The organism is Shewanella sp. BJSY2023SW007, from assembly GCF_047314525.1.
GTDB classification, from domain to species: Bacteria; Pseudomonadota; Gammaproteobacteria; order Enterobacterales; family Shewanellaceae; genus Shewanella; species Shewanella chilikensis.
The window spans coordinates 1-44,455 of sequence record NZ_JBKORL010000052.1; the positions used below are offsets into that span (position 1 = coordinate 1).

At 54.6% G+C, this 44,455-nt stretch carries 45 protein-coding genes; 28 read left to right on the top strand and 17 right to left on the bottom strand.

Annotation, left to right across the window (positions count from 1 at the left end):
- Window positions 1-123: 123 nt before the first annotated feature.
- Window positions 124-594 carry an FKBP-type peptidyl-prolyl cis-trans isomerase gene (locus ACMHXE_RS08335; protein ID WP_044733888.1) on the bottom strand — a complete coding sequence of 157 codons (471 nt, stop codon included), beginning with the start codon at window positions 592-594 and terminating at the stop codon, window positions 124-126.
- Window positions 595-781: 187 nt separating this feature from the next.
- Between ACMHXE_RS08335 and ACMHXE_RS08340 the strand changes: the two genes are divergently transcribed.
- Window positions 782-2,092, top strand: coding sequence for a short-chain fatty acid transporter (locus tag ACMHXE_RS08340; RefSeq protein WP_165565490.1), 1,311 nt, complete (start codon window positions 782-784; stop codon window positions 2,090-2,092).
- Here ACMHXE_RS08340 and ACMHXE_RS08345 read toward each other — a convergent pair.
- Complete coding sequence (locus ACMHXE_RS08345; protein WP_025889887.1) at window positions 2,079-2,627, bottom strand: HPP family protein; 549 nt, start codon at window positions 2,625-2,627, stop codon at window positions 2,079-2,081. The two genes, ACMHXE_RS08340 and ACMHXE_RS08345, sit on opposite strands and share 14 nt — an antisense overlap.
- Window positions 2,628-2,744: 117 nt before the next feature.
- Here ACMHXE_RS08345 and ACMHXE_RS08350 point away from each other — a divergent pair, with 117 nt between their 5' ends.
- A complete protein-coding gene (locus ACMHXE_RS08350) occupies window positions 2,745-3,305 on the top strand; it encodes a TetR/AcrR family transcriptional regulator (RefSeq protein WP_412496229.1) in 561 nt (186 codons plus the stop codon).
- A gap of 44 nt (window positions 3,306-3,349) precedes the next feature.
- Here ACMHXE_RS08350 and ACMHXE_RS08355 read toward each other — a convergent pair whose 3' ends face one another.
- The 3 genes from ACMHXE_RS08355 to ACMHXE_RS08365 all read right to left on the bottom strand — a co-directional run bounded on the left by ACMHXE_RS08355 (window position 3,350) and on the right by ACMHXE_RS08365 (window position 5,735).
- Window positions 3,350-3,979, bottom strand: a complete 630-nt coding sequence (locus ACMHXE_RS08355) for a DUF1294 domain-containing protein (protein WP_412496230.1) — start codon at window positions 3,977-3,979, stop codon at window positions 3,350-3,352.
- The gene (locus ACMHXE_RS08360) at window positions 3,976-5,142 is read right to left on the bottom strand and encodes a DUF418 domain-containing protein (RefSeq protein ID WP_413731966.1); all 1,167 of its coding nucleotides are present in this window, start codon (window positions 5,140-5,142) and stop codon (window positions 3,976-3,978) included. Before ACMHXE_RS08360 ends, ACMHXE_RS08355 begins: the two co-directional genes overlap by 4 nt.
- A gap of 98 nt (window positions 5,143-5,240) precedes the next feature.
- On the bottom strand, window positions 5,241-5,735 hold the full coding sequence (locus tag ACMHXE_RS08365) for a hotdog fold domain-containing protein (protein WP_165565487.1): 495 nt from the start codon (window positions 5,733-5,735) through the stop codon (window positions 5,241-5,243).
- Window positions 5,736-6,092: 357 nt separating this feature from the next.
- Between ACMHXE_RS08365 and ACMHXE_RS08370 the strand changes: the two genes are divergently transcribed.
- From ACMHXE_RS08370 to ACMHXE_RS08430, 13 genes are all read left to right on the top strand, one after another.
- Window positions 6,093-7,013: a DUF368 domain-containing protein gene (locus ACMHXE_RS08370; protein ID WP_028781175.1), complete on the top strand. Its 921-nt coding sequence runs from the start codon at window positions 6,093-6,095 to the stop codon at window positions 7,011-7,013.
- A gap of 301 nt (window positions 7,014-7,314) precedes the next feature.
- On the top strand, window positions 7,315-8,271 hold the full coding sequence (locus ACMHXE_RS08375; RefSeq protein ID WP_413731969.1) for a YbgA family protein: 957 nt from the start codon (window positions 7,315-7,317) through the stop codon (window positions 8,269-8,271).
- Window positions 8,261-9,232, top strand: coding sequence for a MerR family transcriptional regulator (locus tag ACMHXE_RS08380; RefSeq protein ID WP_413731971.1), 972 nt, complete (start codon window positions 8,261-8,263; stop codon window positions 9,230-9,232). Before ACMHXE_RS08375 ends, ACMHXE_RS08380 begins: the two co-directional genes overlap by 11 nt.
- 1 nt (window position 9,233) lies before the next feature.
- On the top strand, window positions 9,234-10,724 hold the full coding sequence (gene phrB, locus ACMHXE_RS08385; RefSeq protein ID WP_412496234.1) for a deoxyribodipyrimidine photo-lyase: 1,491 nt from the start codon (window positions 9,234-9,236) through the stop codon (window positions 10,722-10,724).
- Between the two features lie 27 nt (window positions 10,725-10,751).
- Complete coding sequence (locus ACMHXE_RS08390) at window positions 10,752-11,246, top strand: nuclear transport factor 2 family protein (protein ID WP_413731973.1); 495 nt, start codon at window positions 10,752-10,754, stop codon at window positions 11,244-11,246.
- Complete coding sequence (locus tag ACMHXE_RS08395; protein WP_413731975.1) at window positions 11,243-11,992, top strand: SDR family NAD(P)-dependent oxidoreductase; 750 nt, start codon at window positions 11,243-11,245, stop codon at window positions 11,990-11,992. Before ACMHXE_RS08390 ends, ACMHXE_RS08395 begins: the two co-directional genes overlap by 4 nt.
- On the top strand, window positions 11,989-13,260 hold the full coding sequence (locus ACMHXE_RS08400; protein ID WP_412499874.1) for an NAD(P)/FAD-dependent oxidoreductase: 1,272 nt from the start codon (window positions 11,989-11,991) through the stop codon (window positions 13,258-13,260). The genes ACMHXE_RS08395 and ACMHXE_RS08400 overlap by 4 nt, the downstream gene beginning before the upstream one ends.
- Window positions 13,257-14,048, top strand: a complete 792-nt coding sequence (locus ACMHXE_RS08405; RefSeq protein ID WP_412499875.1) for a DUF1365 domain-containing protein — start codon at window positions 13,257-13,259, stop codon at window positions 14,046-14,048. The genes ACMHXE_RS08400 and ACMHXE_RS08405 overlap by 4 nt, the downstream gene beginning before the upstream one ends.
- Before the next feature lie 158 nt (window positions 14,049-14,206).
- Entirely contained in the window at window positions 14,207-15,466 is a 1,260-nt protein-coding gene (locus ACMHXE_RS08410) for a class I SAM-dependent methyltransferase (protein ID WP_413731977.1), read from the top strand.
- A gap of 3 nt (window positions 15,467-15,469) precedes the next feature.
- Window positions 15,470-16,111 carry a DUF2878 domain-containing protein gene (locus tag ACMHXE_RS08415; RefSeq protein ID WP_335917871.1) on the top strand — a complete coding sequence of 214 codons (642 nt, stop codon included), beginning with the start codon at window positions 15,470-15,472 and terminating at the stop codon, window positions 16,109-16,111.
- Between the two features lie 12 nt (window positions 16,112-16,123).
- Window positions 16,124-16,819 carry a hypothetical protein gene (locus tag ACMHXE_RS08420; RefSeq protein ID WP_109248188.1) on the top strand — a complete coding sequence of 232 codons (696 nt, stop codon included), beginning with the start codon at window positions 16,124-16,126 and terminating at the stop codon, window positions 16,817-16,819.
- The gene (locus ACMHXE_RS08425; RefSeq protein ID WP_165565478.1) at window positions 16,807-17,406 is read left to right on the top strand and encodes a DUF3833 domain-containing protein; all 600 of its coding nucleotides are present in this window, start codon (window positions 16,807-16,809) and stop codon (window positions 17,404-17,406) included. The genes ACMHXE_RS08420 and ACMHXE_RS08425 overlap by 13 nt, the downstream gene beginning before the upstream one ends.
- Before the next feature lie 414 nt (window positions 17,407-17,820).
- Complete coding sequence (locus ACMHXE_RS08430) at window positions 17,821-18,051, top strand: hypothetical protein (RefSeq protein ID WP_335922000.1); 231 nt, start codon at window positions 17,821-17,823, stop codon at window positions 18,049-18,051.
- Here the strand turns inward: ACMHXE_RS08430 and ACMHXE_RS08435 are convergent, their stop codons facing one another.
- Window positions 18,052-18,393 (bottom strand): DUF3634 family protein, encoded by a 342-nt coding sequence (locus ACMHXE_RS08435; protein ID WP_039034306.1) that lies wholly within the window; start codon window positions 18,391-18,393, stop codon window positions 18,052-18,054. It abuts the gene before it with no gap.
- 208 nt (window positions 18,394-18,601) lie between these two features.
- Between ACMHXE_RS08435 and ACMHXE_RS08440 the strand changes: the two genes are divergently transcribed.
- On the top strand, window positions 18,602-18,784 hold the full coding sequence (locus ACMHXE_RS08440) for a hypothetical protein (protein ID WP_100144163.1): 183 nt from the start codon (window positions 18,602-18,604) through the stop codon (window positions 18,782-18,784).
- Between the two features lie 130 nt (window positions 18,785-18,914).
- On the opposite strand, the gene ACMHXE_RS08445 is transcribed toward ACMHXE_RS08440, so the two are convergent.
- From ACMHXE_RS08445 to ACMHXE_RS08460, 4 genes are all read right to left on the bottom strand, one after another.
- A complete protein-coding gene (locus tag ACMHXE_RS08445) occupies window positions 18,915-19,637 on the bottom strand; it encodes a TorF family putative porin (protein WP_373561488.1) in 723 nt (240 codons plus the stop codon).
- Window positions 19,638-19,756: 119 nt separating this feature from the next.
- Window positions 19,757-20,119 (bottom strand): cupin domain-containing protein, encoded by a 363-nt coding sequence (locus ACMHXE_RS08450; protein WP_025009887.1) that lies wholly within the window; start codon window positions 20,117-20,119, stop codon window positions 19,757-19,759.
- A gap of 18 nt (window positions 20,120-20,137) precedes the next feature.
- Window positions 20,138-21,622, bottom strand: coding sequence for a CoA-acylating methylmalonate-semialdehyde dehydrogenase (locus ACMHXE_RS08455; protein WP_208155818.1), 1,485 nt, complete (start codon window positions 21,620-21,622; stop codon window positions 20,138-20,140).
- A gap of 15 nt (window positions 21,623-21,637) precedes the next feature.
- Window positions 21,638-22,975, bottom strand: a complete 1,338-nt coding sequence (locus ACMHXE_RS08460) for an aspartate aminotransferase family protein (protein ID WP_413731981.1) — start codon at window positions 22,973-22,975, stop codon at window positions 21,638-21,640.
- Between the two features lie 255 nt (window positions 22,976-23,230).
- On the opposite strand from ACMHXE_RS08460, the gene ACMHXE_RS08465 reads away from it, so the two are divergent.
- Window positions 23,231-24,727, top strand: a complete 1,497-nt coding sequence (locus ACMHXE_RS08465; protein WP_044733901.1) for an aldehyde dehydrogenase — start codon at window positions 23,231-23,233, stop codon at window positions 24,725-24,727.
- 54 nt (window positions 24,728-24,781) lie between these two features.
- On the opposite strand, the gene ACMHXE_RS08470 is transcribed toward ACMHXE_RS08465, so the two are convergent.
- Window positions 24,782-25,003 carry a hypothetical protein gene (locus ACMHXE_RS08470; RefSeq protein ID WP_096141579.1) on the bottom strand — a complete coding sequence of 74 codons (222 nt, stop codon included), beginning with the start codon at window positions 25,001-25,003 and terminating at the stop codon, window positions 24,782-24,784.
- An 87-nt stretch (window positions 25,004-25,090) separates the two neighbouring features.
- Window positions 25,091-26,398, bottom strand: coding sequence for an NAD(P)/FAD-dependent oxidoreductase (locus tag ACMHXE_RS08475; protein WP_412496251.1), 1,308 nt, complete (start codon window positions 26,396-26,398; stop codon window positions 25,091-25,093).
- A 209-nt stretch (window positions 26,399-26,607) separates the two neighbouring features.
- On the opposite strand from ACMHXE_RS08475, the gene ACMHXE_RS08480 reads away from it, so the two are divergent.
- The 11 genes from ACMHXE_RS08480 to gabT all read left to right on the top strand — a co-directional run bounded on the left by ACMHXE_RS08480 (window position 26,608) and on the right by gabT (window position 39,501).
- Complete coding sequence (locus ACMHXE_RS08480) at window positions 26,608-27,156, top strand: cupin domain-containing protein (RefSeq protein WP_028780691.1); 549 nt, start codon at window positions 26,608-26,610, stop codon at window positions 27,154-27,156.
- Between the two features lie 369 nt (window positions 27,157-27,525).
- Entirely contained in the window at window positions 27,526-28,290 is a 765-nt protein-coding gene (locus ACMHXE_RS08485) for a gamma-glutamyl-gamma-aminobutyrate hydrolase family protein (RefSeq protein WP_028780690.1), read from the top strand.
- Window position 28,291: 1 nt separating this feature from the next.
- On the top strand, window positions 28,292-29,641 hold the full coding sequence (locus ACMHXE_RS08490) for a glutamine synthetase family protein (RefSeq protein ID WP_028780689.1): 1,350 nt from the start codon (window positions 28,292-28,294) through the stop codon (window positions 29,639-29,641).
- A gap of 10 nt (window positions 29,642-29,651) precedes the next feature.
- Window positions 29,652-31,025 (top strand): aspartate aminotransferase family protein, encoded by a 1,374-nt coding sequence (locus ACMHXE_RS08495; protein WP_286996396.1) that lies wholly within the window; start codon window positions 29,652-29,654, stop codon window positions 31,023-31,025.
- 155 nt (window positions 31,026-31,180) lie between these two features.
- Window positions 31,181-32,278 carry a polyamine ABC transporter substrate-binding protein gene (locus ACMHXE_RS08500; RefSeq protein ID WP_071238079.1) on the top strand — a complete coding sequence of 366 codons (1,098 nt, stop codon included), beginning with the start codon at window positions 31,181-31,183 and terminating at the stop codon, window positions 32,276-32,278.
- Between the two features lie 118 nt (window positions 32,279-32,396).
- Window positions 32,397-33,533: a polyamine ABC transporter ATP-binding protein gene (gene potA, locus ACMHXE_RS08505; RefSeq protein WP_413731985.1), complete on the top strand. Its 1,137-nt coding sequence runs from the start codon at window positions 32,397-32,399 to the stop codon at window positions 33,531-33,533.
- On the top strand, window positions 33,530-34,429 hold the full coding sequence (locus ACMHXE_RS08510; RefSeq protein WP_037436682.1) for an ABC transporter permease subunit: 900 nt from the start codon (window positions 33,530-33,532) through the stop codon (window positions 34,427-34,429). Before potA ends, ACMHXE_RS08510 begins: the two co-directional genes overlap by 4 nt.
- The gene (locus ACMHXE_RS08515; RefSeq protein WP_025009896.1) at window positions 34,426-35,241 is read left to right on the top strand and encodes an ABC transporter permease subunit; all 816 of its coding nucleotides are present in this window, start codon (window positions 34,426-34,428) and stop codon (window positions 35,239-35,241) included. Before ACMHXE_RS08510 ends, ACMHXE_RS08515 begins: the two co-directional genes overlap by 4 nt.
- A gap of 165 nt (window positions 35,242-35,406) precedes the next feature.
- On the top strand, window positions 35,407-36,693 hold the full coding sequence (locus ACMHXE_RS08520) for an NAD(P)/FAD-dependent oxidoreductase (RefSeq protein ID WP_101095940.1): 1,287 nt from the start codon (window positions 35,407-35,409) through the stop codon (window positions 36,691-36,693).
- Between the two features lie 46 nt (window positions 36,694-36,739).
- A complete protein-coding gene (gene gabD / locus ACMHXE_RS08525) occupies window positions 36,740-38,182 on the top strand; it encodes an NADP-dependent succinate-semialdehyde dehydrogenase (RefSeq protein ID WP_101058981.1) in 1,443 nt (480 codons plus the stop codon).
- Window positions 38,183-38,229: 47 nt separating this feature from the next.
- Window positions 38,230-39,501 carry a 4-aminobutyrate--2-oxoglutarate transaminase gene (gene gabT, locus ACMHXE_RS08530; RefSeq protein WP_025887874.1) on the top strand — a complete coding sequence of 424 codons (1,272 nt, stop codon included), beginning with the start codon at window positions 38,230-38,232 and terminating at the stop codon, window positions 39,499-39,501.
- A gap of 264 nt (window positions 39,502-39,765) precedes the next feature.
- Here gabT and ACMHXE_RS08535 read toward each other — a convergent pair whose 3' ends face one another.
- From ACMHXE_RS08535 to ACMHXE_RS08555, 5 genes are all read right to left on the bottom strand, one after another.
- Window positions 39,766-41,079: a methyl-accepting chemotaxis protein gene (locus ACMHXE_RS08535; RefSeq protein WP_101095939.1), complete on the bottom strand. Its 1,314-nt coding sequence runs from the start codon at window positions 41,077-41,079 to the stop codon at window positions 39,766-39,768.
- A 289-nt stretch (window positions 41,080-41,368) separates the two neighbouring features.
- On the bottom strand, window positions 41,369-41,785 hold the full coding sequence (locus tag ACMHXE_RS08540) for a hypothetical protein (RefSeq protein WP_413731989.1): 417 nt from the start codon (window positions 41,783-41,785) through the stop codon (window positions 41,369-41,371).
- Window positions 41,782-42,240, bottom strand: a complete 459-nt coding sequence (locus ACMHXE_RS08545) for a hypothetical protein (protein ID WP_025012151.1) — start codon at window positions 42,238-42,240, stop codon at window positions 41,782-41,784. The genes ACMHXE_RS08540 and ACMHXE_RS08545 overlap by 4 nt, the downstream gene beginning before the upstream one ends.
- Before the next feature lie 106 nt (window positions 42,241-42,346).
- Window positions 42,347-43,480, bottom strand: a complete 1,134-nt coding sequence (locus ACMHXE_RS08550; protein ID WP_413731990.1) for a pyridoxal phosphate-dependent aminotransferase — start codon at window positions 43,478-43,480, stop codon at window positions 42,347-42,349.
- A gap of 112 nt (window positions 43,481-43,592) precedes the next feature.
- On the bottom strand, window positions 43,593-44,147 hold the full coding sequence (locus tag ACMHXE_RS08555; RefSeq protein ID WP_181316380.1) for an NADAR family protein: 555 nt from the start codon (window positions 44,145-44,147) through the stop codon (window positions 43,593-43,595).
- Window positions 44,148-44,455: the final 308 nt, after the last annotated feature.

The following is a 44,455-nucleotide window of genomic DNA, read 5'->3' on the forward strand; positions in this document are numbered from 1 at the left end:
GCCCTAAGCCAAATCGGCCTAGGGCGGTAAAAATATCAAAGACCCGATACCCTGTTAATCACAAGGCAGCTCCGCTTAAGTGAACTACGTTGCGGCTTTGGCTGGGCTTGTTGTTGGGGATTGTCAGTTGATCTTGAGCAACTCCACATCAAAAATCAGTACCGAACCCGGTGGGATCGAGCCGGCAGAGCGATTGCCATAGCCCAGACTGCTGGGAATAAAGAAGCGCATCTTGTCGCCTTCTGTCATCAACTGAACCCCTTCGGTCCAGCCCTTGATCACCTGATTGAGTGGAAAGGCGATGGGCTCGCCGCGATCGACCGAGCTGTCAAACACAGTGCCGTCAATCAGGGTGCCATGGTAGTGCACTGTCACCTTATCCTTGGGACCCGGATGAACCTGGCCTTGTCCCTTGTGCAGCAACTGATACTGCAGCCCTGAGTCTGTGGTGACCACACCCTCTTTATGCTTATTGGCCTCAAGAAATACCTCGCCCTTGGCGATATTCTCTTTTGCCAGTTTTTGGCCATTCATGGTGGTGAAAAAGTAAAAAATAACTGCGGCGATAACCACCACGGCAAGCAACATTCTCATTTGGGGATCCTCTGTCCTGAAGGTGGCGCTATCTTAGCAGTTGGACTGCGGTATTTACAGCTTAGGGTTATAGTGTACTTTTGTCGGGCTTTATCCCACGGGCAGACTTGTGTAGGCTATTGATAAAAAAGTGAAAGCTAAATCAGCTCTCCGCAGAATAATCATAATAAGACTCAAGGAAACCCCTATGCTCAATCGCGCCTCCCGGCCACTGGTCAAGCTGGTGGATAAGTATCTGCCCGATCCCTATATCTTTGTGCTCCTGCTTACTCTGTTGGTGTTTGCCGTCGCCATGCTCGGCCAGCAAAAGACACCGGTAGAAGTGCTGGGTTATTGGGGCAGTGGTTTTTGGAACCTGCTCAGTTTCTCGATGCAGATGTTGCTGGTGCTGGTCGCTGGTTTTATGCTGGCCAGCTCTCCGCCGGTGAAGAAGCTGCTGGACGCCATAGCGTCTCTGGCCCGCAGTGCGCCGCAGGCTATCATACTGGTGACCTTGGTCTCCTTGGCGGCCAGTTGGCTCAACTGGGGGTTCGGTTTGGTGGTCGGTGCCCTGTTTGCCAAGGCGTTGGCGCGCCGGGTCAAGGTGGATTACCGTTTGCTGGTGGCCAGTGCCTATTCGGGCTTTGTGGTTTGGCACGGCGGCTTGGCGGGCTCAGTGCCTTTGACAGTGGCCACACCAGGACATTTTGCCGAGGCGCAGATAGGCATTATTCCTACCTCGGAAACCATTTTTGCCGACTTTAATCTGCTGCTACTTGCCTTGCTGTTTATCATAATGCCGTTGGTCAATCGCTTTATGCTGCCGGATGACAAAGAGTCTGTGATAGTCGATCCTGCGCTGCTCGAGGATGCTGCGCCGACTCAGAGTGAGAACAAACGCCCGGCCGACTATCTGGAGAATAGCCGGATACTCGGGATCCTGGTGGGCCTGTGTGGTCTCGGGTATCTGGGATATTGGTTCTTTGTTCAGGGGGGCAGTCTCAACCTCAACATAGTCAATTTCCTGTTTCTGTTTCTGGCGATAACCCTGCACCAGACGCCGCGCAGTCTGCTGGTCAGTCTCAATGAGGCGATAAAGGGCGGCGCCGGGATAGTGATCCAGTTTCCCTTCTACGCCGGCATCATGGCGGTGATGGTGCAGTCCGGGCTGGCACAGAGTATCTCTTCGGGTTTTGTTGCCATTGCCAGCGCCGAGTCACTGCCATTCTGGAGCTTTATCAGCGCCGGGGTGGTGAATATCTTCGTGCCGTCCGGTGGCGGCCAGTGGGCGGTACAGGCACCTATCATGTTGCCGGCCGCCGAGGCACTTGGCGCCGATGTCGCCAGGGTCGCCATGGCGGTGGCCTGGGGGGATGCCTGGACCAACCTGATCCAGCCTTTTTGGGCGCTGCCTGTGCTGGCCATTGCCGGGCTCAAGGCCCGGGATATCATGGGTTTTTGCCTGATGCAGTTGCTGATCACCGGCGTGGTGATAAGTGTTGCCCTCAGTTGGTTTTAGGCCAGCTATGCTTGCTGATCCCCTTGATATACAGGCTCTTGTGATAGGCCCAACCGAAAGCGAGGATCAGCAGCAACCCCGAAACCACAGGCGTTAGCAAAAACTGCCAGTCGGCCCCGGCCAGCATCACCAGCAAGGGGTTGGCACCGGCCGGTGGATGAGTGGTATTGGTCAACATCATCAGGCCGACCCCGAGGCCGGTTCCCAACCCCAGTGTCAGCGGCGACACTCCCAAGGTGTGCAATAACAAGAGTCCCAGAGCGCAGGTGAGCAGGTGGCCGAAGAAGATGTTTTTCGGCTGCGCCAGCGGGCTTTGGGGCAGGGCGTAGAGCAACACCATAGTGGCACCGAATGGTGCCATCAGCAGCAGACTCCAGCTCAGATTCTGTGTCAGCATCTCCTGTAATCCCGCCAGTAATCCAATACAGCTTCCGGCGCCCAGTGTGGCCCAGGCGGCAGCCTGCCAACGGTTTGTCGCCGCTTGGGCTGTGGTTTTTGCAGCAGGTGTTGCAGTCAGGGGAGGTGTGTTGTCCATATCTGTTTTCCTTTGGTTGTCAGCATTTTTGCTTGGTAGAACAATCGGTCTACTTTTTATGGTAGACAGACCGTTCTACTTTTGTCAAACTCATATTGAATCGTTAAGGAGTGTGAGATGGACAAGGTTTCCCAACTGCTTGCCGGCGCCTTTGAACTCTTTTATCGAGAGAGTGTGCATGGGGTGGGCATCAATCAAATTCTGGCCGAGGCCGGCATAGCCAAGAAAACCCTTTATCATCATTTCGAGGGGAAGGAGGCCCTGGTGCTGGCCGTGGTGCGTTATCGCGATCAACTGTTTTTTGATTGGTTGAATCAAAGGCTGGAGGTGGCGCAAACGCCAACAGAGCTGGTCCATGAGCTGTTTAACGCCCTGGATGATTGGTTCAACAGCCGGGTTGAATCCCTGAGCCAGTTTCGCGGCTGTTTCTTTATCAATACCGCCGCCGAGTATCCCTCACCCGAGCATCCGGTAAATCGTCTCTGCCGTGAGCATAAGGCCAGGGTTCAAGATGAGCTTGAGCAAAAGTTGTCGTCTTGGCTTGGCCGCGAGCGCGCTCGTGAGTTGGCCGGGCAGTTGTGTTTGATTAAAGAGGGGACGATAGTCTCGGCCCAGCTCGTTAGCCGGCAGTATGCTGCCGAGCGCGGCCGCAAGCTGGCACTTGGCTTACTTGATTGAGCCTGCTTGATAGGCGAGCTTGCCCTTGAGTTTAGAGCCAACCGTTAAAAGGCTATCTCGGGTAGCAGTGCCAGCCATCCCAGCTTAAGAGCGGCGCCAAGCGCCAACAGGTTGAGGCCGACACAGCACCAGAACAGGAGTCTGAAACTTGTTTTACCGGTCTTATGGCGAAACTGGTGGCGTGCCAGCAAAGCGCCGGGCCAGCCACCGAGCAAACCGGTCAGTTGCAGGGTCGACTCCTTGGTGCGCCAGCGGCCAGTTTCAGCGGCCTTTTTATCACGGGCATAGAGCCAATAACAGATAAGACTCAGCAGCAGATACCAGACGGGCACCAAGAGCGGCAGCTTACCCAGTGCCACTAAAGCCAGTAGCAGCAGGGCAAATAGGGCGGTGAGCTTACCGACGAAAGACTTGTGACTGCTGCGCTTATTCTGCTGACGCTGTTTTTGTTTGAGTCTGCCCCTGTCCTCGGGAAAGAAGGCCTGTTTTGCCTGGCGCCGGCCCTTGTCATCCAGTGTGATGTCAAAGGTCAGTACGTCGCCCACTTGTGGCCTGCGACCGCTCAGGCTCAGTGACTTAATGTGCAGAAACACCCGTTCACTGCCGTCATTGGGGCTGATAAACCCAAAGCCTTTATCGTCCTGCCAATGGCTGACTTTTCCTTTGTGCTTCATGTGTTTGACTCGTGAGTATTGATGGCATTATTGATTGGCTTATTGCCAAAGGCCAGACGGCGCCAGAGCCATTCCAGCGGTCCTTGGTTGAAGAACTTAAGGTAGCAGCCGGCCAGTATTATCTGCACCAAGGCATAACCCAGGGCTATGGCCAGGTAGTCTATGCGCTCAAGTGTCAGCAGCAACTCGGGCGCCTGATGGCGAAACAGCCAGATCCCAAAACAGGACTGCAGAATATACAGGCTCAAGGGGATCCGGCCAACCGCCTGCAGGCGCATTTGCAGCCATGGCAGGCGTCGGCCGAACTTAACCAACAGATGCGCATAGATGATAGCCATGGGAATGGCGCTCAGCATGACCAGAATATCGGAAAGCATTACCAGTTTGGGGCGGGATTGCAGGCTGAGAATCGTATCCGCCAGCGACAGCAGTAAGCTCAGTGCCAGCAATTTCCCCAATTTTCCCTGGGGTAAACCTTGGTCAAACAGCCCGCGACGATACAGGCTGATCCCCAGCAGCATCACACCGCTGACAAACCACAGCAGAGTAAATGGCAGGGAAATCAACATCAACAAGGTCATAAACAGGTGCATCAGCAACTGCTCGCCATAGCTGCCGGTCCAGGCGCTGTATTGTTCATTGAAGAGGGCGTTGCCGCGGATCCAGGTCTCATCACCCGGCAGCAAGATCATCAGGCCATAGGCCAGGATGCCGATGGCGATAAAGAGCAGTGCCCGCCTTTGCTGGGCTTCAATCTCCAGGTTACGATAATGCCAGGTGAGGAAGCCACAAATGCTATAGGTGAGCAGGATATCCCCCGGCCAGATAAACAGGCTGTGCAGCGCCCCAAAGAGCATCAGCCAGAGTAAGCGCGAGCGGATTAAGGGGAAGGGCTCCAATCCTCTGGCGAGGAAATTCTGTTGTTGAATATAGAGGCCGACACCGAAGAGCATGGAAAACAGGCTGAGGAAGCGCCCTTCCAGCAGAAAATTACTCAGGGTTTCGGTAATGGCATCGGTTAAATGAAACTCTGGAAAGGGCGCATAACCATATAAGGTGACGCCCATAAAACTGACATTGAGAAAGAATATCCCTAATACCGCCAGCCCTCTGACGGCATCGATATTGGGGTTGTGACTGATTTTGAGCGGCTGTCCCTGCATCTTTTCCCTGCCTATTTTGGTATACCATCTATGGCTTTTATTAATAGAGCCAAGTTAGCAATCAAACCCGAATCAGGGAAGTGCTCGCTTGTTTCAAATTATGATCCCTTCTCGGTCGCGTTTTTAGCTGGCTTGGCCGAGATCCAGAGCCTGATACTGCCCTTGACCACCAGGATATCATTGCTGTCATAGGCGAGCACCTCGACATCGAGATCCCCCGGCTGCCAGGCGTTGGCATCAACCTTGGCCACACAGCGGATATCGCTGCCGGCCTTGGCGGTGTAATCCAGCGTCATGCCCTTGGGGATCCAGCGTAGATGAGGTGGTATTGAAGCCTCGGCCATGACTCCCATCGCCATTTCCAGGCCGTTGCAGATGGCAATGACATGTACTGTACCTATGTGATTCTCAACTGCGCGGTGTTTACGCAGCAGGCATTCACAGTAGTTGGGCTCCAACTGAGTAATTATCGGCTTGATACTGCCAAAGTAGGGCGCCATCCGGCTGACCAGCAAGGAGAATATCTTATTGCCAAAGGGCAGACGCTTGCATTTGTGATACAAGTTCAGGGTCGAATTGGCGGTTTTACTCATAGTGATTCCTTGTGGGTATTCCTTGTTGATGTTCTTTGTTGGTATAGGGTAATGTTTTTGTTATTACTCTGGTCGGATGAGTGTGTATGCTGACGAGCGCTTTGGCAAGAGCCAAAAGGAAAGAGCCAAGAGCTTCGGTTAAGATGAGCGAGGGTCACGCCAATCTGATCTGGGGCTGAATAGATAGAATAAAAAGGCGTGGCAGCAGCTGGGGTCTGTGCTTAAATGGCGGTTGCTTCTGGAAGGTGCAAATGGTGGACCCTTTGCAAGTGCACGAATCACTTCCTTGGACAATCCAACTTCAATCAGGATTGGTATAATCCGCGAGAATTATCAAAACAGTAGTAAGGAAACCTAGTGAAATTTCTGTTGACCTACCTCAAGGGGCTGGCCATGGGGGCCGCCGATGTGGTGCCCGGCGTTTCCGGGGGAACCATAGCCTTTATTACCGGCATCTATGACACCCTGTTGGAAAGTATTCGCCGTATCAATCCCAGTCTTTGGGGCATTATACGCCGTGACGGGATCAAGGCGGCGTTTGCACATATCAATGGCGCCTTTTTGTTGAGTCTGTTGGCGGGTATCCTCAGCAGTATTCTGAGTCTGGCCAAGCTTATCTCTTACCTGCTGGCACATCATCCTATTCCTGTATGGTCATTCTTTTTCGGGCTGATCCTTATCTCCGTGGTGCATATGTTGCGCCAGGTCAAGGGCGGTTTTTCATTGCCACGGCTACTGATTTTTGCACTGGGAGTGGCCTTTGCCTGGGGCATTACCGTGCTGAGCCCGGTTGAGTTGGAGGCCAGCTACTTTAATATTTTTGTTGGCGGTGCCATCGCCATTTGCGCCATGATACTGCCGGGGATATCCGGCAGCTTTATTCTCTTGCTGTTGGGATTGTATCCGGCTGTGCTGGCGGCGGCCAAGAATATCCAGCTGGATATTCTTGGCTGTTTTGCTGTTGGCGCCGTGATAGGTATCCTGAGTTTCAGCCATCTGCTGTCGGCGCTGCTGCGGCGCTTTCACGATGCCACCCTTATCTTCCTTACCGGGCTTATGCTGGGGACGCTGGGCAAAATCTGGCCCTGGAAACAGACTCTGAGCTGGCGCACCAATTCCCATGGTGAGCAGGTACCCCTGGTGCAGCAAAACCTGTCACCCTTTGGCTTTGAGCAACTGACACAGCAGCCGCATCAGTTGGGATTGGCGCTCTTGTGTGCCGCCGCCGGAATTGGCCTGGTACTCCTGGTTGAGCGCCTGGGGGCCGACAAGCAATAATTTCAGGCGCTAGCGCCCTGCAGTGAAAGGTATCAATGACAGAAAACGGGAGCTCAAGACTCCCGTTTTTTATCTCCCTTCGAATCTCTCTTAAATGCCTTTGCGTTACAGGTTTCATTCAAGATGGGTCTTGCTTCGCCAGCGGATAGCCCAGGCTTGCTGGGCTTGACTCCTTTTAAGTTCTTGTATGGCTTGCCAGGCAAGTCGGTTCCTCTTTGCTAAAAAAAATATTGTACAAAAACTTGAACCTTGTACAGGTGTGTGCCTTAATCTACTACAAGGTTATACAAGGATTCTCAATATGTACAATTTTGAGCCGCAGCGAATTCAACTGGGTATCAGTGCCTGCCTGTTGGGGCAGCAGGTGCGTTTTGACGGTGGTCATAAGAATTCTGTCTATTGCCAGCAGGCGCTTAGGCAGCATTTTGACTTTGTGCCAGTCTGTCCTGAGATGGCAATAGGTATGGGCGCGCCACGCAAGAGCATACGTCAGGTGCGCCGCGGTGATGAGATCCGGATCCAGAGCCGTGATGCCAGCCTGGATGTAACCGAGAGCCTGCAAAGTTTCAGTGAGCAAAAAGTCGCTGAATTGGGATTTTTAAGTGGCTATCTACTTTGTGCCAAATCACCTACCTGCGGCATGGAACGGGTCACTGTCTACAAGGAAGGCGGCGACCAGGGGAATCGCAGCGGCATAGGTGTGTTCGCCAAGGCCCTGATGCAACGCTGGCCACAGCTGCCGGTTGAAGAAGAGGGGCGCTTGAACGATTTGGTGATCAGAGAAAACTTTTTCACCCGGGTGTACGCCTTCCACGACTGGCAGTGTCTGCTGCACTCCGGCTTGAGCCTGCATAAATTGACCCAATTTCACGCCAGATACAAATACCTATTACTGGCTCACAGTCCGGCTCAATATCGCCAGCTTGGCCCCTTGCTGGCTGAAGGCGGTGAAGACTTGCAGGAAACTGCCCGGCGTTACTTTGGAGGCTTTATGGAGGCGCTGAAAAACAAGGCCAGTCGCCGCAATCACACCAGTGCGCTGCAGCATATTCAGGGCTATTTCAAACAACACCTGACCAAGGCGCAGAAGTCTGAGCTCAGTCAGGCGATAGATGAATATCGTCAGGGGCTGCAACCTCTGTTGGTGCCGCTGACATTGATTAAACATTACTTGAGGGAGCATCCGCAGCCGTATATTGCGGCCCAGGTTTATCTCAACCCTCATCCACAGGAGTTAAAACTGCGTTATGCCTACTGATAACATTGCCAACCTTTCCATCGGCGAAGTCGCCAGACTGACGGGGGTGAATCCTGTCACCTTGCGCGCCTGGCAGCGACGGTTTGGACTGGTTATCCCGCAGCGCACCCCCAAGGGCCATAGACTCTACAGTCAGGAGCAGGTTCAGCAGATCCGTGAAATCCTCTCCTGGCTTGAGCAGGGCGTGGCCATCAGCAAGGTCAAGCCACTGCTCAGTGGCCAGACAGAAAAACAGCTGCAGCAAGAAAATGAAGACGACGACTGGCTGAAGTTCAGCAGCAGTCTCACCGAGGCGGCACTTTCTCTCAGCAGTGCCCGCTTTGGCCGCTTGCTGGATGAATTCAGTGCCCTCTATCCCATTGCCCTGTGTTGTCGGCGCCTGCGCCATTGGTTGCAAGTATTGGACACCCAGCTCGATGAACGCCTCGACGGCGCACTTGTCCGCAGTTGGCTCGAAAGCCGTCTGGCTCACTATATCGGCGCCCGCAGCGAACAGTTGCTGCGCCAGAAACCCCGCTGGCAACTTCTTTATCTGCCGCTTGGCAAGCAGCCGGCCTGGAGTGAGCTCTTGCTGCAACTGGAGCTTATCACCCGGGGGGTTAGCCTGTTGCCGCTCAATATAGAGGAGCCTTTGGAAGGTCAGGGGCTGCAACTCTTGGCACACAGACTGCCGTTGCAGGGACTCTTGTTGCTGCCGCCTTCCCAGTTGCCCGGCAGCAGTGTCAAAGCCCTGTTCCAACTGGCGAGCGCTTTGGATTATCCACTGATCTTGAGCGGGGATTATGTGGCGGCTCACGCCAGTGCCTTTGAGCACTATGCCAAGGAACTGGCTGTGACTGAAAAAGGCGCCAAGAAGAGCAGGGAGCCCGTCAAGAGTCCTGTGCTTTGCAGCAGCAATGCTGCCATTTTGGCACTGCTGGGGCAGGCCGAGTCCGCCTCAAAACAACCGGAGGACAAGTAACATGTCCCAGTCCTTGCCCAATCATGTGCCTTCCAGTGAAAAGGCCTGTGTTGCCATCTGGTTTCGCAGCGATCTGCGCACTTCAGATAACCAGGCCCTGTGGCTGGCGTGCGAAGCGGCAAGGGCTCAAGGTCTGCCGCTGCGGGGTTTTTATATTGAGACTCCGGCCCAGTGGCAGCAGCACTCTGTTGGTCCCATGCAGCTGGATTTCATCGAGCGCAGCGTCAATCAACTGCAACGGGCGTTGGCATCTTTGGGGATAGCTTTTGATTTACTGCACTGTGATGATTTCTCTTTGGTGAATGACACAGTCGAGAAGTATTGCCGATGCCAGGGCGTTAAGCAGATTTTTGCCGGGCGCGAGGTGGAGATTAACGAGCAGCGCCGGGATCAGGCGCTGGCTCAGCTCACCAGGACTATAGGGGTAGGCCTGCAGTTTACCGATGAGCACTGTTTGCTGCCGCCAGGTAGCGTCTGTACCCAAGGCGGCGAAATGTATCGGGTATTTACCCCCTTCTTTCGCCGTTGGCGTGAGCTGCTGGGAAGAGAAGCGATAACGCCGCTGCCGGTACCTGCGCCTTTGGCCCCGGCTTTACCCGAACCCGCAGAGCTGAGTTTTAAGGTCAGCAGTAAACAAGACAGCCATCACTGGCCAGTGGGTGAAGGGGGGGCCAGGCAGCGGCTCGATAGTTTTATTGCCAACCAGCTTGCCGATTACGGCCAGGAGCGGGATTTCCCGGCCCTCGATGGCACCAGTTGCCTGTCGCCCTATCTGGCGTTTGGTATTCTCAGCCCGCGGCAATGTGTAGCAGCGCTGCTCAACCGCTTCCCCGAGGCTATGGTAGAGGACAATAGTCCAGGTCGCAGTTGGCTGGCTGAGCTGGCCTGGCGCGAGTTTTACCGCCATCTGCTGCACGCCTGGCCCCAGCTGTGTATGGGGCGCAACTTCAACGCGCTCGGCGATGACATAGTCTGGCGGAACGACCCGCAAGAGTTTGCCGCCTGGTGCGAGGGCCGCACCGGTTATCCGCTGGTGGATGCCGCCATGCGTCAGCTAAACCAAACCGGCTGGATGCACAATCGGCTGCGAATGGTGACCGCCAGCTTCCTCACCAAACACTTGTTGGTGGACTGGCGCTGGGGCGAGCAGTATTTTCGCCGCGCCCTGATAGATGGCGACCTGGCGGCCAATAACGGCGGCTGGCAGTGGTCTGCCGGCACCGGCTGTGATGCCCAGCCTTATTTCAGGATCTTCAACCCCATGAGCCAGAGTGAAAAGTTCGACCCCGACGCCAGTTTTATCCGTCGTTATCTGCCTGAACTGGCACACTGGCCGCTTAAACAGATACACCATCCGGGCACAGCCGCATCGTCCCGCTTCACCGAGCCGAGTCTGTTTGCCACTGCGGCTTATCCGCCACCTATAGTCGAGCACAGCGCGGCGCGGCAAAGGGCGTTGACCGCCCTGGCCGTGCTGAAAAAGTCTGCCTGAACTCAGTTCATTAGCCGAGGGATTATCATGACCAGCCACTCAGTCGCCGCGGAGATAGCGCCCGCTTCACAGCCGGCATCGTCGCAGTCTCAGGAGATTATTCAGGCATTTATTGCCTTGTATCAATCCCTGGGCCCTGAGCAACTGCCCACATTGCGCCAAAGGCTGCAGGCCGTCTACGCGCCTGAGATCTGTTTTTGCGATCCCATGCACCGACTGGAGGGGCTTGAGCAACTGGAACAGTATTTTGCCGGTTTGTATCGCAACCTGACCGAAATCGCCTTTGAGATCACTGATGTCTTGCCCGCCGGGGACCAGGCCGCCATCAGTTGGCAGATGAAGTACTGCCACCCCAAGTTGAACCGGGGGCAGAGTATCAGCGTCGATGGTATCAGCCTCATCAAGTTTGGCGACAGAATCCATTACCACAGGGATTATCTGGATCTGGGGCAGATGCTCTATGAACAGTTGCCACTGCTGGGCTCAGTGGTGCGCATGGTCAAGGGCAGGGCAAGCCGATGAAGACAGTATTGATCACGGGTGCCAGCTTAGGCATAGGTGCCGAGCTTGCCAGACAATATGCCGCCGCCGGTTGGCGGGTCTTGGCCTGTGGCCGCAATGAACAGGCTCTGGCCGCCCTCGAAGGCTGCGAGCCTTTGAGGTTCGATGTCACCGACAGAGACTCGGTGCTTAAGCTTGGCAGCAAGCTCAAATTGGAGTTGGGCCAAGCCGATGGTGTGGATCTGCTGCTGCTCAACGCCGGTACCTGTGAGTACATAGACGAGGCCATGGCCTTTGACAGCGCCCTGTTTGAGCGGGTTATCCGCACCAATCTGTTGGCTGTGGGCTATTGCCTGGAAGCCTTTATGCCTTTGCTTGCCCGTGGCAGCCAACTGGCGCTGATGAGCTCAAGCGTTGTGATGCTGCCTTTTCCGCGGGCGGAGGCCTATGGCGCCTCCAAGGCAGGGATCAGTTACCTGGCGCAGAGCTTGCGGCTCGATCTGGCCCACAAGGGAATAGACGTCAGCGAAATTCGCCCTGGCTTTGTTAAAACGCCGCTCACCGACAAAAATGACTTCGCCATGCCGATGCGGATCTCCGCCGATAAAGCCGCCAACACCATCATCCAAGCCCTGGCCGCCAGACGGCGCCTGATTGCCTTTCCCGGGCGTTTTATCTGGCTGCTGACTCTGCTGAGCTGGTTGCCCCGCAGTTGGCTGGCAGCCGCCCTTGGTAAACCCTCTGCAAAAAACGGGAGCCCAGTATGACAGTTTCAACCGGCAACAAGCCGCGCATCGCCATAGTCGGTTCGGGGATCTCCTCGCTCACTTGTGGTTATCTGTTGTCGCAGCAGTATGAGGTGACGTTGTTTGAAGCCGCCGATTATCTGGGCGGGCATACGGCCACAGTGGATGTTGAGCTTGGCGGCAAACCCTACGCCATAGACACAGGGTTTATTGTGTTCAACGACCGCACCTATCCCAGGTTTCAGGCCTTGATGGCCCGGGTCGGTATCAAGGCGCTGGCGACCGAGATGAGCTTCTCGGTGCAAAACCTTGTCAGCGGTCTTGAATACAACGGCCATAGCCTGGCGACCCTGTTTGCGCAAAAGCGCAACCTGCTGAGTCCGACTTTCTGGGGGTTCCTGAGGGAGATTTTGGCCTTCAACAGCCGCTGCAAAGCCTTGTATCAAAGCGGTCATTACCCGGCGGTGACACTGGGGGAATTTCTCGAACAGCAGGGGTTCTCCGACTTCTTCTGTCAACACTACATTCTGCCGATGGGCGCCGCTATCTGGTCGTCCAGTATTCAGGATATGCGCGCCTTCTCGCTGCCTTTCTTTATCCGTTTCTTTGAACATCATGGACTGTTGGCCGTCAGCAATCGGCCGCAGTGGTATGTGCTCGAAGGCGGCTCCCGCAGTTATATTCCGGCGCTCAGCGCGCCCTTTGCCGAGCGGGTGCATCTCAACTCGCCGGTAGCACAAATCCGCCGCCAAGCGGGGAGCGTGCAGCTCAGAGTCAAGGATAGCTGGCATGAGTTCGATCAGGTGATCCTCGGCTGTCACAGCGATCAGGCGCTGGCCATGCTCGGTGACGCCAGTGAGCAGGAGCGGGAGATACTCTCCAGGCTTAAATACCAGGATAACCAGGTGACCTTGCATACAGACACCTCGTTGCTGCCGAAGTATCGCGCCGCCTGGGCCAGTTGGAATTATCGTCTCGATGGCGATGCCAGCCGTCCCGCCTGCGTGACCTATAACATGAATATTTTGCAGCGCCTGCCAAAGTCTGCGCCGGATTTTTTGGTGACCCTGAATCAGGATGAGGCGATAGCCAAGGACAAGGTGCTCAAACGCTTTGTCTATGCTCACCCGGTATTCAATGAACAGAGCCAGGCGGCGCAGCAACGCCGCAGCGAGATCTGCGGCCAAGACCGTATCCATTTTGTCGGCGCCTACTGGTACAACGGCTTTCATGAAGACGGGGTACGCAGCGCCCTGGATGTTTGTGAAAGGTTCGGGGTGAGCCTATGAAACCCGAAACGGGTCTCTATCTCGGCAGCGTCAGCCACTCTAGGCTAACGCCGGTAAGGCACTGTTTTCGCTATCCCTTTGCCCTGATGCTGCTGGACTTGGATGACTTGCCAAGGCTTTCGTCCCTGAGCGGCTTGTTTGGTGAATCCCCTTGGTCTGCACTGCGTTTTCGGCAGCAGGATTACCTCAAGGCGGCTTCAGAATCGAATACTGCCACCTCGCTGAAACAGCGGGTGCTGGATAAGGTGATTGCGCTCGGCGGCGAGGCCGGCTGCGACAGTGTGCTGTTCGCCGGGCAACTGCGCCACTTTGGACTCTATTTCAGCCCGGTCAACTTTTTCTACTGCTTTCAAGGTGATGAATATAAATACCTGTTGGCTGAGGTGAGCAATACCCCCTGGAATGAGCGTCACTGTTATCTGGTGTCGGCCGAGGCGCCGGCGCTTGGCGACAAGTGCTTCCATGTATCGCCTTTTATGTCGCTGGACTATCGCTATCGCTGGCATATTCCGGCGCCGGCAGAGCGGCTCGATTTGCGGATCAGCAATCTACCCGGCAAGGGGGATGTGGCAGGGCTGGCCCCCGAGTCGCAAAAGGCCAGCTTCGATGCGGTATTAAGCCTCAAACGCCGCCCCTTCAATGGCCGTGAGCTCAGGCGTTATCTGTGGGGCTTTCCCTTGATGAGCCTGAAAATTCTTTGGCTCATCTATTGGCAAGCGCTGCGTTTGTGGCTTAAGCGGGTGCCCTTTGTGCCTTACGAGCGCAGGCCTCAGGGCGGCACGGATTGATGCTAAGGAAGGTGCGAACAAGTCCCATGTGTACTCTGCGTCGGCTTACGGGCTTGGATGCAAGGCGTGGTTCACAGCAAATGGCCTTAGTCCTTTGCAAGAATTCCCTAAAGGTTTGGAAATTTCCCCGAGTGTGACAGCAAACATTGGAGAAAGAGATGGAAAACACAGTAGCCAAAAACAGACAGCAGTTGGCCGCCAGCGGCAAGAGTCTATGGGCCAGAGTCATGCAACAGGCCTTGAATGCCTTGGAGGGCGGTTGTCTTAAACTGCAGTTGGGGAGTGAGCAGTGGACCTTCGGCCCGCTCGATGCAGACCTGGTTGCCATAATTCGTATTCACGATGAACGCTTTTTTCGCCAGGTGATTCTGGGCGGCTCTATCGGCGCCGGTGAAGCCTATATTCAGGGGCACTGGTCCAGTCCGGATGTTACCGCCGTGGTACGCCTGTTTGCCCGTAATCTGCCGCTGCTGGATAAGATAGAGAAACGGTTTTCCTGGTTTTCCAACACAGTTAGCCGGGTGAAACACCTGCTGCGCCGAAACTCAAAGGCTGGTTCAAAGCGCAATATTCTGGCGCACTATGATCTGGGCAACCCCTTGTATCAGGCATTTCTCGACCCTGAGCTGCTCTACTCAAGCGCCGTCTATCCCCATGAAGAGGCGCAGTTGGATGAGGCGCAGCAGTATAAGCTGCAACTGATTTGCGAGCGGCTGGATCTGCAGCCCGGGATGAGTCTTTTGGAAATAGGTACCGGTTGGGGCGCCCTGGCTATCTATGCCGCCAAACACTATGACGTCAAGGTAACCACTACCACTATTTCCGATGCCCAGTACCAATATGCCAGTGAACGGGTTGCCGCCGAAGGACTGAGTGAGCGCATTACCCTGTTGCGGCAGGATTATCGCCAGCTCAGCGGCCAGTATGACCGTTTGGTCTCGATAGAGATGATAGAGGCAGTGGGCCACGATTATCTGCCGGGATTTTTTGCCGGACTGGATGCCCTGCTCAAGTCGAGCGGCAAGCTGTTACTGCAGGCGATTACTATTAAAGATCAGCGCTATGACAGCTACCGCAAAGGGGTGGATTTTATTCAGCGCTATATTTTCCCCGGCGGCTGCCTGCCATCTGTCACCGAGATGACGCGCCACTTGCAGCGGCAAACCTCCATGACCCTCTGGTCGTTGGATGATATAGGTCTCGACTATGCACGCACCCTGAATGACTGGCATGCCAACTTCGATGACGCCAGAGAGCGGGTGCGCGAACTCGGCTATGGTGAGGACTTTGTGCGTATGTGGAAGTTTTACCTGAGTTACTGCGAGGGTGGTTTTCTTGAGCGCACCATAAGCACAGTGCAACTGACTGCGGTCAAGGACGGCTATCGTCCGCTCAGCTCAAGACAAATTGCAGGTTAGGCCATGAGACTCTCATCGCCCTGGTTTTTTCTGCTGCTCAATGCGACCATTTTCCAGTTGGGCTGGTGGTCTTTGATCCTGTTTGCCAATCAGGCGCTGGTGTTTGCTCTCTTGCTGCTTTGTGTCCAGTTGCTGCTTGTCAATCCGGGCTACCGCTCAGCCCTCATGGTCGAAAATGTCGGGGATGAGAAAAGCCAACGGGTAGAGCAAAGCCAACTGGCAGAGCAAAGGGTAAAGCGTAGCGGATACAGCATGAAAACACTCAACGCTGTGCTGATACCGGCAGTCATCGGCATAGCCTTGGACGCCATGCTGCACCTTGGCGGAGTATTTGAGTTTGACAGTCCCTCGCGGCTTTTACCCTTGTGGCTCTGTTGCCTTTGGGGGCATTTTGCCGCGACGTTGGGGGTGAGCCTGGCCTGGCTGAGGGACTTGCCTAAATGGCAGCAGGCGCTCTTTGGCGCAGTGGGTGGCGCCGGCAGTTATCTGGCGGCATTTAGGTTGGAGGCTGTGGCTTGGCCCCTGGGGCAATCGGCTACCTTTAGCTTGTTGATACTCATCTGGTCGCTGCTGCTGCCACTGTTAAGTTATTGCAACCTCAGGCTTGAATGGGGTAAAAATCCCCCAATTACAGGATTTCTCTGACGGAGACCGGCAATGAAACGATTCATCAAGGGTGTAAACAAGGGAGCAAAGCAAGCCGGTAAGCTGCATAACCCAGGCTTTGCCGGGCTGCTGATGATACTGCTTGGTCTGCCCACTCAGGGATGGGCAGACAATTTACAGATTCAAGCACAGACTCAAGCACAGCAGGCTCAAGCGCTGAGCCAAGTGCAGACACCTGAGCCCAAAGCTGCCCAGGTCGAGCCCTCAAAGGCGGAGCTTGCCAGCTTTCGGGAAGTGGGCCGCGGTGAAATGGACTGGTGGTTTATGACCCTTTATCGGGCCAGGTTGCTGACGCCGGATGGTAGTTACCAGCCCAATAGCTTCCCGCAGCAGCTGGAAATTCAGTATTACCGGGATATCCCCGCCTCGCGACTCCTTGAGGCCACCAAACACCAGTGGCTGCATCTGGGATATGACAGAGAGCAGATATCTGCCTGGTTGGCGCTGCTTGAAGGGCTCTGGCCGGATGTGGAGCAGGGGGACAGATTGAGCTTTGTGGCAAGCGGGCCGCAGCAGGGATACTTTCTGTTCAACGACAAGCCGTTAGCCGCGATTGCCATAGATGAGAGCGCTTCGAGCGAGCATAAGCATTTTGCCGATGCATTTTTGGCGATTTGGTTGTCAGAGCGCAGCAGTCGGCCGCAGCTGAGAGCTCAGTTGATAGGAGAGCAGGCATGCAAATGTTAATGAGCAGGTTTATCGGTTTCACCAAGGTTTGGTTGTTATTTCTGATGCTAGGGCTGAGCGGTTGCGGCAGTGTCGACATTCATGACTATAGCGCCAGCGAACCTAAGTTGGATCTGCAGCAGTTCTTTAACGGGGAGCTGCAGGCTTCAGGCATGGTGCAAGATTACAGCGGCCAGGTGGTGCGCCGTTTCAATGTGCGGATGACGGGTAGTTGGCAGGGGAATCAAGGTGTGTTGCAGGAGTGGTTTGAGTATGACGATGGTGAGCTTGCCGAGCGAACTTGGCAGATTACCAAGCTTGCCGATGGCCGCTATCAGGGCAGAGCCGAGGATATTCTGGGGGTGGCAGAAGGGCAAGCTGAGGGCTTTGCCCTGCGCTGGCGCTACGACATGCTGCTGAAGTTAGATAGCGGCGAGTATCAGGTGCATTTCGACGACTGGATGTATCAAACGGCGCCGGACACCATAATCAACCGCAGCGAGATCCGCAAATGGGGCCTGACGGTGGGGGAGGTGACTCTGGTAATCCGTAGGTTGAATGAATTTGATGCTAACAAGGAAGCACTCCCGCTGCACAAAAATAATTGAATATTCCTTATTTATTCGTTGGTTGAACAAGAATAATTGCGGCAGGACGTTTTACCGCTTGTGTCTAAAAACATTTGCGGCGTCTATTGGACGTCCAAAATTACTGTGGTTTTGTGGCGATTTCCCTAATTGCTTCATTGCTTCATCGTATTTGCTCCAATGATCACAACAGCTTATGTCTCTACTGAAGAAATGATGCTCATTTAAGAACGCGTCACAGGCTGCGCAATAGAACAGTGAGCAGTCCTGCTCAAATTGATCTCCATGTATATAGTGCCTTTGGTTCATTTGCATGTTGTCTCCTGAATAAACGCTATCAATTATGGTACGCCATGACTAACGCTGAGTCTCAGCCTGGGTTAAGCTTAGCTCTGTTTTAATAACAACCGTCTCTCAACACAGGTTTCAATATTGATGAACAACAAGTCTCTGCTACTGCCTTGGTTTTCGATGGGCTTATTGGCACTGGTATCGCTTGGCGGCTGCTCGAATGGTATCGATTTCAGTTTTGAAGCGCCCGAGGAGGAGCGGGTGAATCCCAATCTTCCCGACGAAGATCCCATGGCACAGGATAACCAGAGGATCATAGATGACGCGCGCCGGGAAGGGAAAATCGACCCTCAAGTGTTTCCCGGGCTGCGCTGATCAACCCAGTTGTTTGCTGTTGTCGCTCTGCTTGCGGTCATAGTATTCGAAGGGAAACAGGTTGCGCAGGCGTTGAATATTGGCATCTCCGGCGTTGGCGCTGATGTGTAGCCGCACTTCACCGCTGCGCTCGGCGCGTACTGTACAGGTGAGTTTCTCTTTCTTGACCAGGGCGCGGCATTCACGTTCAAACTTCTCGGGGATTTTACCCTTGTGGGAGGTCATACGACCGTCCTTGAAATGCATTTCAAATATTGTCATTCCTTTCTTGTTACTGAAAACCAGTTTGTAGATAAGCACTAACGCCAGGGCGATAAAGAGTATTTTTAACATAGTGGCCATAGTGAGACTCCTTGTTTCAGCAAGAGTAAATATTGCTATCCAGATGTAATCTAATATCTTCAGTTATACCTGCAAGCGGCGGCGTTTGACAGTGCACCCAGGGTGGATTTTTGTGATAAGGCTAGAAGGACTGGCAAATTGGCAAACCTTGGTTATTATTTGTTCAGCAATATCTGTTTTACCACAAGCCAAGATCAAGGATGAAGCCATGTACCTTTCCAATGCCGAGCGCTGGGCGCAAATCTGTGACAGACAAGTGGAACTGATGGCAAAGCTCAGCGAGCAGTTTCCCGAGCGGCGAGAGCAACTGCAACACCTCACCCATAGCTGGCAAGACGTCAAACATCAGGTGCGCCGGGGCGATACCCCCCACGTACCGCCACTGCGTTGAGAACTGAATCAATTTATAAAAAAGAGCCGCTCAGGGAGCGGCTCTGTTACTTTTGGTTGGTGGGAGGAAGATGGGGGCTTGCCCGTGCAGGTCTGTCCTATGGCTTGCCTGGGCACAGCAATTTTGCGGCTTAGAAAGCGTAACTGACACTCGCCAGCACAGTGCCGTCATTCTGGAAGGTGCCACTGCTTATCTCGGCATCCGAATCTATATCTGTGTCCAACCAGGCCACAGACAGACCAAAACCGGCAATCTCAGTCGAGACACCTATGGAGTAATCCAGATATTTGCCCATATCGTCATCGGGCGCATCGCCGAAGTTGTAACCCAGGTGCAGATCCAGGCTCCAGTTTTCGGCAAACTCATAACTATAGTTCAGCTCGGCATAGTGGTAGTCCAGATCTGAGCCCGCATAGTCATTGGTGTACCAGTAGGCAGCCCTAAAATCGCTGAACTCGAGGCCGAAAGAGATTTCGTTGTAGTCCTGGGAGACATTGTCGCCCGGGTACATATAGCGCAGCAGGGTAATATCGTAGGCCAGGTTGTCGTTGATCTCACCGGCGTAACCCAGGTAAACATCCAGTTCGAAATCGGCATCCACTTGATCCTCTTTGGGAGTGCCATCTTCATCGAATTCCACATTACTGGCCCAGGCTCCGACGAAGAAACCCGAGTCGTGACTCCAGTCCAGACTAGCTTGCACGGCAAAATCACCGGCGGTTTGTGACACACCTCTAAAGCGGTAGTCATTGGTCACGGCTATCTCGCCGCTGACTTCGGCCATGGCAGAGGTTGAGGTTATGGCGCCGCCAAGCAGCAGTGCCCATAGCAGAGGGTTGGATCTTCTTATCACTGGGTTCACAAGCATTTCTCCCTTCTTTGGTTTGCCGGCCCCGTCCGGGAAGATTCCGGCGCGGCCTGGTTTATGCCAAACAACAGCAGCTATGCTGAGACCTCATGGCGGTTTTGTTTTTATCTGTTGGATTCAAACACCACATAGAGCTTGCGGCAGGGAACCGTTACCTGCCAGCTGCCGCGAAACCCGGCCGGGATCACAAACCTGTCACCCGGGCCAACTTCGAGACGATTTCCCTGCTCATCGCTGATGACACTGTTACCCTCGAGGATTTCGCAATACTCGTGCTCAGTGTAGTCAACTTTCCAAGCACCTGTTTCGCTTTGCCAAATTCCGGTATGAAACTGCTCACAGGGGCTGGAGTAATGGTTCTCCAGCCGTTGGCGCGGCGCGTCCTGCAGACGCTTTTCCTCGGCGATGGAGTATTCACTTATCTCGGGAGTATTGCGCGCCAGTACTCTGATATTGTTGATGTGCATCAGGCTCTCCCTCTCTCCCTATTTCATGGTCGGCATGATGAAATCGGCACTCAGCTGTTTGGGCCAGCGGGCGGTAACGGCTTTGCGCCGGGTGTAGAAGCGAACTCCATCCGGGCCGTGCATATGCAGTGGGCCAAACAGCGAGCGTTTCCAACCGCCGAAACTGTGAAATGCCATGGGCACAGGGATAGGCACATTGACCCCTACCATGCCGACTTGCACCGAGTGGCAAAAGTCGCGCGCCAGCTCGCCGCTCTGGGTAAAGATGGCGGTGCCGTTGCCGAACTCATGTTGATTGATAAGAGCCAGCGCCGAGTCATAGTCGGCCACCCTGACTATGCAAAGCACAGGGCCGAAGATCTCTTCCCGGTAAATCTGCATCTCAGGGGTTACGCCATCGAACAGGGTCGCACCGAGAAAGAAACCTTCACTGTCTGCCAAGGTATTGCGGCCATCGACCAGACAAACTGCGCCCTGCTGTATACCGCTGTCTATATAGCTGCAGACCTTGTCCAGATGCGCGCGGGAGATAAGCGGCCCCATTTCCATACCCGGCTCCAGGCCGTTACCTACCTTGAGCGCGGCTATCTTGGGTTGCAGTTTTTCTATCAGGGCATCGGCCACATCAGCAACCGCCAGTACCACGGAAATAGCCATACAGCGCTCGCCGGCAGAACCATAGGCCGCGCCCATCAGGGCGTTGCTGGCCAGTTCCAGATCGGCATCCGGCATCAGCAACATGTGGTTCTTGGCGCCGCCGAGTGCCTGTACCCGCTTGCCGTGGGCCGATGCCTTACTGTAGATATACTCGGCCACAGGCGTTGAACCGACAAAGGAGATGGCCTGAACATCCTGATGGCAGAGCAGGGTATCTACCGCCAGCTTGTCGCCGTTGATAACATTGAAAACCCCATCCGGCAGCCCGGCCTGGGTCAACAGCTCGGCAATTCTGAGTACCGGCGCCGGATTCTTTTCCGATGGTTTCATCACAAAGGTATTGCCGCAGGCGATGGCAATCGGGAACATCCACATGGGAACCATCACAGGGAAATTGAACGGCGAAATGCCGGCAACCACCCCGAGCGGTTGATTGATGCTCCAGGCATCGACGCCAGTGCCAACCTGTTCAGTGTGTTCCCCCTTGAGAAGATGGGGAATGCCGCAGGCAAACTCCACCACTTCCAGTCCTCGAACCAACTCGCCCCTGGCATCCTCAAGCACTTTGCCGTGTTGCAGGCAGATAAGCTCGGCCAGCTCATCCATGTGGGCTTCTACCAGGGCTTTGAAGCGAAACAGTACCCGCGCCCGGTTAAGGGGCGATACCTTTGACCAGGCGTCAAAAGCCTGCTTGGCCGAGTCTATCGCCCGTTCTGTATCAGCCTGGGAAGCGAGAGCGACTCTGGCTTGCTCTTCGCCGTTGGCCGGGTTGAAAATGGGCAGTGAAGCCTGAGCCTGGCTGCCATCTGTCTCATGTCCATCTATATAGTGGCTGTAAATACGCATAACTATCCTGTGTGCTCAGTCGACGGTTTGGATGGCGTCGGCCAGGGTGGAAATCAGTTGATCTATTTGGGACTCTTCCACTATCAGTGGCGGTGAGAGGGCTATGATGTCGGCGGTGGCCCGTACCAGCGCACCTTGCCAGAAACAGCGCTCGAAAATCTGATAGCCGCGTTTGCCAACACCATGCGGGCTGGGGGCCAGTTGAATGCCACCCACCAGGCCGGTATTGCGAATATCGATGACATTGGGCAGCCCCTTGAGACTGTGCAGCGCCTGCTCAAAGTAGGGCGCCATCGTTGTAGTGCGCTCAAACAGCTTTTCGTCACGGTAGATATCCAGGGTGGCCAGTGCCGCCGCGGCCGCAACCGGATGCCCTGAATAGGTATAGCCGTGAAAGAACTCGATCATCGTCTCAGGGCCCTGCATACAGGCATAGTGAATCGCTTGCTGCACAAACACCGCGCCCATAGGGATGGCGCCATTGTTGAGCGCCTTGGCCGTGGTCATTATGTCCGGAGTCACATCCCAGTGGTTGCTGGCAAAAGCGCCGCCCACCCGGCCAAAACCTGTAATCACTTCATCGAATATCAGCAAGATGCCGTATTTTTGAGTGATCTCCCGAAGGCGCTTGAGATAGCCCTTGGGAGGCAATATTACCCCGGCCGAACCTGACATGGGCTCGACGATAACGGCGGCGATATTCTCTGCGCCATGCAGGGCAATCAGCCCCTCGAGCGCCTCGGCCTTGTCGGCGCCATGCTCGGGCAAGCCGCGGCTGAAGGCGTTGGCTTCCATATCCAGAGTGTGGGGCAGATGATCGACGCCACCGAGGAGCTGCGGGCTGAAACCTTTGCGGTTATTGCCAATTCCGCCCACCGAAATACCGCCAAACCCCACGCCGTGATAGCCCAGCTCACGGCCGATAAAACGGCTGCGGCTCGGCTCGCCATTGGCTCTGTGGTAACACAGCGCCAGCTTGAGTGCTGTGTCGACCGACTCTGAGCCCGAGTTGGTAAAGAAGATACGGTTCATGCCGGGCGGGGCGATTTCACTGAGGCGCTCGGCCAACTCGAATGCCAACGGATGACCCATCTGAAAACTGGGGGCATAGTCCATTTCGCGGATCTGACGGCTGACCGCCTCACTGATCTCCGCCCGGCCATGGCCGGCATTACAGCACCAAAGACCTGCGGTGCCGTCCAGCACCTGACGGCCATCGACATCCCGGTAATACATGCCTTCGGCCGAAGCCAGTAGCCTGGGAGTCTGCTTGAATTGACGGTTGGCACTGAAAGGCATCCAGTAATGCTCGAGATTGCCCTGTGTTTTCGCCTGTTGTTTTAGCTCTGCCATAAGCATTAACCTTAGTGTTGCGGGCTTGTTAATGGTGATTGATATTTCGCTATGCTATGTCAGAAATAATGAACATGGAAGGCCTGTGTGCAATTATTTATGCCAAAAAATCTATTTTTGTAAAATATATTGAATTTATGCCGTGCTCGAGGCTAATCTGGAGCGACCCGAATAACTCGCGATGGCTGCACGAGTTGGCCGCGATAGGCCTACTGAGGTAGTGGAATGCCCGCTTGCAAGCAGATGAGAGGATTTATGAGTACACCGCAAACCCGTCAGCAATGGCAGCAGTTGGCCGCGCAATTGCAGATCTGTGGCCAGGCCTTTATCCATGGAGAGTATTGTGCAGCCGTATCCGGAGAGACCTTCGATTGCATCAGCCCTGTGGATGGCAACAAGCTTGCCGCCGTAGCCAGTTGCGATCTGGCCGATGCCGAGGCGGCGGTGGCCAGTGCCAGAGCCAGTTTTGAATCCGGAGTCTGGTCGCGAATGGCGCCGGTAGAGCGCAAAAAGGTGATGATACGCTTTGCCGATTTGCTGGAGGCGCATAGCGATGAACTGGCCTTGCTGGAAACCCTGGATATGGGCAAGCCAATCCGTTTTTCCAAGTCGGTGGATGTGACCAATGCCGCCAGGGCCTTGCGTTGGTCCGGCGAAGCGGTTGACAAGATTTACGACGAGATAGCGCCCACCGCTGACAATGAAATAGGCATGATCACCCGTGAGCCTGTCGGGGTAGTGGCCGCGATTGTGCCGTGGAACTTCCCCTTGCTGATGGCCTGCTGGAAACTGGGGCCGGCGCTGGCCAGCGGTAACTCTGTCATCCTCAAACCCTCGGAAAAATCCCCTTTGACGGCGATTCGTATGGCTGCCATTGCCTTGGAAGCCGGGATCCCGCCTGGAGTGCTCAATGTATTGCCCGGTTTTGGCCATACAGTTGGCAAGGCGCTGGCGCTGCATATGGATGTCGATACTCTGGTGTTTACCGGCTCCACCAAGATAGCCAAGCAACTGATGGTCTACGCCGGTCAGTCCAATATGAAACGTGTGTGGTTGGAGGCCGGTGGCAAGAGCCCGCACATAGTCTTTAACGATTGCCCGGATCTCAAGGCGGCGGCGCAGGCGGCAGCTTCGGCCATCGCCTTCAACCAGGGCGAAGTTTGCACCGCAGGTTCGCGCCTGCTGGTGGAGTCCGGGGTCAAGGAGCAACTGATAGCGCTCATTATCGACGAGCTCAAATCCTGGCAGCCGGGGCATCCGCTGGATCCGGATACCGTCAGTGGCGCCGTGGTGGATCAGCAGCAGCTGCAGACTATTCTCGGTTATATCGAGGCGGGTAAGCAGCAAGGTGCTGTGCTGGCCTGTGGCGGCGAGCAACTCATGGCTGAAACCGGTGGCGTTTATGTGGCGCCGACCCTGTTCCGTGAAGTGAATAACCAGATGAGTATCGCCCGCGAGGAGATCTTCGGCCCTGTGCTGAGTGTGATTGAATTTGAGGGAATGGAGCAGGCGATAGCCATAGGCAACGATAGCATCTATGGCCTGGCGGCCGGTGTGTGGACAGCGGATCTCAGCAAGGCCCACAGAACCGCCAAGGCGCTGAGAAGCGGTATGGTGTGGATCAATCATTATGACGGCGGCGATATGACGGCGCCTTTCGGTGGTTATAAGCAGTCGGGTAACGGCCGAGATAAGTCGCTGCATGCTTTTGATAAATACACAGAAATTAAGGCAACCTGGATAGCCATTTAATCGGTTTGCTGTAATAGACAATCCCCCTGCCTTGCGGGGGGAAAGAGGCTAAGTTCAGGGCTTGAGGTGTTCACGCACAGGTTCAAACAGCGCATCGAGCAACACTTGAGTGCGGTTATCTTCGACTCGCAGCTCCAGCCAACCGTCACTGCCGAGAATTTCAAGCTGCCTGCACACGAGTTTCGGGGGGGAGGCTTGCAGTTCCCCCTTGAGGCGAAAAATCCCCTGCGGCGTATGAATGCGGCTGATATCGAAGGGTGTATTCACGACTGCCACAACGCCTTTGCTGTACTTGTTTTCAAAATGGCTCCCTACTCAAAATACACTTATCTTCAAAACAGGTCTTTTCAAGACAAGCCTTGTTCAGAATAGATCCTTGAATCTATGGTACAGCATGCCTGCCGCCAGAATGGGCGAGCGCAGCGCCGGGCCACCCGGGAAGGTCATATGCTCTATTGAGGCAAAGATATCGAAGCGCTCAGCCTGCTGACTGATAGCTTCTGCCAGCAGACGACCCGCCATATGGGTGGCATTGACGCCATGCCCGGCATAGGCCTGGGCGAAATAGATGTTGGGGCTATCCGGCAACCTGCCTATCTGCGGCAGACGGTTGGCGCCTATCCCTATCATGCCACCCCACTGATAATCTATTTTCACGCCCTTGAGCGCCGGGAAAACTCTTTCCATATTGGGCCTGAGCGCGGCGCAAATGTCCTTGGGATCTCTGCCCGAGTAGTTGCACAGCCCGCCAAATAACAGGCGGTTGTCGGCCGACAGATGAAAATAGTCCAGTGCTATGCTCATATCGGCGAAGGCCATATTCTGCGGAATAATGTCAGCGCAGAGTGCTTGCGACAGGGGCTCGGTCGCCAACAGATAACTGCCGGCCGGTAGCACCTTGCCGCCGATATGAGGTTCGAGTTTGGCACCTATATAGGCATTGCCGGCCAAAATCAGATAGCGGCAACGGACTTCGCCGCCCCCAGTCCTGACCCGTATCTGCTCGCCCTTGATGATTTCGGTGGCGGCGCTGTCTTCATAGATGTTAACCCCCAGGCTTCGGGCCGCACGGGCCTCGCCGAGGGCCAGATTCAAAGGGTGCAGATGGCCGCTGCCCATGTCGCTGAGCGCGCCGAGATAACGCTCAGAGCCTATGACTTCGGGCAACTGCTCCTTGGACAACAGCTTGAGCTTATGTGGGTAGCCAAGTTGCTCAAGCTCGGTAAGCTCCTGCTCAAGCTCCTGCATATGTCTTGGTTTCAGCGCCAGATCGCAGTAGCCCCAGCGCAGATCGCAATCGATTTGATATTGCGCTATCCGTTCCCGGACGATATCGACGGCTTCAAAACCCATCTGCTTGATAGCCAGTACACCTTCTTTACCTATACTGGGCTCAAACTGTTCAATATTATGGCCAATACCGCGGATCAACTCCCCGCCATTACGCCCTGAGGCGCCCCAGCCCACTCTTTTGGCTTCCAGTATGGTGACCGCAAAGCCTCGTTCAGCCAGTTCGATGGCACTGTTGAGGCCGCTGAAGCCTGCGCCTATAACGCAGACATCTGTCTCCAAGGACTCTTCCAGCCTGGGATGCTGAAACAATTCTTTGGCGGTCGCATGGTAAAAAGAGGCGGGATAGTTGTCACTGTGAATGGGGGACTGGATTGGCATCATGGCTCCGTTCTTGTTATAAGTTTGGACTCGGCTGGTTACATCCGACGGTCGTCTCACTCTTGCCTTCAAAGTGTTCGTTTTATTTAACATGCTTTTGTCATATAATACAAAACAATTTCACCGGGACCCTGGTTGCCCTTGTGCAGAAGCCGCTGCCGACCGTGTCCTGTAACCGCCTGATAAGAGATTTTTGGGGGATTTGCGATTTGGATATAGGTGCCAGCCTCAAGGCTGTTAGAAAAATGAAAGGCCTGTCCCAGCGTGAGCTGGCTAAACGCGCCGGGGTGACCAACAGCACCATCTCTATGATAGAGAAAAACAGTGTCAGCCCTTCAGTCAGTTCACTCAAGAAAGTGCTTTCGGGGATCCCCATGTCGCTGGTGGAGTTTTTCTCCATAGGTGAAAACGGCACTACCGAGCAAAAAGTGGTGTATCGCTCCAATGAGCTTTTGGACATAGGCACTGGGCCGCTGGAGTTCAAGCTTATTGGTCGGGATTATCCCAACCGTGCCATGTCTGTGATGTCGGAGACTTATCCCCCGGGAGCCGATACGGGTGAAGAGATGCTGCGCCACGAAGGGGAAGAAGCGGCGCTGGTGATCACCGGTCGCTTTGAACTGACGGTCGGTGAAGAGGTGTTTATTCTGGAGGCCGGTGACAGCTACTATTTCAATAGCGAACAACCACACAGGTTCCGCAATCCTTTCGATGAACCCTGTCATCTGGTCAGTGCCACCACTCCTGCCAACTTTTGATCTTCCATTTCCTCTGCTGATTGCGATTTGCTGCCCGTAAATTCACTTCGGGCAGCATATTTGCCTGTAAGTGTAAATAATATCGACCGTATAACCCCGTGTGCACCGAATTGGTGCTCGCTGAACCAGTGTGATGCAAAGCCAATTTTTTGCCTTGTTCAAGCTTGTTTACACCTATCTCAAACACAAGGAATTTTTAAATATTCATTTAAAAATAAAAGCTTAAATAATTTTAGCTTGAGGTTGTGTTTAACAGGATATTAACCTCTTGCCTGTGCGAAAAAATCCGTGTAGTGTGTGAAAAAATGAACATTTGCTTTAGTGAATGTTCAAAACTGAGACCTGGATTTGAGTGTTTTGGGGTGAGATATGGCACAGGCAGCAATGGCGTTGGTGGGTGTAACCGCATGCAATGAGCAGTTGGGGCTGCATCCTTTCAATATTGTTGGCGAGAAATACCTCTTGGGCGTGGTCGAGGGTGCCGGAGCCTGGCCCCTGGTGATCCCGGCATTGGGGGCCGATACCCCGATAGCACAACTGCTCGAACGCCTGGACGGCATATTGTTTACCGGCTCCCCCTCCAATGTTGAACCTCATCACTACCAAGGCCCGGCCAGCGAACCGGGCACCCACCATGATCCCAAGCGGGATGACACTACCTTGCCTTTAATTCGCGCTGCCATAGAGGCCGGAGTGCCGGTACTCGGGATCTGCCGCGGCTTTCAGGAAATGAATGTGGCTTACGGCGGCAGTTTGCACCAGAAGCTCTATGAAGTGGGTGGTTTTATTGAACACAGAGAAGACAAGAGCGCGCCGCTGGAGGTGCAGTATGGCTTGTCCCACGAGGTCAGCATAGAACCTGGAGGGATGCTTTTCGACGCCTGGGGCCGTAGCCATGCGATGGTTAATTCCGTCCATACTCAGGGCGTGGAGCGCCTGGGTCAGGGGTTGCGGCCTGAAGCGCATGCTCCAGATGGTCTGATTGAAGCCTTCTCTGTCACCGACGCCAAGGCATTCGCCTTGGGAGTGCAGTGGCATCCGGAATGGCAGGTCAGAAATAACCCCTTCTACAGCGCAATTTTTAAGGCCTTTGGGGAGGCTTGCAGTCTTAGGGCGCAACAGCGGAATAAATAATATGAATAAGCTTGAAGCCTTCTTAAAAGAACAAAAAATAACCGAAGTTGAATGTGTTATCTGCGATATGACAGGTATCGCCCGCGGCAAAATTGCCCCGGTAGACAAGTTTATCGATGAAAAGGGCATGCGGCTGCCCGAGAGTGTGTTGCTGCAAACCGTGACCGGCGATTATGTCGATGATGAGGCCTACTATGGCCTGCTCAACAGCGCCGATATCGACTTTGTCTGCGTGCCCGATGAAAACGCGGTCTTTATGTTGCCCTGGACCCTGGAGGCCACGGCTCAGGTGATCCACGATACCTATGACAAGATGGGCAACCCGCTGGAGCTGTCGCCGCGCAACGTATTGAAAAAAGTGCTCAAGCTCTATGAAGATAAGGGCTGGGAGCCGGTGATTGCCCCCGAGATGGAGTTTTATCTCACCAGTCGCAGTGACGATCCCGATCTGCCACTCAAGCCCCCGGTTGGCCGCTCAGGCCGCGCCGAATCCGGACGTCAGTCCTTCTCCATCGATGCCGCCAATGAGTATGACCCCCTGTTTGAGGATATGTACGACTGGTGTGAGGCGCAGGAGCTGGATATCGATACCCTGATCCACGAGGAAGGCACGGCGCAGATGGAGATCAACTTCAGCCACGGCAATCCACTGGCGCTGGCGGATCAGGTGTTTGTGTTCAAACGCACCCTGAGAGAGGCCGCCCTCAAGCACGGCGTCTGCGCCACCTTTATGGCCAAGCCTGTGACCAATGAGCCTGGCAGCGCCATGCACCTGCATCAGAGCGTTATCGACAAGGAAACTGGCAAGAATATCTTCACCCGCGAAGATGGCACCATGAGCCAGAACTTTCTCAGTTATATCGGCGGGCTGCAGCGCTTTATGCCGGAATTTTTGCCGTTGATGGCGCCCAACGTCAACTCATTCCGCCGCTTCCTGCCGGGCACCTCGGCGCCGGTCAATCTGGAGTGGGGCGAGGAGAATCGCACCTGTGGCCTGAGGATCCCTGAGTCTTCACCGCAAAATCGCCGCATTGAAAACCGTATCCCGGGGGCCGATGCCAACGCCTATCTGGCCATTGCCGCCAGTTTGTTGTGCGGCTATTTGGGAATAGTTGAAGACGTGAAACCTTCGACGCCGGTGCAGGGCCGGGCCAACGAAGACCGCTCGGGGATCTCTTTGCCGCAGACGCTGGAAGAGGCGATGGCCATGATGGAAGAGAGCCAATATTGCCGTAAATATCTGGGGGAAGACTTCACCACAGGTTTTGTTGCGGTCAAGCGCGCCGAGCTTGAGAATTTCCGCCGGGTGGTGAGTTCCTGGGAGCGGGAATTCCTGCTGCTGACTGTCTAAGGAGGGAGAGATGAAATCACAACAGACCCAAAGCTGGCAGGCCAAGGACCATGCCCACCACTTGCATCCCTTTACCGATCCCAAGGCGTTGAAACAGGCTGGCGGGCGGGTGATTACCCGCGCCGATGGCGTCTATATCTGGGATTCACAGGGCAATCAAATTCTCGATGGCATGGCCGGACTCTGGTGCGTCAACATGGGCTATGGCCTGCGTTCCATCGCCGATGTGGCGGCACATCAGTTGCTGGAACTGCCTTACTACAACAGCTTCTTTCAGTGCAGCCACCCGCCGGCGATTGAACTGGCCGCCGAGATAGCCGCGCTGGCACCACCTCATATGAACAAGGTGTTCTTCACCGGCTCTGGCTCAGAGGCCAATGACACCAACTTACGCCTGGTGCGTCATTACTGGGACATCCAGGGCAAGCCGGAGAAGAAAACCATTATCTCGCGCCACAATGCCTATCACGGTTCCACAGTTGCCGGTGCCAGTCTTGGTGGTATGAGTGGTATGCATGCCCAGGGCGATCTGCCCATTCCCGGCATAGTCCACATTGCCCAACCTTACTGGTATGGCGAGGGCCAGGGACAGTCTGCCGAAGAGTTTGGCATTCGCTGCGCCCGCGAGCTTGAAAGTAAGATCCTCGAGCTGGGTGAAGACAAGGTAGCGGCCTTTATTGCCGAGCCTATTCAGGGCGCCGGCGGCGTGATAGTCCCGCCGGACAGCTATTGGCCGGAGATCAAAAAGATCCTCGCCAAGTACGACATATTGTTCATCCTCGATGAAGTGATCACCGGCTTTGGCCGCACCGGCTGTTACTTTGCCGCCGAGTATTACGATCTTGAGCCGGATCTTATCACCATAGCCAAGGGGATGACTTCGGGCTACGCCCCCATGGGCGGAGTGATAGTGTCGGATAAAGTCGCCGATACGCTGGATAAGGGCGGTGAATTTGCCCACGGCTACACTTATTCGGGCCATCCACTCAGTGCCGCGGTGGCACTGGAAAACTTACGCCTGATGAAGCAGGAAAACATAGTCGCCAAAGTGGCCGAGGAAACCGCGCCTTATCTGCAGCAGCGGCTGCGGCAAGTCTTGGCCCAGCATCCGCTGGTGGGTGAGGTGCGCGGCGTTGGCATGGTGGCCGCGCTGGAACTGGTTGCCGATAAGGCGAGTCATCAGCGCTTTGCTGCCGAGCTTGGGGTAGGCACTCAGTGCCGGGAGCATTCCATTGCCAGTGGCTTGGTGATGCGGGCGGTGGGAGACACTATGATCATCGCGCCACCCCTGGTGATAACCCAGGCTCAAATCGATGAATTGGTAACAAAGGCGAAACAAGCGCTCGATATGACCTACGCAAGCGTACAAAAATCGAACGGTTAAGATTGCCTGCCATTGGCGGTAAGGGCATGATATACCTTGCTGCCAAGGCGCCGATGCGGGTTTTAGGGAGTAGCATTGGTGACACTAATAACAATGACAATAAGTTAACAATTGAAGGCGGGTTACAACCGCTGCTACCCGTAAAAGGAGAGAGCATGAAGCTATTGACCAAAGTAACGTCTGTGGCACTGTTGGGAGGCCTTGCGGCCGCTGCCACGGCCCAGGCCGAAGAAGTTGTCCGGGTGTATAACTGGAGTGACTATATCGCCGAAGATACCCTGGCCAACTTCCAGAAGGAAACCGGGATCCGGGTGATCTATGACGTGTTTGACAGCAACGAAGTGGTTGAAGCCAAACTGCTTTCCGGCCGCTCCGGTTATGACATTGTCGTACCTTCGAACAACTTTCTTGCCAAGCAGATCAAGGCCGGGGCCTTTAAGCCTCTGGATAAAAGCAAGCTGAGCAACTATCAGAATCTGGATCCCCAGTTGATGAAACAGCTGGAGAAGGCCGATCCGGGCAACCAGTATGCCGTGCCTTACCTTTGGGGCACCAACGGTATAGGCTATAACGTCGCCAAGGTCAAAGAGCTGCTGGGAGAGGATGCTCCCACTGATTCGCTCGAACTGATGTTCAACCCCAAGTATGCCCAGAAGCTGTCATCCTGCGGCATGTCCATGCTGGACTCGGCCGATGATATGGTGCCGCAGGCGCTGATCTATCTGGGATTGGATCCCAACAGTACCAAGGCGGCCGACTTTGAAAAGGCCGGTGAAGTGCTGGCCAAGATACGGCCTTATATCACTTATTTCCATTCATCGCGCTATATCTCGGATCTGGCCAATGGTGATATCTGTGTCGCCTTCGGTTTCTCCGGCGATATCCTCCAGGCGGCGACCCGCGCCGATGAGGCAGGTAACGGCAACAAGATCGCCTATACCATTCCCAAGGAAGGCGCCAACCTCTGGTTTGATATGTTGGCTATCCCTGCCGACGCCGGCAATGTCGATAATGCGCTGACTTTTATCAACTACCTGCTCAGGCCGGAAGTGATAGCCCCCATCTCCAACTATGTTTCCTACGCCAACCCCAATGTACCGGCGCAGAAACTGGTGGATGAGTCTATCCGTAACGATCCCGGCATCTATCCACCACAGGCAACTCTGGACAACCTGTATGTGGGGGAAATTCGTCCACTCAAGGCCCAGCGGGCCCTGACCCGGGTTTGGACCAAGGTTAAATCCGGCCAATAACAATAACTCAGGGGCCAGGTGCCCCTTCATTGTCTGATTGCGTAGTACAGGCAAACTTTACTCGTTCCACCAGCGGCGGCCGCTGAGCCGTCCATTTGGTATTTTGCGGAGAAGTATTATGGCAATCACCTCGGGCATTCCTGTCAAACCCAATAATAAAACCCAGGATGAAGTGCTGCTCAAAATCGAGCGGGTCAGCAAGCTCTTTGACGATGTTCGCGCCGTGGATGATGTGTCGCTGACCATCAACAAGGGCGAGATCTTTGCCTTGCTCGGCGGCTCAGGCTCAGGTAAGTCGACTCTTTTGAGAATGTTGGCCGGTTTTGAAAAGCCTACCGAAGGACGCATTTTTCTCGATGGTCAGGACATTACCCATCTGCCGCCCTATGAACGCCCCATCAATATGATGTTCCAATCCTACGCCCTGTTTCCCCATATGACGGTGGCACAGAATATCGCCTTCGGCCTCAAGCAGGACAAGTTACCCAAGGCTGAAATCGAGCAGCGGGTGCAGGAGATGCTCAAGCTGGTGCATATGGAAAAATATGCCCACCGCAAGCCGCATCAACTCTCCGGCGGTCAGCGCCAGCGGGTGGCGTTGGCCCGTTCTTTGGCCAAGCGGCCGAAACTCCTGCTGCTGGACGAGCCCATGGGGGCGCTGGATAAAAAACTGCGGACCCAGATGCAACTCGAAGTGGTGGAAATTCTCGAGCGGGTGGGGGTGACCTGCGTCATGGTCACCCATGATCAGGAAGAAGCCATGACCATGGCCGAGCGGATTGCCATCATGAGCGATGGCTGGATAGCCCAGACCGGTTCGCCTATGGATATCTATGAAAGCCCCAACAGTAGGATGATTGCCGAGTTTATCGGCACAGTGAATCTGTTTGAGGGGGAGATCACCGCCGATGAGGTGGACTATGTGATCATTCAGTCCGAGAGCCTGAACCAGGCGTTTTACGTGGGTTATGGGGTGTCTACCAGCGTCGAGGACAAGCATGTCTGGTTGGCGGTCAGGCCGGAAAAAACCCTGATAAGCCGCGAGCAGCCCGAGGAGCAATACAACTGGGCCAAGGGCATAGTTCACGATATCGCCTATCTCGGTGGCTTCTCAGTGTATTACATTCGCCTTGGCAATGGTCAGATAGTCCAGTGCAGCATGACCAACCGTGAACGCCGCGCCGATCACCCCACCTGGGATGATGAAGTCTATATCAGTTGGGAGGACACCAGTGGCGTGGTGTTAAGATCATGAAGAAGCTCAAGTTAGGATTCAAAGGCCGCCACCTGACAATAGGCTTTCCCTATCTGTGGTTGCTGCTGTTTTTCGCGCTGCCGTTCGCCATAGTATTGAAGATAAGCTTTTCCACCGCGGCGATTGCCATTCCGCCCTACGAGCCAAGTTTTCAGTATGCCGACGAAGTGCTGCAGGTATTTATCAACCTGAGTAACTATCTGTTGCTGCTCAGCGACTCCATGTATTACTCGGCCTATCTCAACTCGCTCAAGATGGCGCTGGTTTCCACCCTAGGCTGTCTGCTGCTGGGGTATCCCATGGCCTATGCCATCGCCCGGGCGCCGGCCAGGTTGCAGACAGTGCTGCTATTGTTGGTGATGTTGCCCTCCTGGACCTCATTTCTTATTCGGGTCTACGCCTGGATGGGGATTTTGAGCAATACAGGGCTTATCAATAACCTGCTGCTGGGGCTCGGGATTGTTGATGAGCCGCTGCAGATGCTCAATACCAATCTGGCGGTGTATATCGGCATCATCTATGCGTATCTGCCCTTTATGATACTGCCGCTGTACGCCACCTTGGTGAAGCTGGATGTCAGCCTCTTGGAAGCCGCGGCGGATCTCGGCTCCCGCAGTCTCAATACCTTCTGGAAAGTGACGCTGCCCCTGTCCAAGAGCGGCGTCATTGCCGGTTCCATGCTGGTTTTTATTCCGGCCGTGGGGGAGTTTGTGATCCCCGAACTGCTCGGCGGGCCGGACTCGCTGATGATAGGTAAGGTGCTGTGGCAGGAGTTCTTCAACAACCGTGACTGGCCGGTGGCTTCGTCGCTGGCGATAGTGATGCTGGTGCTGCTGATTGTGCCCATCACCCTGTTCCATCGCTATCAGAGCCGCAGTCTGGAGAAAGAGATATGAAGAAGCTGAGTTTCTCGACCCTGATGTTATGGATTGGGCTGGTGTTTCTGTATGCCCCCATGTTTATTCTGATTTTCTACTCTTTCAACGCCTCCAAACTGGTAACTGTCTGGGGCGGCTTTTCCGCCAAGTGGTACGCCGAGCTGTTTGCCGATCAGCAGATACTGGATGCGGTCTGGACCAGTCTGCAAATCGCCTTTTACAGCTCTACCATGGCGGTGATCATAGGCACTATGGCGGCCTTTGTGATGACACGTTTTCGTCGCTCCTGGGCCAAGCTGACGCTGTCGAACATGATTACGGCGCCCTTGGTTATGCCCGAGGTGATCACGGGTCTGTCGCTGATGCTGCTGTTTGTGCATATGTCGGATCTGCTCGGTTGGCCGGCTGAGCGGGGCAGGATGACAGTCTGGATTGCCCATTCAACCTTCTGCGCCGCCTATGTGGCCGTGGTGGTGTCATCGCGCCTCAGAGAGTTGGATCTCTCTATTGAAGAGGCGGCGATGGATCTGGGGGCGACACCGCTGAAGACCTTCTTCCTGATAACTGTGCCCATGATAGCCCCGGCGCTGATGGCGGGCTGGCTGTTGTCGTTCAGCCTGTCGCTGGACGATCTGGTGATTGCCAGCTTCGCCTCGGGACCTGGCGCCACCACACTGCCTATGGTGGTGTTCTCCTCGGTGCGGCTCGGGGTGTCCCCCAAGATCAACGCCCTGGCGACACTGATCATTCTGGTGGTATCCCTGATCGCTTTCCTGTCCTGGTATCTGGCGCGCCGCGCCGAACGCCGCAGCAGACAAACAGAGGAATAACAATTAGGCGGTTGGCTGTGACAGCCACCGCCGCTATTTTTCTTATGTGTTTTAAATTTTGAACAAAGTGTGTTTTATAATGCGTTTTCTACTGGTTTTAGTCGATTTAACTGTGTAGGATGATGCAAGTGTTAAAAATAACAAACATAAAAGGCTGGATTAACCATGACTGCCACTGCCCACACCTCCTCTTATTATGCCGATTCGGCCAATGACACCCGTGAACGCAACAGCTTAAGCGAGGTGCTGGAAACCGATGTCTGTGTGATAGGAGCCGGTTATACCGGGCTCAGCTCGGCGCTGCACCTGTTGGAGGCCGGTTTCAAGGTGGTGGTATTGGAAGCGGCCAGAGTGGGTTGGGGCGCCTCTGGCCGCAACGGTGGCCAGATAGTCAACAGCTACAGCCGCGATCTCGATGTGATAGAGAGCACTGTCGGTAAGGCGCAGGCCAAGCTCTTTGGCGAAATGGCCTTCGAGGGCGGCCGCATCATCCGCGAACGCATCGAAAAATACCAGATCGATTGTGACCTCAAAAACGGCGGAGTATTTGCCGCCATCAACCGCAAACAGATGGGGCATCTGCAGCAGCAAAAAGCCCTCTGGGAGCGATATGGCCACACAGAACAGCTGCAGCTGTTGGATGATGCCGGCATTCGCCAGGTGGTCAATACAGACCGTTATATCGGCGGCTTGCTGGACAAGAGTGGTGGCCATATCCATCCGCTGAACCTGGCGCTGGGTGAGGCGAGGGCGGTGGAATCTCTCGGTGGAAAAATTTTTGAGGATTCGGCCGTAGTACGTATCGACGAAGGGGAGTACCCTATAGTACATACCGCCAATGGCCAGGTTAAGGCCAGGTTTGTGGTGGTGGCAGGAAATGCCTATCTTGGCAAACTGCTGCCCCAACTTGCTGCCAAATCCATGCCTTGCGGTACCCAGGTAATCACGACAGAACCCTTGGGTGAAGAGTTGGCCCACAGTCTGTTGCCGCAGGACTACTGCGTCGAGGACTGTAACTATCTGCTGGATTATTTCCGCCTGTCGGCCGACAAACGCCTGATCTATGGTGGCGGTGTAGTGTACGGCGCCCGAGATCCGGAGAATATCAAAGCGATTATCCTGCCCAAGCTGATCAAGACCTTCCCCCAATTGAAAGGGGTCCGTATCGACTATACCTGGACAGGCAACTTTCTGCTGACACTCTCCCGTTTGCCTCAGGTCGGCAGGATTGGCAGCAACATCTATTACTCCCAGGGCTGCAGTGGTCATGGGGTGACTTATACCCACCTGGCGGGCAAGTTGATTGCCGAGGTGCTGACCGGACAGGCGGAGCGTTTCGATGCTTTTGCCAGCCTGCCCCATTATCCATTTCCCGGCGGACATGCCCTGCGAGTCCCCTTTTCTGCGCTCGGCGCCTGGTATTACAGCCTGAGGGACAAACTGGGTATTTGATGCCTATCCGTACAAGGGCGCTTGGCGCCCATTTAAAGGAGTCGCAATGAAACTTAATCAGAGTGAGCTGCTGCGTGAACAAGCCTATATCGATGGCCAGTGGCTGGACGCAGACTCAGGCAAGAAGGTCAATATTTTCAACCCGGCCACCGGCGAGCGTATCGGCAGTGTGCCCGAGATGGGCGCATTTGAAACCCACAGAGCCATAGATGCCGCCGAGCGGGCTCTTCCGGCCTGGCGGGCGTTGACCGCCAAAGAGCGCAGCAGCATTCTCAAACGCTGGTTCGAGCTTATCAACCAACACGCCGATGACCTGGCGCTGCTGATGACCACAGAGCAGGGTAAGCCTCTGGCAGAAGCCCGCGGTGAGGTCACCTATGCTGCTTCCTTTATCGAGTGGTTTGCCGAAGAGGGCAAGCGGGTTTACGGCGATACGATCCCAGGCCATCAACAGGACAAGCGCCTGTTGGTGATCAAGCAGCCCGTGGGCGTGACCGCGGCCATTACGCCCTGGAACTTCCCGGCGGCGATGATCACCCGTAAGGCGGGTCCTGCACTGGCGGCCGGTTGCACCATGATAGTCAAACCGGCGCCGCAGACCCCTTTTACCGCTCTGGCGCTGGCCTACCTGGCGATTGAAGCGGGCATTCCTCCCGGCGTCTTCAGCGTGATTACCGGTGATGCCAAGGCGATAGGCAATACCCTTTGCGACAGCGCCGTGGTGCGTAAGCTGTCTTTCACCGGCTCGACCGGCGTGGGCATTCATCTAATGCAGCAATGCGCCGCCACCCTGAAGAAACTGTCACTGGAGCTCGGCGGCAACGCGCCCTTTATCGTGTTTGATGATGCTGATCTGGATGCTGCGGTCGAAGGGGCGATGATCTCCAAATACCGCAATGCCGGCCAGACCTGCGTCTGCGCCAACCGCATCTATGTGCAGTCGTCCGTTTATGATGCTTTTAGCGAAAAGCTGGCCGCCAAAGTGGCCGAGCTCAAGGTGGGTGTTGGCACAGAGTCCGGCATTACCACAGGGCCGCTTATCGACAAGAATGCGGTGAAAAAGGTGCAGGCTCATCTCGAGGATGCCGTCTCCAAAGGCGCCAGAGTCAAGACAGGCGGCCGGGCGCTGGGCGGTAACTTCTTCGAGCCCACTATTTTGACCGAGGTAAATGGCAGCATGCGGGTCGCCAAAGAGGAAACCTTTGGCCCGCTGGCGCCGCTGTTCCGCTTCGACAGTGTCGATGAAGTGATCGCCATGGCCAACGATACCGAGTTTGGCTTGGCGGCCTATTTCTACGCCAGGGATATCTCCAGAGTCTGGAAAGTCGCCGAGGCGCTGGAATACGGCATGGTGGGGATCAATACCGGGCTTATCTCCAACGAAGTGGCGCCTTTTGGTGGCATCAAGGCCTCGGGGCTGGGACGGGAAGGCTCTAAATACGGCATAGAGGAATATCTGGAGATCAAGTATCTCTGCCTCTCGGTCTGATTAACCCATGTCCCGGCGATGCCGGGACAACAACAGAGGATAGCAGGATGATAAGCAATGACTCTCTGATGGTGCGGCGCCAGGCCGCAGTGGCACCGGGTGTGGGACAGATACACCCTGTGTTTGTGGAACGGGCGGAAAATGCCCGGGTATGGGACGTCGAGGGCCGCGAATATCTGGACTTTGCCGGTGGCATAGCCGTGCTCAATACCGGGCACCTGCATCCCAGAGTCAAGCAGGCGGTTGCCCGCCAGTTGGAAGATTTCTCCCATACCTGTTTTATGGTGCTGGGCTATGAGAGTTATGTGGCCGTCTGCGAGAAGCTCAACGCCCTGGTCCCCGGGGATTTCGCCAAGAAGTCGGCGCTGTTTACCAGTGGCTCGGAGGCGGTGGAAAATGCTCTTAAGGTCGCCAGGGCCTATACCAAACGCAGCGGCGTCATCGCCTTTACCTCAGGCTATCATGGCCGCACCATGGCAACGCTGGCACTCACCGGCAAAGTGGCGCCCTACAGTAAGGGCATGGGGCTGATGCAGGCCAACGTGTTTCGCGCCCAGTATCCCTGCGCGCTGCATGGGGTGAGTGACGACGATGCGATGAAGTCCATCGAGCAGATTTTCAAGAATGATGCCGAACCGGCGGATATTGCCGCCATTATTCTTGAGCCGGTGCAGGGCGAGGGCGGCTTCTATGCCGCATCCCCCGAGTTTATGGCGCGGCTGCGCAAGCTGTGTGACAAGGAAGGGATAGTGCTGATTGCCGATGAGGTGCAGACGGGCGCCGGCCGTACCGGCACCTTCTTTGCCATGGAGCAGATGGGTGTTGCCGCCGATATCACGACTTTTGCCAAGTCCATTGCCGGTGGTTTCCCGCTCTCCGGCATTACCGGCCGGGCCGAGATGATGGATGCCATAGGCCCCGGCGGTTTGGGAGGCACCTATGGCGGCAATCCGCTTGCCTGCGCTGCCGCCCTGGCGGTGATAGAAACCTTCGAGAAGGAACAGCTGCTGGCGCGGGCTAACCAGGTGGGTACTGTCATTAAAGAAGCGCTTGGCAAGCTGCAGCAGGAGTACGACTTTATTGCCGATGTTCGCGGCCTGGGCGCCATGGTGGCCATGGAGCTGGTTGAAGACGGTGTGCCCAAGCCCGAGTATTGTGCACGAGTCCTCACCTTGGCGCGGGAGCGCGGTCTTATCCTGCTTTCCTGTGGCACTTATGGCAATGTGCTGCGCCTCTTGGTGCCTTTGACCGTCAGTGACAGGGATCTACAGCAGGGGCTGGAGATTATTGCCGAGTGTTTCCGGCAACTGCGTAGTTGAGCCAGAAGGATGATAGGGAAGCCCAGCGCTTCCCTTTTTTTATGTCTGTAGTAAAAAGAGGCTTATTCATTTGAGTTGCTTGAGGCTTGGCCTGTCCAAGCTGCAATTTTGTCGCTGTTAACTTTTTTGTCTGCACGCGCATTGTGCCCGACGCTGGCGCAGTTGCGACATAGTCAAAACGATCAGATGGATAAACTCAAGATCTGACGAAAGCCCCCGGCCTTGGCTGGGGGGCTTTTTAGCGGGGCGGGAGAAGCCTTCGGATCAATGTCCCTGATGTTCATCGGACAGGGACGCAACAGTATCAACCACATTGCGGGCACCATCGAGAATTGCGCTCATTAGGTCCGCGACATCCTGCAGTTGGATTTTACCTTGGTTGGCCGCCTCGGCCACCGCCGCCATTTCCCGGGTGGCCTTGTCTGTAAGCTGACCATTTTGACTGACGACAGAGCCTATCTCCTTGGTGGACTCACTGGTGCGGGCCGCCAGTTGCCTGACTTCATCGGCGACAACGGCAAAGCCCCGACCCTGCTCACCGGCGCGGGCCGCTTCAATTGCGGCATTGAGCGCCAACAGATTGGTCTGCTCGGCAATGGCGCTGATGGTCGAGACAATTGCCTGAATATGGCGCGACTGCTCATTGAGTTGAGTTATCGCCTCTGCGGCCTGCTGCACCTGATAGGTTATGCTGTTGGAGGTAACAGTTACCCTGTCGAGACTATCTATGGCTTGCTCGACTGTGGCACCGGTATTCAGCGCCGTGCTGTGGGCTATTTCGGTCGCTTCTTTAATCGCCTGGGACTTTTCTATCCTGGCGGTGATATCACTGGCAAACTTAATCACCTTGATTACCTTACCGGCGGCATTGCGTATTGGGTTATAGCTGGCCTCTAGCCAGACGGTTTGTCCCAGCTTATTGAAGCGTTTAAACAGCCCAGACTTGAATTGGCCCTTGTTGAGCTCTTCCCAAAAATGGGGGTGTTCCCGGTAGAAGGTTTCGTCACAAAACAGCTTGTGGTGTTGTCCCTTCAGTTCGGTCCGGGTATAGCCCATGACATTGAGAAAATTGGCATTGGCTTCAATGATATTGCCCTTGGGGTCAAACTCGATAATCGCCTGGGAGTTATCCAGGGCGTTGGCCACTGCTTTTTGAGTGTCGGTTTCCATTTGGCTGTTGGTGACATCGGCGGCAATTTTCATGACGCGGGTGACTTTACCCTGCTCAAACACAGGGAAGTAGGTGGCCTGCAAATAGATGCTGCTGCCATCTGCATGGCGACGTTCAAACACCCCTGCAGCGGCTTTCCCCTGCCTGAGCTGCTCCCAAAACCTGCGGTACTGGGTTGAGGCGGCATAATCGGTTTGACACAAGCTTTTGTGAGGCATGCCTTTGAGCTTTTCCTGTTCCAGGCCAAACAACTCGGCAAACAGGCGATTGGCTTCTATCACAGTGCCTTCGGGTGTGAACACCACACAGGCAAGCGACTGCTCTATGGCTTGTACTGTTGCCAGTTGCCTGGATAGCTGCAATTGACATTGTTCCAGCGCATGTCTGGACGATTTATTGAAGAACATAAAACAGATCCCCACTTGTTAGGTTTAGTCGGCAGCTTGCTGTCGGCTCGTATTCTGAGGCGAGGATCCATTTCGCAGTCGTTATTCCTGATAGGCTGCATATTTTTACTTATTATAGCGTCGCTGAAAGGTAGCATAAGTGTGGCAGAGTGAAAGCGGTAAATGATATTAAGCTGCAACTGTCACACCTTGGAGCCTGTGCTGTGTGGCATGAAAGGTTCCGGCGCACAGACTAGCAAGTTTTTGTTAACTTAAGATTTCGACACCTTTGCCAATCACGGGAATACCCTTAATATTTGGCCTTCAGCTTTTGTCGCAGACTCTCATCTCTGGCGGCTTTGGTGAGTTCGAGGGCGATATTGCGCCTAAGGCGAATTAACCAACTGTCGATTTTGGCTTGGTCCATTTTGCAGTCGCAGCGGCTGGAGAGCAGGCTAAGCTGCAGTTCCTGTTGCTGCCGTGCTACTTCTACTTCGACCGTGTATCCCTTGTAGTTATTGAGCCGGGCGAGCCAGGTGCCATCTGCGGCAGTTTCCAGTTCCCAGCTATCCCGGGTAACGGCCCGCTGCAACATGGCGGGGATATCCTGCACATAACCACCTGTGGGTACTGGGTTTTGCCAGCGTTGCAATTGATATTCAGTCTCGGCGGAAGCCGGGTTCAGCCATAACAGATTCAGCAGTAGCGGCAGTAGTATTCGTTTCATGATTTTTTCAGCTCCTGGGCGATGGAGAGACGCAGATTCTTGATGTAGTTGTAATAGCCGCGGCCATTCTTGTAGCAGATATCATCAATCAGCTTTTTGCAGACAAAATCCCCCAGGGCGGCGTGGTATTTAAGCTGAATATAGTTGGCGTCGTATTCAATGCGCATCACATTGGTGTCGCCGCGATAGTCGAAACGGGCCAGAATATAGCCCTCACCTTCGCCCTCGTATACCCAGGCAAAGCCCTTGGTGCTGAGCATACCTTCGAGAATGGCATAACGAACCTGGGCCTCACTGGCTCCCGCTACAGGGATCTCTTTATGAACGGCTTCTATATAGCTATTTGAGGATTTGGGTTTGGCATTTTTGTTGATGACCAGCTCGCCGGGGGCGGCTTGCAACGACAGGGAGAAACCGAGGGCGAATAACGCCCCCAGAATGGATTGGACTTGCATATCAGAATCCTTCTGAAAAAGGCTGCGAAAGTCCGAGTCTAGCGAAAAGCCAAGGCACTTGAAAGAGTGCTTGAAACAGCTCTTGAAACAGCACTTGAAAGAGAAATTAGAGCAAACCTTCCAAACGCAGACGTTGCATCTCTTTGGCAACTTGTTGCATCTGCATTGGTGTGCCCAAGGTCAAGCGGTTCCAGCCTTCAAGCCCTGGGAAGGTGCGGCCTACCAGAATGCCGGCCTGCTGCATCCGCTTGCGATAGTCTTCATTGTTACCTTTGATGCGGTGGAAAATAAAACTGGCGTTGAGCGGCAGATAGTCGAGCCCCAGTTGTTTGAGTGTGGCAATGATAATGGCACCGGCTTCTAAGTTGTTGCTGCGGGTCTGCGCCAGCCAGGCGCTGTCATCCAACACTGCTGCCGCCCCATAGAGAGCAAACAGGTTGGCGTTGTCAAAACTCGCCTGGGCCTGCATGGCGGCTATCATTTCCGGAGCGGCAATGGCATAACCGGCCCTTAGTCCCGCCATTCCCCATGCTTTGGAGAACGTCTTGGTTAGCACTGTGTGTTTCTGGCCATTTTGGATGAACGGCAGCGCGGATTGGAAATCGCTACCGGCATACTCGCCGTAGGCCTCATCAATAATAAACTGCAGCTCGGGACTGGCATTGGCCAGCCACTGCGCAACCGGCGCCTTGGGCAGCAAGAGGCCGGTTGGGTTGTTGGGGTTACACAGATAGACAATGGAAGGGCCAGAGTGCGCGGCCACGGCGGCTTGCATGGCGGCGATATCGGTTTGCAGCTCGGCGGTCAGTGGCACTTCAGTTACCTTGAGTCCTCTGGCCTTGGCATAGTCGGCCACTATGTCAAAGGTGGGCTTGGGCATTACCAACTGGCAGTGAGCGCTGGCCATGGCATCTATGGCGAACTTGAGTACTTCGGAAGAGCCATTGCCATAAATGAGCTGCTCTTGGCTGACACAGTGATAGCTTGCCAGGCGCTTGAGCAAGGCCTGACGGGCACTGTCGGGATACAGGTGCGCTTCGCCCATATGCTGCATAATGGCTTCTCTGGCACTGCTTGGCATCCCCAGCGGGTTTTCATTGAAGTTCAGCGCCAGGAGCCCCTTGGAGACTGTAGCTTGGGCCTGCTCTTGGGAAGATAGAGAGAAATTACTGCAGCCACTGAGCCCCAGTGCAGTACCAGCTAAACCGGCCTGAATAAAATGCCTACGACTTAATTGCATGTTTATTATGATGTTCTGGATAAGAGGGCGCTCAGTCTACCCAGAGGAGGAGAGAAAATAAATGAATTTTTATTCACTATTTGAAGCTTGTTATTCTTTTGGCTTTTGATTGTCAGAGATCTTTTCTGAGCCGATCGCGAACTTCCATGAGTGCAAACCCTAACAGATTTAAGCCTTTCCATCTCCTGGGAATTTCAGATTCAGGATGATCTTGAGCGAGCCCTATCCCCCATACTTTATCTACAGGACTAGCCTCGACTAAGATACGGTTTCCAGTATTAAGCAGAAACGATTTTAGTTCAGTATGCTGAGCAAACTTAGCTAAGTTTGCATTAAGCACTATTTCAAAGCGTCTCTCATCCCAGACTTCTTGGTTGAACCCGACTACTTCCCGACCAATAGCTTTGGCTGCGCCAGGGTTGGTGGCAAGGAGGATTCTTTCACATGCAATGTCATCACCAAATAGCTTTGCCTTGTGATACATCATGTAATGCTCCGCAGTAATGAAGACGTTGCCTTCTTCTTCAAACTTTGCGTCATACCATTGACTAAAACAACTCTTGGAAATTTGTTCTCCTTTCTCCTGGTGTCCCCAGAAGAATATGTACTTGACCTTATTCCCTTGGTCTACGAAATCGACCAACTGTTCTCTTGTCCTAATTTTCAAAGTGATTCCTATGCTTGGTTGCTTTTTACCTGCAAAAAGACTTTCTTACCCTGGTCAGTTCAGGCCTTGGCACTGAACTCAGAGATTGTTATGAATTCTATAAGTTGTGTATGAGGCCATGCTACACCAGCTTACAATTTAGCGAAATTTCTTGAATGTTCACGGTCGGTGAAAAGTTGGCTTAAAGCCATGATAGCCGCTGTGCCAGCGGCTTAAAGTCGTGGAGCTTCGCCCCACACCCGACCAAGAAGGGATCAACAGCAATCCCCTCTTGGATCTCCCTTGCCGCCCCACACGGTGTCGAAAGC

Coding starts and splice junctions, on each gene's coding strand:
- potA (WP_413731985.1), top strand. CDS start 32,397: ATGGCAATCACCTCGGGCATTCCTGTCAAACCCAATAATAAAACCCAG.
- ACMHXE_RS08535 (WP_101095939.1), bottom strand. CDS start 41,079: ATGTTCTTCAATAAATCGTCCAGACATGCGCTGGAACAATGTCAATTG.
- ACMHXE_RS08350 (WP_412496229.1), top strand. CDS start 2,745: ATGGACAAGGTTTCCCAACTGCTTGCCGGCGCCTTTGAACTCTTTTAT.
- ACMHXE_RS08400 (WP_412499874.1), top strand. CDS start 11,989: ATGACAGTTTCAACCGGCAACAAGCCGCGCATCGCCATAGTCGGTTCG.
- ACMHXE_RS08335 (WP_044733888.1), bottom strand. CDS start 594: ATGAGAATGTTGCTTGCCGTGGTGGTTATCGCCGCAGTTATTTTTTAC.
- ACMHXE_RS08500 (WP_071238079.1), top strand. CDS start 31,181: ATGAAGCTATTGACCAAAGTAACGTCTGTGGCACTGTTGGGAGGCCTT.
- ACMHXE_RS08390 (WP_413731973.1), top strand. CDS start 10,752: ATGACCAGCCACTCAGTCGCCGCGGAGATAGCGCCCGCTTCACAGCCG.
- ACMHXE_RS08485 (WP_028780690.1), top strand. CDS start 27,526: ATGGCACAGGCAGCAATGGCGTTGGTGGGTGTAACCGCATGCAATGAG.
- ACMHXE_RS08540 (WP_413731989.1), bottom strand. CDS start 41,785: ATGAAACGAATACTACTGCCGCTACTGCTGAATCTGTTATGGCTGAAC.
- ACMHXE_RS08490 (WP_028780689.1), top strand. CDS start 28,292: ATGAATAAGCTTGAAGCCTTCTTAAAAGAACAAAAAATAACCGAAGTT.
- ACMHXE_RS08515 (WP_025009896.1), top strand. CDS start 34,426: ATGAAGAAGCTGAGTTTCTCGACCCTGATGTTATGGATTGGGCTGGTG.
- ACMHXE_RS08340 (WP_165565490.1), top strand. CDS start 782: ATGCTCAATCGCGCCTCCCGGCCACTGGTCAAGCTGGTGGATAAGTAT.
- ACMHXE_RS08410 (WP_413731977.1), top strand. CDS start 14,207: ATGGAAAACACAGTAGCCAAAAACAGACAGCAGTTGGCCGCCAGCGGC.
- ACMHXE_RS08550 (WP_413731990.1), bottom strand. CDS start 43,480: ATGCAATTAAGTCGTAGGCATTTTATTCAGGCCGGTTTAGCTGGTACT.
- gabD (WP_101058981.1), top strand. CDS start 36,740: ATGAAACTTAATCAGAGTGAGCTGCTGCGTGAACAAGCCTATATCGAT.
- ACMHXE_RS08375 (WP_413731969.1), top strand. CDS start 7,315: ATGTACAATTTTGAGCCGCAGCGAATTCAACTGGGTATCAGTGCCTGC.
- ACMHXE_RS08475 (WP_412496251.1), bottom strand. CDS start 26,398: ATGCCAATCCAGTCCCCCATTCACAGTGACAACTATCCCGCCTCTTTT.
- ACMHXE_RS08415 (WP_335917871.1), top strand. CDS start 15,470: ATGAGACTCTCATCGCCCTGGTTTTTTCTGCTGCTCAATGCGACCATT.
- ACMHXE_RS08545 (WP_025012151.1), bottom strand. CDS start 42,240: ATGCAAGTCCAATCCATTCTGGGGGCGTTATTCGCCCTCGGTTTCTCC.
- ACMHXE_RS08495 (WP_286996396.1), top strand. CDS start 29,652: ATGAAATCACAACAGACCCAAAGCTGGCAGGCCAAGGACCATGCCCAC.
- ACMHXE_RS08425 (WP_165565478.1), top strand. CDS start 16,807: ATGCAAATGTTAATGAGCAGGTTTATCGGTTTCACCAAGGTTTGGTTG.
- ACMHXE_RS08440 (WP_100144163.1), top strand. CDS start 18,602: ATGTACCTTTCCAATGCCGAGCGCTGGGCGCAAATCTGTGACAGACAA.
- ACMHXE_RS08365 (WP_165565487.1), bottom strand. CDS start 5,735: ATGAGTAAAACCGCCAATTCGACCCTGAACTTGTATCACAAATGCAAG.
- ACMHXE_RS08380 (WP_413731971.1), top strand. CDS start 8,261: ATGCCTACTGATAACATTGCCAACCTTTCCATCGGCGAAGTCGCCAGA.
- ACMHXE_RS08450 (WP_025009887.1), bottom strand. CDS start 20,119: ATGCACATCAACAATATCAGAGTACTGGCGCGCAATACTCCCGAGATA.
- ACMHXE_RS08345 (WP_025889887.1), bottom strand. CDS start 2,627: ATGGACAACACACCTCCCCTGACTGCAACACCTGCTGCAAAAACCACA.
- ACMHXE_RS08465 (WP_044733901.1), top strand. CDS start 23,231: ATGAGTACACCGCAAACCCGTCAGCAATGGCAGCAGTTGGCCGCGCAA.
- phrB (WP_412496234.1), top strand. CDS start 9,234: ATGTCCCAGTCCTTGCCCAATCATGTGCCTTCCAGTGAAAAGGCCTGT.
- gabT (WP_025887874.1), top strand. CDS start 38,230: ATGATAAGCAATGACTCTCTGATGGTGCGGCGCCAGGCCGCAGTGGCA.
- ACMHXE_RS08510 (WP_037436682.1), top strand. CDS start 33,530: ATGAAGAAGCTCAAGTTAGGATTCAAAGGCCGCCACCTGACAATAGGC.
- ACMHXE_RS08435 (WP_039034306.1), bottom strand. CDS start 18,393: ATGGCCACTATGTTAAAAATACTCTTTATCGCCCTGGCGTTAGTGCTT.
- ACMHXE_RS08520 (WP_101095940.1), top strand. CDS start 35,407: ATGACTGCCACTGCCCACACCTCCTCTTATTATGCCGATTCGGCCAAT.
- ACMHXE_RS08430 (WP_335922000.1), top strand. CDS start 17,821: ATGAACAACAAGTCTCTGCTACTGCCTTGGTTTTCGATGGGCTTATTG.
- ACMHXE_RS08360 (WP_413731966.1), bottom strand. CDS start 5,142: ATGCAGGGACAGCCGCTCAAAATCAGTCACAACCCCAATATCGATGCC.
- ACMHXE_RS08420 (WP_109248188.1), top strand. CDS start 16,124: ATGAAACGATTCATCAAGGGTGTAAACAAGGGAGCAAAGCAAGCCGGT.
- ACMHXE_RS08460 (WP_413731981.1), bottom strand. CDS start 22,975: ATGGCAGAGCTAAAACAACAGGCGAAAACACAGGGCAATCTCGAGCAT.
- ACMHXE_RS08405 (WP_412499875.1), top strand. CDS start 13,257: ATGAAACCCGAAACGGGTCTCTATCTCGGCAGCGTCAGCCACTCTAGG.
- ACMHXE_RS08455 (WP_208155818.1), bottom strand. CDS start 21,622: ATGCGTATTTACAGCCACTATATAGATGGACATGAGACAGATGGCAGC.
- ACMHXE_RS08355 (WP_412496230.1), bottom strand. CDS start 3,979: ATGAAGCACAAAGGAAAAGTCAGCCATTGGCAGGACGATAAAGGCTTT.
- ACMHXE_RS08395 (WP_413731975.1), top strand. CDS start 11,243: ATGAAGACAGTATTGATCACGGGTGCCAGCTTAGGCATAGGTGCCGAG.